We start from the raw sequence: 56292 nt of genomic DNA on the forward strand, positions 1-56292 counted from the left end.
GGACTTGTCCTTGCCGCGCATCAGGCCCAGGCCGGTGTCGTTCAGCGGCGCCAGCACCTCTTCCTTGCCCTGCTTCTCGACGCGGTACTCGCGGTAGCCGAAGAAGGTGAAGTGGTTGTCAGCGGCCCAGCGCAGGAACTCCTGTGCTTCCTTGCGCGACGCGTCGTCGACCGGCAGCTGGCGGCTGCCCAGGTCGTCGGCCAGTGCCAGCGCCTTGTCCTTCATCGGCTGCCAGTCGCGCACGATCGCACGCACTTCATCCAGCGCCTTGTTGATGGCCTGTTCGATGGCGGCCATGGCGTCGGCCGGTTGGCGGTCGATCTCCAGCAGCATCACCGACTCGGCATCACCCTCGCCGACCTTGACCAGCTTGCCGGCCTTGTCGCGGGTGAAGCGCAGCACCGGGTGGCCCAGCACGTGGACACCCACGCCCTGCTCGGCCAGCGACATGGTGACGGTGTCGACCAGGAACGGCATGTCGTCGTTGACGATCTGCAGCACGGTATGCGGCGATTCCCAACCGTTGGCCTTCGCGGTCGGATTGAACACGCGGACGTTGGCCTTGCCAGCCTTGCGGGCACGGGCGAATTCCAGCGTCTCAGCCGCGAGAGCGGCCCACTCTTCAGCGCTGTGGTGCGGGAACTCGTCCGCCTCCATGCGCTTGTAGAAGTCAGTGGCAAAGGCCACTGCTTCGGCCTGTGCGGCCGCGGGGTAGCGCTTGCGCAAGGCCGTGTACACCGGCTCCAGGGAGAAACCAGCGGTCACTGCGACCTCCGCTTCTGCTGGTTTGGTCTTGTTTTTCACGGTCTTGGCTGCGGTTTTTTGCGGTTTCATGGCAGAGCGATGCGCTTGCTCAGTTGGGAAAATGAAATTGTAGCCCTACCGCGGGAAAAGGCCTTGCTGCAGGACGGAATAAGCAGATTCGGGTTTGCTGCGGTTTAGACGCCTATTCAGTTCGCGCCGGTAGGGTGATGGCGCCCGGTTCGGCTCTGGCGACAGGATCGGCAAAGCGTGTTACCGGAAGACACACGCGGCAACGCCGTTTCGATTCCACAATCCTGAACTGGACGGTATAGTCCACCGCGTGAATCCGGCCTACCTCCCCGTTGCCCTCGACGCACGCGATGAGCGCGTGTTCGAAGCCGTACGCCAGCTGTTGGCCCAGCAGGGCATGCAGATGAGCATGGACGCAGTGGCCCAGCATGCGGGCTGCTCCAAGCAGACCCTGTACTCGCGCTACGGCAGCAAGCAGGAGCTGCTGCGCCGGGTGATGCAGCGCCATGTCGGCCACGCCACCGGCGCCATGGTCCGTGCACTCCGCACTGACGACCTGCGTGCCAGCCTGCTCCAGTTCGCCATTGACTTCCTGGAGCACTTCAACCAACCGCACGTGGGCCAGGCCTGCCGGCTGATTGCCGCCGATGCGGCCCAGTTTCCCGAAGAGGCGCGTACGCTGTACCGGCACGGTGCCGGCGCGCTGACGCTTCATCTTGCTGAATGGATTGAAACCGTTTGCATGCGTGGCCAGCTCCGGCATGACGACCCGCACTTCATGGCCGAACTGCTGCTGAGCATGATTGCCGGTCAGGATTTCGACAAACAGCGTTTCCATACCCCCCACCGTGATGACGCACTGCTGCGTCGGCGTTGGGCAGAGTTCTCCGTCGACAGCTTCCTGCGCGCCTTCGCGCCACAGCCGTCGGCGGCCCCGTCTACAAACCAACCCCGGAGTTCCTCCTGATGACCGCCCCACTCCGCACCCTTGCCTTGACGTGCGCCGTTGCTGTCGCGCTGGCTGCCTGCAAGAAGCCGGAACAGCAGACGCCCCCGCCGCCGGAGGTGGGCGTGATCGACGCCAAGCCGCAGACCCTGCCGCTGCAGCGTGAGCTGGTCGGCCGCCTGTCGCCGTTCCGCAGTGCCGACGTGCGCGCGCGGGTGCCGGGCGTGCTGCTCAAGCGCGTCTACCAGGAAGGCTCGCAGGTCAAGCAGGGCCAGACCCTGTTCCTGATCGACCCGGCGCCGCTGCGTGCCTCGCTCAATGCGTCTGAAGCGCAGCTGGCCTCGGCCCGCGCGACCTACGCCAACGCCAAGGTGGCCGCCGACCGTGCACGCTCGCTGGCGCCGCAGCAGTTCGTCTCCAAGTCCGACCTGGACAACGCCGAGTCGGCCGAGCGCACCGCGCTGGCCGCGGTCAAGCAGGCCGAAGCCGCCGTGACCTCCTCGCGGATCAACCTGGGTTACGCCGAAGTGACCGCGCCGATCAGTGGCGTGGCCAACAAGCAGCAGGTCACCGAGGGAGCACTGGTCGGCCAGGGCGATGTGACCCTGCTGACCACCGTCGATCAGCTCGACCCGCTGTACGTGAACTTCTCGCTGAGCGTGGACGAACTGACCCAGCTGCGCGCGCAGCAGGCCAAGGGCGCGCTGGCGCTGTCCGGCGACGGCAAGGCGACGGTGGCAGTGAAGCTGGCCGATGGCAGCACCTACAGCGAGCCGGGCACGCTGGACTTCTCCTCCACTACGGTCGACCCGGCCACCGGTGCAGTGTCATTGCGCGCTGTGCTGCCGAACCCGCAGCAGATCCTGCTGCCAGGTGCCTTCGTCAGCTTCCAGGCCAACCTGGGCGAGCGCAACAACGCCTACCTGGTACCGCAGCAGGCCCTGCTGCGCGATACCACCGGCGGCTACGTGATGGTGGTCGGCGCCGACGGCAAGGTCGTGCGCAAGAACGTGAAGACCGATGGCGCGCAGAACGGCAACTGGCTGGTCAGCGACGGCCTGGCCGCCGGTGACAAGGTGATCGTGGCCGGCGTGCAGAAGGTCAAGGAAGGTGCACCGGCCGTGGCCAAGCCGTGGACCCCGGGGCAAGACACCAACGGCAAGCCTGCCGCAGGCGGCGCCGCTCCGGCGGGCGCGGCACCGGCCGCAGGCAAGGCACCGGCCGACGCTGCCAAGCCCGAGCAGGCCGATACGGCCAAGCCGGCCGCCACCGATTCGAACAAGCAGTAACGGGAACCTTCCGTCATGCCTAAATTTTTCATCGAACATCCAGTCTTCGCCTGGGTGGTTGCGATCCTGATCTCGCTCAGCGGCGTGATCGCGATCCTCAACCTGGGCGTGGAGTCCTATCCCAACATCGCCCCGCCGCAGGTCACCGTCTCGGCGACCTACCCGGGTGCCAGTGCCGACACCACGGAAAAATCGGTCACCCAGGTGATCGAGCAGCAGCTGACCGGTATCGATCACCTGCTGTACTTCAGTTCCTCGTCCGCGTCCAACGGCCGTGCGCAGATCACCCTGACCTTCGAGACCGGTACCGATCCGGACATCGCCCAGGTGCAGGTGCAGAACAAGGTCTCGCTGGCCACGCCACGCCTGCCCTCGGAAGTGACCCAGCAGGGCGTGGTGGTGGCCAAGGCCAACGCCGGCTTCCTGATGGTGGTGGCGCTGCAGTCCGATACCCCGACCATCAACCGTGACGCCCTGAACGACATCGTCGGTTCGCGCGTGCTCGACCAGGTCTCGCGCATCCCCGGCGTCGGCAGCACCCAGCAGTTCGGTTCCGAGTACGCCATGAACATCTGGCTGAACCCGGAGAAGATGCAGGGCTATGGTCTGTCGGCCAGCCAGGTACTGGCCGCGGTACGTGCGCAGAACGTGCAGTTCGCCGCCGGTGCGCTGGGTTCGGACCCGTCGCCGGAAGGCCAGCACTTCACCGCCACGGTCTCGGCCGAAGGCCGCTTCAGCTCGCCGCAGGAATTCGAGAACATCATCCTGCGCGCCAACGCTGACGGTTCGCGCGTGCTGCTGAAGGACATCGCCCGCGTCGCCTTCGGTGCCAACAACTACGGCTTCGACACCCAGTACAACGGCAAGCCGACCGGCGCCTTCGCCATCCAGCTGCTGCCGGGCGCCAATGCCCTGAACGTGGCCGAAGCGGTGCGCGCCAAGATGGATGAGCTGCAGCCCAGCTTCCCGTCCGGGGTGACCTGGTTCTCGCCGTACGACAGCACCACGTTCGTCAAGATCTCGATCCAGGAAGTGGTCAAGACCCTGTTTGAAGCGGTCTTGCTGGTGTTCCTGGTGATGCTGATCTTCCTGCAGAACTTCCGCGCCACCCTGATCCCGACCCTGGTGATCCCGGTCGCCCTGCTCGGTACCTTCCTGGGCATGTGGATGATCGGCTTCACCATCAACCAGCTGACGCTGTTTGCGATGGTGCTGGCGATCGGCATCGTGGTCGACGACGCGATCGTGGTGATCGAGAACGTCGAACGCATCATGACCGAGGAGGGCCTGGCGCCCAAGCCTGCCACGCAGAAGGCGATGACCCAGATCACCGGTGCGGTGGTGGCGATCACCGTGGTGCTGGCCGCGGTGTTCATCCCCTCCGCCCTGCAGGGCGGTGCCGCCGGTGAGATCTACAAGCAGTTCGCGCTGACCATCGCCATCTCGATGGCATTCTCGGCGTTCCTGGCCCTGGGCTTCACGCCGGCGCTGTGCGCGACCTTCCTCAAGCCGACGCACAACGACAACCCGAACATCGTCTACCGCACCTTCAACAAGTACTACGACAAGATCAGCCACACCTATGTGGGCCACATCACCTCTGCGGTGCGCCATGCGCCGCGCTGGATGATCCTGTTCGTGGTGCTGACCGCGCTGTGCGGCTTCCTGTTCACCCGCATGCCGGGCAGCTTCCTGCCGGAAGAAGACCAGGGCTATGCGCTGGCGATCGTGCAGCTGCCGCCGGGCTCGACCAAGGGCCAGACCAACGAAGTGTTCGCGCAGATGCGTGGCATCCTGGAAAAGCAGGATGGCTATGAAGGCATGCTGCAGGTGGCCGGCTTCAGCTTCGTCGGTTCCGGCGAGAACGTGGGCATGGGCTTCATCCGCCTGAAGCCGTGGGAGGAACGCAAGTTCACCGCGCCCGAGTTCATCCAGAACATGAACGGCGCGTTCTACGGCATCAAGGAAGCGCAGATCTTCGTGGTCAACCTGCCCACCGTGCAGGGCCTGGGCCAGTTCGGTGGCTTTGACATGTGGCTGCAGGACCGTAGCGGTGCCGGCTACGAACAGTTGACCCAGGCCCGCAACATCCTGCTCGGCCAGGCCGCGCAGAAGCCGGACCACCTGGTTGGCGTGCGCCCCAACGGTCTGGAAAACGCGCCTCAGCTGCAGCTGCACGTGGACCGCGTGCAGGCGCAGTCGATGGGCATGTCGGTGTCGGACGTGTACAGCACCATCCAGCTGATGCTGGCCCCGGTGTACGTCAACGACTTCTTCTACGAAGGCCGCATCAAGCGCGTGACCATGCAGGCCGATGGTCCGTACCGCACTGGCCAGGAATCGCTGAAGAGCTTCTACAGCCCGTCCAGCCTGACCCAGAACGCCGATGGCACCAACGCGATGATCCCGTTGAACACGGTGGTCAAGTCCGAATGGGTGTCGGCGCCGCCGTCGCTGAGCCGCTACAACGGCTATTCGGCGATCAACATCGTCGGTTCGCAGGCACCGGGCACCAGCTCGGGTGAGGCGATGCAGACCATGGAAGGCATCGTCAACGACGACCTGCCGGCCGGCTTCGGCTACGACTGGTCGGGCATGTCCTACCAGGAAATCCTGGCCGGCAACGCGGCGACCCTGCTGCTGGTGCTGTCGATCGTGGTGGTGTTCCTGTGCCTGGCCGCCCTGTATGAAAGCTGGTCGATCCCGGTGGCGGTGCTGCTGGTCGTGCCGCTGGGCGTGCTGGGTGCCCTCGGCCTGTCGATGCTGCGCGGCCTGCCCAACGATCTGTTCTTCAAGATCGGCCTGATCACCGTGATCGGCCTGGCGGCGAAGAACGCGATCCTGATCGTGGAGTTTGCGGTGGAGCAGCGCGCAGCAGGCAAGAACCTGCGGGATGCCACCATCGAAGCGGCCCGCCTGCGTTTCCGCCCGATCCTGATGACCTCGTTCGCGTTCATCATGGGCGTGATCCCGATGGCGATCTCCACCGGCGCCGGCGCCAACTCCCGCCACGCCATCGGTACCGGCGTGATCGGCGGCATGCTGTTCGCCACCCTGCTCGGCCTGCTGATGATCCCGGTGTTCTTCGTGGTCGTGCGCCGCATGCTGGGCGACAAGCTGGATGAACCGTCGAAGGAGTTCATGGAGCGCCAGCGCGACGCAGAGTCCGCCCACCGCCCGGATCGTTGATCCGGCGGTGCGCTGAAACGAAAAGGCCCCGGAGCGATCCGGGGCCTTTTTTGTTGCCGCTTCTGCATCCATGCCAACCCAGGTTGGCATCTACCGGAACAACGGCATTGCCGGTAGCCGCCAACCTTGGTTGGGTTCGAGCAACGCCTCAGCGCATCACCGCGACCACGGCGCACACCGCCACCAGAATCAGCGAGGCCCACTGCATGGGTACGAAGAAGAAATGGTGGGGCGCGGCCTCCCCCTTCTGCCGCGGCGCACGGTTGAGCCAAAGGCCCAGCACCACGTTCACCGCTGCGCCGAGGCCTGCGCCCAACAGAACCTGTGACAGCGGAGTATTGCCCTTGGGGCCGTCATGCGGAAAGAAGTACGCCAGCAGCAGGATCGCTGCAATCGGCGTCACCAGCGTCATGATTCCCCAACCGCGATAGATCACGTCGTCATCCTCGAAGAAACGGACTGCATTAGAGCAGCATGCGTCTCTGCAGGCCAACGGCAATGACGTCATCTGGATGACCATCATCCACGCGTGGCGTGGACCTACCGCCGCGCCGCCATTGCGGCGGCGCGGCCCTGCGACTCAGCGCAGCCCGGTTTCGTTGCGGGCGATCACCAGGCGCTGGATCTCCGAGGTGCCTTCGTAGATCTCGGTGATCTTGGCATCACGGAAGTAGCGCTCCAGCGGCATTTCCTTGGAATACCCCATGCCGCCGTGGATCTGCACGGCCTGGTGGGTAATCCACATTGCCGCCTCAGAGGCGGTCAGCTTGGCAATGGCAGCCTCATTGCTGAAGCGCTTGCCCTGGCCCTTCACCCACGCCGCGCGCAGGGTCAGCAGCAGCGCTGCGTCCAGCTTGCACTTCATGTCGGCGATCTTGGCCTGGGTCATCTGGAAGGTGCCGATGGCCGCGCCGAACGCCTTGCGCTCCTTCACGTATTCCAGAGTCGCTTCATAGGCGGCACGGGCGATGCCGATGGCCTGCGAAGCGATGCCGATGCGACCGGCATCGAGCACGCTCATGGCGATCTTGAATCCCTCGCCTTCCTGGCCCAGCACGTCTTCGGCCTGCGCCACGTAGTCGTTGAACTCGATCTCGCAGGTGGCCGAGGCGCGGATGCCCAGCTTGGGCTCGGTCTTGCCACGACCGAAACCGGCCTTGTCGGTATCGATGATGAAGGCGGTGATGCCGCGCGCGGCCTTGTCCGGCTCGCTCATCGCGAACAGCACGATGTACTTGGCCACCGGACCGGAGGTGATCCAGCTCTTCTTGCCATTGATGACGAAGGTGCCGTCGGCCTGCTTCACCGCGCGGCAGCGCATGGCGGTGGCATCGGAACCGGACTGCGGCTCGGTCAGCGCGAACGCGCCGATGGCCGTGCCTTCGGCGATGGCACGTACGTAGGTCTGCTTCTGCTGCTCGGTACCGTGGGTCAGGATGCCGTTGCAGAACAGCGAATTGTTGACCGACATGATCGTCGAATGGGCTGCGTCGGCGGCGGCGACCTCCACCATCGCCAGCACGTACGCGATCGGGTCCATGCCCGCGCCGCCGTATTCGGTCGGCACTTCGATGCCCATCAGGCCGTTCTCGCCCAACAGGCGAATGTTGTCCAGCGGGAACTCGCCGGTACGGTCATGATGCTCCGCGCTCGGGGCGATCTTCTCCTGCGCGATACGCCGCGCCACGACCTGCAGCATCAACTGCTCTTCGGTAAAGCTGAAATCCACAACACCCTCCCGGGTACATGAAGTTATGGGCCGCATACGGCGCGCCCAGGTGCCTCGATTGTACCGGGGGCCGGCTGCTTCCGTACGCTGCCGACTTGACCGCGACAGGCCCTCTCGGCCAATATATCTCTATATCGCGATAGGTAGATGTTTATGGATCTGGAAGACTGGTCGACCCGCCTGAAGGTGTTCGCCGATGCCACTCGCGTCCGCCTGCTGGCGCTGCTGGAGCAGGAGGAACTGACCGTGGCCGAACTGTCGGCGATCACCCGGCTGGCGCAGCCGCGCGTGTCCACCCACCTGGCACGCCTGAAGGAAGCCGGCCTGGTCCGCGACCGCCGTGCTGGCGTGTCGGCGTACTACCGCTTCGACGAGGCCCAGCTGGACCCGGCGCAGCGTGCATTGTGGCATGCCTTGAGCAACGGAAGCGATGACCCGCTGCTGCGCCAGGATGCCGAACGCGTCGCCGCCGTGCTGGCGCACCGCGCCTCGGACCAGAACTGGGCCGACAGCGTGGCCGGCGACATGGAACGCCACTACTCACCTGGCCGCACCTGGGAGGCACTGGCGCGTACCGCGCTGCCGCTGCTGGAGACCGGCGACGTGCTGGATATCGCTTCCGGTGACGGCGTGCTGGCCGAACTGGTAGCCCCACATGCCAAGCGCTACATCTGCATCGACACCAGCGCGCGCGTGGTCGCCGCCGCCAGCGAACGCCTGCGCCGCCTGCCGAACGTGGAAGTGCGCGAGGGCGACATGCATGCACTGCCGTTCAAGGATGCCAGCTTCGATCTGGTCGTGCTGATGCACGCGCTGACCTACGCCAGCAAGCCGGCGCAGGCGGTGACCGAAGCCGCGCGCGTGCTGCGGCCCGGTGGCCGGCTGCTGCTGTGCAGCCTGGCGCGCCACGAGCACAAGGCCGCCGTGGAGGCCTATGGCCATGTCAACCTCGGCTTCAGCGACAAGGAACTGCGCAGGTTCGTCGACAAGGCCGGCCTGCAGGTGTCCAGCCTGGAGACGGTCACCCGCGAGAAGCGTCCGCCGCACTTCGAAGTGATTTCGCTGATCGCCAACAAGCCCTGAGCCCGAGACCGCCATGCCCGCCCTGCCCTGGTTGCATCCAGATCGTGCCAACGCCCTGCTCGACGCCCTGCGCGAGCGGATCCTGATCATCGATGGTGCGATGGGCACGATGATCCAGCGCCACGGCCTGCAGGAAGACGATTACCGTGGCGAACGCTTCGCCGGTGGCTATGACCATCTGCATGGCTCCTGCTGCGATCACGCCACACCGGAAGGCCATGACCTGAAGGGCAACAACGATCTGCTGCTGTTGACCCGGCCGCAGATCGTCGCCGACATCCATACCGCCTACCTGGAGGCAGGCGCGGATCTGGTCGAGACCAACACCTTCAATGCCACCTCGGTCAGCCAAGCTGACTACCACCTCGAGCACCTGGTGTACGAACTGAACAAGGCCGGTGCGGCCGTCGCGCGCGCCTGCTGTGACGCGGCGGAAGCGACCACGCCCGGCAAGCCGCGCTTCGTGATCGGGGTGATCGGCCCGACCAGCCGCACCGCCTCGATCAGTCCCGACGTGAACGATCCGGGCTTCCGCAACACCAGCTTCGACGAGCTTCGCGACACCTATCGCGAAGCCATCGAAGGCCTGATCGACGGCGGCGCCGACACGCTCATGGTCGAGACCATCTTCGATACGCTCAATGCCAAGGCCGCGCTGTATGCGCTGGAAGAGGCCTTTGATGCACGTGGCGCGCGGTTGCCGGTGATGATCTCCGGCACCATCACCGACGCGTCGGGGCGCACCTTGTCCGGACAGACTGCCGAAGCCTTCCACGCCTCGCTGGCGCATGCGCGACCGCTGTCGATCGGCCTGAACTGCGCGCTGGGCGCCGATGCGATGCGCCCGCATGTGGAAACCCTCTCGCAGGTCGCCGACTGTTACGTCAGCGCCCACCCCAACGCCGGCCTGCCCAACGCGTTCGGCGAGTACGACGAAACCCCTGAAGAGATGGCCACCACCCTGCGGGGCTTCGCCGAGGATGGCCTGTTGAACCTGGTCGGTGGCTGCTGTGGTTCCACCCCCGACCATATCCGCGCGATCGCCCAGGCCGTGGCCGGGCTGGCACCGCGTGCCCTGCCGGGCGCACGGGAGCAGCACGCCGCATGAGCAGCACGCCCCTCACCCGCCTGTCCGGCCTGGAACCGCTGGTCATCACCCCGGACCTGCTGTTCATCAACGTCGGCGAACGCACCAACGTCACCGGCAGTGCGCAGTTCCGCAAGCTCATCAAGGAAGGCCGCTACGAAGAAGCGGTGGACGTGGCCCGCCAGCAGGTGGCCAGCGGTGCGCAGATCCTCGATGTGAACATGGACGAGGGCCTGATCGACTCGGAAGCGGCGATGACCCGCTACCTGAACCTGATCATGTCCGAGCCGGACATCGCGCGCATCCCGGTGATGGTCGACTCCTCCAAGTGGAGCGTGATCGAGGCCGGCCTGAAATGCCTGCAGGGCAAGAGCGTGGTCAACTCGATTTCGCTGAAGGAAGGCGAGGCGCTGTTCCGCGAGCACGCGCGCAAGGTGCTGCGCTACGGTGCTGCTGCGGTGGTGATGGCGTTCGACGAAAACGGGCAGGCCGACACCTGCGCGCGCAAGGTCGAAATCTGTACCCGTGCCTACCGCATCCTGGTCGACGAGATCGGTTTCCCGCCGCAGGACATCATCTTCGACCCGAACATCTTCGCCGTCGCTACGGGCATCGAAGAGCACGACAACTATGCAGTGGACTTCATCGAAGCCACCCGCATCATCAAGCAGACCCTGCCGCACTGCCACGTCTCCGGCGGCGTCTCCAACGTCTCGTTCTCCTTCCGCGGCAACGAAACGGTACGCCAGGCCATCCACTCGGTGTTCCTGTACCACGCGATCGCCGCCGGCATGGACATGGGCATCGTCAACGCCGGCGCGATGCCGATCTACGACGACCTGGAGCCGGACCTGCGCGAGCGCGTCGAGGACGTGATCCTCAACCGCCGAAGCGATGCCACCGAGCGTCTGCTGGAGATCGCCGAGCGCTACAAGGGCAAGAAGGGCGCGGCGAAGACCGAAGACCTGGCCTGGCGCGAAAAGCCGGTGGCACAGCGTTTGGCGCATGCCCTGGTACACGGCCTGGATGCCTTCGTCGAGGAAGACACCGAACTGGCCCGGCAGGCCTCCAGCCGCCCGCTGGATGTGATCGAAGGCCCGCTGATGGACGGCATGAACATCGTCGGCGACCTGTTCGGCGCCGGCAAGATGTTCCTGCCACAGGTGGTGAAATCCGCGCGCGTGATGAAGAAGGCCGTGGCCTACCTGCTGCCCTACATCGAAGCGGAAAAGACGCGCAGCGGTGACACCGCCAAGAGCAACGGCAAGATCATCATGGCTACGGTGAAGGGCGATGTGCATGACATCGGCAAGAACATCGTCGGCGTCGTACTGGCCTGCAACAACTTCGACGTGGTCGACCTCGGCGTGATGGTGCCGGCGCAGAAGATCCTCGATGCCGCCCGCGAGCACAACGCCGACCTGATCGGCCTGTCCGGGCTGATCACCCCGTCCCTGGAGGAGATGAGCCACGTTGCCCGCGAGATGGAGCGCCAGGGCTTCGACCTGCCGCTGCTGATCGGGGGTGCGACCACTTCGCGTGCGCACACCGCGCTGAAGATCGACCCGCACTACAAGGCGCCGACGGTATGGGTGAAGGATGCATCGCGAGCGGTTGGCGTTGCGCAGTCGCTGATCTCGCGTGATCTGCGCGAGGCCTTCGTTGCCGCCAACGAAGCCGACTATGCCGAAATCCGCGCGCGCCACCGCAACCGGGGCGACGCCAAGCGTCTGGTCACGCTGGAACATGCGCGCGGGCAGAAATTCCAGGGCGGCTGGGACAGTTACACGCCACCGGCACCGAATCAGCCCGGCCTGCACGTGTTCGACGACTATCCCCTGGCCGAACTGGTCGACTACATCGACTGGACGCCGTTCTTCCAGGCCTGGGAGCTGGCCGGCAAGTTCCCGGCGATCCTCACCGACGAGATCGTCGGCAGCCAGGCCAGCGAGCTGTACAAGGATGCCCGTGCGATGCTCGAGCGCATCGTCGGCGAGAAGTGGCTGACGGCCAAGGCCGTGTTCGGCCTGTGGCCGGCCAACAGCATCGGCGACGATGTCCGCGTGCAGCACGCACAGGGCGAAACCACCCTGCACTTCCTGCGCCAGCAGGTGGACAAGCCAGCCGAACGCCCGGATTTCTGCCTGGCCGATTTCATTGCACCGGCCGAAAGCGGAAAGCAGGACTGGATCGGCGCGTTCGCGGTCACTGCCGGTATCGGCATCGACACCCACGTCGCGCGCTTCGAGGCCGAGCATGACGACTACAACGCGATCCTGCTGAAGGCCCTCGCCGACCGCTTCGCCGAGGCACTGGCCGAGCGCCTGCACCAGCGCGTGCGTACAGAATTCTGGGGCTACGACCGCGCCGAGACGCTGGACAACGAAGCCTTGATCGACGAGCAGTACCGCGGCATCCGTCCGGCGCCAGGCTACCCGGCCTGCCCCGAGCACAGCGAGAAGCGCCGCCTGTTCGACCTGCTGCAGGCTGAGAAGAACGCTGGCATGGAACTGACCGAGAGCTTCGCGATGTTGCCCACGGCCGCTGTCTCCGGCTACTACTTCAGCCATCCGCAGAGCCAGTACTTCGTTGTCGGACGGCTCAGCCGCGAACAGGTCACCGACTATGCCCGGCGCAAGGGCGTGGACCGCGGCCAGGCCGAACGCTGGCTGGCCTCCAATCTCGACTACGATCCCGAATGAGGCGGTAGCGCCGGGCCATGCCCGGCGTCATCTCCCGTCCGCCGGGCATGGCCCGGCGCTACCGTGCATTATTCCCGCGATGACCGTTCCCGTTGCCCGCCTCTCAAGTTTCTACTTGTTCTACTACGCGGCGCTCGGCGCGTTCACGCCGTACTGGAGCCTGTTCCTGACCGCGCGCGGGATGAGCGTGACCGCGATCAGCGTGATGATGGGCCTGTGGTACGCCACCCGCGTGATCGCACCCAGTGCCTGGACCTCGCTGGCGGCCGCATCACCGCGACCGATCCGCCTACTGCGCGTCGGCTGCGTGCTGACCCTGCTCAGCTTCGCCGCCTTCCTGCTGCCCCTGCCGCAGCCGTGGATGTACCCGGCGATGATCGTGTTCTGCTTCTTCTACAACGCGGTGATGCCGCAGTTCGAGTCGATCACCCTCACCCACCTGGGCAACGACAGCCATCGCTACGGGCTGATCCGGGTCTGGGGCTCGCTCGGTTTCATCGCCGTGGTCACCCTGTTCGGCTGGCTGATCGAAGGCGATGGCGCCGGCAGCCACGCCGGATTGTTGCCCTGGATGATGCTGCCCCTGTTCGTGCTGCTGGTTGCCTCGGCCTTCAGCAACCATTACGCGCGCGACATCGGCAGGACGGCGGGGGATGCCAGCGGCTTCTGGCAGATCGTGCGCCGACCGCCGGTGCTGGCGTTCTTCCTGGCCGCGTTCATGGAGCAGCTGTCGTTCGGCCCGTACTACACGTTCTTCTCGGTCTACATGGACCATCACGGTTACCGTACCTCCACCCTGGGCCTGCTGTGGACCATCGGCGTGGTCTTCGAAGTGGGCGTGTTCTTCACCATCGGCCGCTTCTTCCGCCGCTACGACGCCAGCTGGATGCTGCTGATCGCACTGGTCAGTTCCTGCCTGCGCTGGGCCGTGACCGCATTGTTCCCGGAGAACCTGCCGGTAATGCTGCTGGCGCAGACCGCGCACGCGCTGGGCTTTGCCGCGTTCTTTGCGGCGGCGATGCAGATGCTGGCGACCTACTTCCCCGGTCGTCTCAATGGCCACGGCCAGGGACTGCTCTATGGATTCTCGTCGGGTGTCGGCGGGGTGCTGGGCGCGCTTATTGCCGGCCAGCTGTGGAAGATCGACGATGGCCGCACCGCGTTCCTGGCGGCTAGCGGGTTTGCCCTGATCGGCGCCCTGCTCTGCTTCTTCGCGCTGAGCCTGCCGCTGATACGCGCGCGCCGCAGAACTGCGTGCGCCCGGTAACGAAAACGCCGGGCGGGGCCCGGCGTTTTCATCATGCGGCAGATGCAGTTACCAGACCAGGTCGTCCGGCACCTGGTACTGCGGGTCCGCGTACGGATCTTCCTCGGCCGGCGCATTCGGATCGACCTTCAGCGCCACCGACGGGGCGAACACTGCCTCGCACTGTGCCAGCACCTCGGCGGTCACCAGCAGGTAGCGGCCGTTGAGCTGGACCACGCCCAGTTCACCCGCATTGAGCGCGGTCAACTGTTCGGCGGTCACGTAGATGCGCTTGATCTTGCCGCCGTACGGGAAGTGGCGGGCAATGTCCGCCTCCTCGGCATTGAGGCTTTTGCCCTGCAGCAGCGCTTCCAGCTTGGCCTTCGCCTCACGGCGCACGCGTGCTTCTTCCTGCTTCAGGCGCTCGGCCTCGATGCGCTCTTCCTTCTCCCGCTGCGCACGGATCGCATAGGCCTTGGCCAGGTCCATCTCTTCGGCGCTGCGCGGCTTGCGCGGCCCCTGCTGCCCTTGGCCACCACGCGCCTGCCCACCGGGCTTGCCCGCCCCACCATGGCCATGCCCGCGACGCTCGCCGGGCTTGTGCTCGCCCTTGCCTGCGCCCTGCGGCTTTGCATTGCCGTTGCCACCCTTGCCCTGCGGGCGGCCGTCACGGCGGGGGCCATCATTCTTGCGCTCGGGCTTGGGCGCGGGCTTGAAGCCCAGGCCCATCAGCTGGTCGCGGAGGGTATCGCTCATAGGATTCGGATCAGTAGTGCGGCGGCGGCGGTTCGCTCGCCGGATCGGAAGAATTCAGTGCGTTGCGGACCTTGCCCAGGTCCTCCAGCAGGACGCGCAGCACATCGGCATTGCGCATGCCCTGCATGCGGGCATCAGCCAGCGCATCGCTCAACTCGGCCAGCGCCTGTTCCTGGAAGGACACGCGCATCTCCAACTCGACCAGGCGCGCTTCCAGCGCCTGCTCGCGTTCGGTCGGTAGATCAGACATGCAGCGAACGCCCCCGGCCGATGCCGTAGTACGCCAGGCCGGCGGCTTCCACTTCGGCCGGCTCATAGAGGTTGCGGCCGTCGAACACCACCGCGTCCTTCAGCTGCTCGCGCAGCTTCTGGAAATCGGGACTGCGGAACTGCTTCCACTCGGTCACCACGACCAGGGCGTCCGCGCCCTGCAGCGCTTCGTCAGCATTGCTGCAGAACACCAGGTCATCGCGTTCGCCGAAGATGCGCTGCGATTCGTGCATTGCTTCCGGATCGTAGGCACGCACCGTGGCACCGCCTTCCCACAGCTGCGCCAGCAGGCGACGGCTGGAAGCTTCACGCATGTCATCAGTGTTCGGCTTGAAGGCCAGGCCCCACACGGCGAAGGTCTTGCCGCGCACCCCTTCGTCCTCGCCCTTGTCGTAATGACGCTGGATGAGGGCGAACAGATGGCCCTTCTGTGCATCGTTGACCGCTTCCACTGCATTGAGCAGCTTCGGCTCCAGGCCATGCTGCTGGGCGGTACGGGCCAATGCCTGCACGTCCTTCGGGAAGCACGAGCCGCCGTAGCCGGCGCCCGGGTAGATGAAGTGCCAGCCGATGCGCGGGTCCGAGCCGATGCCCTGGCGGACCTGCTCGACGTCGGCACCGACGCGTTCGGCAATGTTGGCGATTTCGTTCATGAATGAAATCTTGGTTGCCAGCATCGCATTGGCGGCGTACTTGGTCAGCTCGGCCGAACGCACGTCCATCTCGACCACGCGGTCGTGGTTGCGGTTGAACGGCGCGTACAGGCGGCGCATTACCGCTACCGACTCATCGCTGGTCGCACCGATGATGATGCGGTCCGGGCGCATGCAATCGGCGACTGCGTCGCCTTCCTTCAGGAATTCCGGATTGGACACCACGTCGAAGGTGATGTCCGCGCCACGCGCGGCCAGCTCTTCGGCAATGGCGGCGCGCACCTTGTCGGCGGTACCCACCGGCACCGTCGACTTGTTGACCACCACGGTGGGCACGCTCATGTGCCGGCCGATGGTACGGGCAACGGCCAGCACGTACTGCAGATCGGCGCTGCCATCCTCGTCCGGCGGGGTACCCACGGCGATGAACACTACCTGGCCATGCGCGATCGCCGACGCGGCATCGGTAGTGAATGCCAGCCGCGACGCGGCGTGGTTGGCCTTCACCATCGGCTCCAGGCCAGGCTCATAGATGGGAATGACGCCCTGGTTGAGGCCATCTACCTTGGCCTGGTCGATATCGACGCAGACCACCTGATGACCGACATCGGCCAGGCAGGTACCGGTCACCAGTCCAACGTAACCCGTACCAAAAATCGCAACGCGCATATCCGTATTCGCTCCTCGATGACTTACGGCAGGACGCCCAGCAGCTCGACGTCGAACGTCAAAGTCGCGTTCGGGCCGATCGGGCCGCCGGGAGTGCCGTTCTCACCGTAGGCGAGTTCGCCCGGGATCCAGAAGCGGTACTTCGAACCGACCGGCATCAGCGCAACGCCTTCGGTCCAGCCCTTGATCACCTGGTCCAGGCCGAACTCAGCCGGCTGGCGGCCGTAGGAACTGTCGAACACGGTGCCGTTGAGCAGCTTGCCTTCGTAGTTCACGCGCACCTTGCTGCTCGGCAGCGGACGCTCGCCGCTACCCGGGCGGATCACCTGGTACTGCAGGCCCGACGCGGTGGTCACCACGCCCGGCTGGGTCTTGTTCTTGGCCAGGAACGCATTGCCTTCCTCGCGGTTGGTCTGCGCAGCGGCGGCGGCCTTGGCCTGCATTTCGGCCTGCTTGCTGCCCATGAAGGCCTGAATGGTGGCGGTCGCGTCAGCTTCCGTCATCTTCGGCTGTCCCTTGCTCAGGCCGGTGCTGATCGCGTCAAACAGCGAGGCGACGTCGATGTCATCCTTCAGTTGCGCCAGCGACGGGCCCACCGAGTAGGAACCGATCATCTGCGAGACCTTGACGCGGTCGACCTTCGGCGGCTGCGAACCCGGCGCCACGCCCGGCACCTGCTGGCCGCTGCGGGCCATCACGACCTGGCGCAGGGCCGCGTCGGTGGCCTTGGCCTGTTCCTGGGTGATCTGCGGCTGCAGGCCTTCGAACGAACGCTCCACGGCGGTGCGCAGCGCGGCCACGTCGATCTCATCGGCGATCGGAGTGAACGACTTGGCCACGTCCAGGCCGATGGCGTAGCCCAGCTTCTGCTTGGGGGAATTCAAGGTTGCGGTCTCCTTGGCGGCTGCGGGGGCAGCCGGTTGTTGCGACAGAGCGACACCCGAAGTGCCCATCGCCAGAATCAGAACCGACGCCGCGGCGCCGCGCATTCCCATCTTCATTCGCTGCATTCCTGGAAGTGTCTGGGCGCCGACGTCGGCGCGAAAAGGATCATTGTCGCACGCATGCCGTCGATGTCGAGGCATGCGTGCCGGATATCAATGCGTGGCGGCGGCTGCCAGCGCCTTGTCGATGGCCGCGATCAGCTGCGGATCGTCCGGCGTCACCTTGCTGGCGAACTGGGCGATGACCTTCCCATCGCGGCCCACGAGGTACTTGTGGAAGTTCCAGGCCGGCGCAACGCCGGTCGCTGCGGTCAGCCGCTGGTACAGCGGCGTGGCCTGCTGACCGACCACATGCACTTTCTCGAACATCGGGAACCTGACGCCGTAGGTCAGGGTGCAGAAGTCCTGGATCTGCTTCTCGTCACCGGGCTCCTGGCCCTTGAAATCGTTGGACGGGAAGCCGAGCACCGCGAAGCCCTTGCCGGCGTACTGCCTGTGCAGCGCCTCCAGGCCTTCGTACTGAGGGGTATAGCCACACTTGCTGGCGGTATTGACCACCAGCAGCACCTGGCCGTGGTAGCGCTGCTGCAGGTTGACCTGCTGCTTGCCAGCCAGCGGCCGGTAGCTGACGTCGAGCAGGTCGGCGGCCAGCGCATTGGCCGAGGCTGCCAGGCCGAGGGCCAGCAGAGTCAACAGGGACAGGCCGCGGAAGCGGTGCGGGAAGGCGGTCGACAGGGGCATGGGAACGTTCCGCAATAGCCGTTTCAAGGGTCCGGCCAGCATCGGCCGGGAATCGGCCGAACTATAGCACCGGGGCCTGTGGCACCTGTCGGCCCCGCCGTGGCACAGCTTTGCCGGGCTTGGCGACAGCCTGTGGGAAACGGCCGCGGCGCGTCGTCATTGACATAGGATTGACGTGACTGAATGGAAGGCGGTCAGGGAAGCCGGTTTCACAACCAATTTTTCCTTTATTATCAATTGCCTGGATGGATATGGCGCGTTCTTGACCGCCCCTGCCATCAGTTGGGTGATGTGGGGGCTTGCACCCCGGCGTGCCGGTGTTATAGTTGCATACAACACCAGTCACCTGAGACAGGGGGAAGCCATGAACGTCCGGATCCGTCGCAACCTCACCGCACACGCGGCCGTCGCTGTTTCGACCCTGCTCGTGCTGGCCTGGTGGGCCACGCCCACCGCCCCTGCTTCTGCCGCTGCCGAAAGTGCGCAGGACGCGACGCTCTCCCCGGCAGGGAATGCCACCCCCTCCTCCCCCCCTCCCCCGCGTCGGCTGCACAGCGCGCTGTCCATGCCGTATTTCTCGTTCGCCCAGCCGCTGATCCCACGGAGCTGAACATGAGCGACATCCAGTGGAGCGACGGCGCTCCCATCTACCGTCAGTTGAAGGAGCGCGTGATCGCCATGATGCTCGACGGAATCCTCAAGCCGGGCGATGCCCTGCCTTCGGTGCGCCAGGTGGCCGCCGACTATCAACTCAACCCCATCACCGTTTCGCGCGCCTACCAGGAACTGGCTGACGAAGGCCTGGTGGAGAAGCGCCGCGGCCTGGGCATGTTCATGACCGAGCAGGCGGCTACGCAGCTGCGAAGCAGCGAGCGCGACCGTTTCCTCAACGAAGAATGGCCGGCGGTCCTGGAGCGCATCCAGCGCCTGGGCCTGAGCCTCGACGAATTGCTGCCCCAGGGGAAAGTCTGATGAAGAGCACTGCAAGTGAAGCGGTCATCACCGCCCGAGGCCTGCGCAAGGCCTACAAGACCACGGTTGCCCTCGACAACGCCAGCTTCAGCATCCCAAGCGGGCGCATCGTCGGCCTGATCGGGCCCAATGGCGCCGGCAAGACCACCGCGCTGAAGGCCATTCTTGGCCTGACCTCGGTGGAGGGGGACCTGAGCGTGCTCGGGCGTGACCCGCGACTGCACCGCGACGAACTGATGAATGACATCTGCTTCATCGCTGACGTCGCCGTGCTGCCGCGCTGGTTGAAGGTCCGCGAAGCGATCGACTTCGTCGCTGGCGTTCACCCGCGCTTCGACCGCGCCCGTTGCGAACGCTTCCTGGCCAACACCAAGCTGCAGCCGAAGCAGCGCGTGCGGGAGCTGTCCAAGGGCATGATCGTGCAGCTGCACCTGGCGCTGGTGATGGCCATCGATGCCCGCATCCTGGTGCTGGACGAGCCGACACTGGGCCTGGACATCCTGTACCGCAAGGAGTTCTACCAGCGCCTGCTGGAAGACTACTTCGACGAACAGAAGACGATCATCGTCACTACCCACCAGGTGGAGGAAATCGAGCATATCCTCAGCGACGTCATGTTCATCCGTGATGGCCGCATCGTGCTCGACGCTGAAATGGACGACGTCGGCCAGCGCTATACCGAGCTGCTGGTCAATGCCGAACAGCTGGACACCGCCCGCGCATTGAAGCCGATCGACGAGCGCAGCCTGGCGTTCGGCAAGACGGTGATGCTGTTCGATGGCGTGCCGCGCGCCCAGCTTTCCTCCCTCGGCGAGACCCGCATCCCGGGCCTGGCCGACCTGTTCGTCGCCATCATGAAGGGGACCTACGCATGAACGCCGTCAACCACCCCGTCAGCCCGATCGGCACCCTGCGCTGGCTGCTCAAGCGCGAGTATTGGGAGAACCGCGGCGGCTTCCTCTATGCACCGTTGATCGCCGGACTGATCTCGCTGGTGATGAGCACCATCGGCATCGCGTTCGGCCTGTTCGCGCTGCATCGTGCCGCGCGCGACGGCGGCCTGCACATCGACGGCGAAGATGTGAACATCAATGGCCTGGACCTGGCGCTGCTCACCCGCGACATCAGTGCCAAGGACCTGGCCGATCTCGGTAACGGCCTCGACCTGACCCTCGTGCTCAGCTCGGCGTGGCCATTCCTGGTCCTGGCCTTCGTGGTGTTCTTCTACTGCCTGGGCGCCCTGTACGATGACCGCCGCGACCGCAGCATCCTGTTCTGGAAGTCGCTGCCGCTGTCGGACACCCAGACGGTGCTGTCCAAGCTGATCAGTGCGCTGATCGTGGCCCCGCTGATCGCGGTGATCGCTGGCATCATCACCATGCTCGGCTTCATGCTGGTCATCAGCATCGTCGCGCTGATGCACGGTGGCAGCCCGATGACCCTGATCTGGGGCCCGGCCAGCCCGTTGACCCTGGCTGCCGGCCACCTGAGCTGGATTCCGGTCTACGCGCTGTGGGCCCTGCCCACCGCCGGCTGGCTGCTGCTGTGCTCGGCCTGGGCCAAGAGCAAGCCGTTCCTGTGGGCGGTGATGCTGCCGCTGTTTGCCGGCGTCATCGTCAGCACCACCAAGATCATGCCGCTGTTCGGTCTGACCACCGGCTGGTTCTGGCAGAACATCGTCGGCCGCCTGCTGCTGGGCGGCGTACCCGGCATGGACCTGCTGTATCGCATGGGCGCAGGTGAAGGGTCGCGCCGCGATCTGGACTCGGTGGTCAGCCTGATGTCCCCTGCCTCGCAGCTGAAGTCGCTGGCGATGCCGGAGCTGTGGATCGGTGCGGCCGTCGGTGCAGTGTTCATCTTCCTCGCCATCCGCCTGCGCAAGCGCGCCGGCGAGATCTGACTCCACCCATCCGGAGGCACCACCCATGCGTTCCCTGCTCGCCTGTTCTGCGTTGTTGCTGTTGCCGCTGTCGGCGCTGGCCGCCGATGCCCCTAACTGCAAGTTCACCGCTGCCCGTACGTTGAAGCTGGAGACATCCGGCGCCAAGGCGGTGGTGTTCGAGGTGAACCAGCATGACCTGAAGGTGGTCGCCAGCAAGGGCGGTGGCCAGCTGGCTGGTCGCGCCTGCGCCTCCAGCCAGGAATGGTTGGACCAGCTGGTGCTGGATCAGCGGAAGGAAGGCGACAAGCTGGTGGTCAGCCTGCGCCGCGAAGGCCGCGACAGCGGCATCAGCCTGGGCAGCAGCTATGCCTGGCTGGACATCCGTGGCAGCGTGCCGGACAACCTGCCGCTGCAGCTGAAGGTCGGCTCCGGCGATGCCAGCGTGGAAAACGCGCAGTCACTCAGCGTGGACGTCGGTTCCGGTGACGCCGTGGCCCGCGGAACCCGTGGCAGCATTCACGCCGCAGTGGGTTCGGGCGACCTCAACATCGATGGCGGCGGCTCCCTGAACCTGCTGTCGCTGGGTTCCGGCGACGTCACCGTACGCAACATCACCGGCGACGCCAGCACCGGTACCGTCGGCTCCGGTGACCTGAAGATCACCGATGTGCGTGGCAACGCGCGGCTGGATACCGTGGGCTCGGGTGACATCGAGTTCAAGCGTGTGCAGGGCAGCGTTGAAGTGGGCGTGGTCGGCTCCGGCGGGGTCGATCTGGCCGATATCGGCGGCAATGTGCATGTCCGCAGCCACGGTTCGGGCGACATCCACGTCGACGGGGTGCGCGGCACCCTGACCGTCGATCGCAGCGGCAGCGGTGACGTCGATCATCGCAACGTCAGCGGCCGGGTCACCCTGCCGCGCAGCAAGTAACCCTTTTCCAGACACTACCAGGGGAACACCATGAACCTGTTGCGCCTGCTGCCTGCCACCCTGCTGTGCCTGCCGCTGATCACATGCGGCGGCACGTCCTCCACGCCTGATACCACCGTCGGCAAAAGCGTGGCCGAGGCGACCAGCGGGGTCGGCCAGACGGTCAAGGAGGCCATGGACGATGCCCGCAAGGACATCGCCCAGGGCAACATCAAGATCTCGGCCGACAAGCAGCCGCGTGCGGAGATCACGCCGGACGGGCGGCTGATGATCGGCGGCAAGGAAGTGCCGGCCGATGAGGCCCAGCGCCGGCAGCTGCTGGAATACCGCGGCCACGTCGTTGCCATTGCAATGGACGGCATGGATGTCGGCCTGGCCGGTGCCAAGCTCGGCGCCAGTGCTGCCGGAGAGGCCCTGAAGGGCATCTTCAGCGGCGACAGCGAGGGCATCGAGAAGCGGATCAATGCCGAGGCGGAGAAGATCGAAGCCCAGGCCAAGCGCATCTGCAACCGCATGCCGGCGATGCTGGCCAGCCAGCAGGCGCTGGCCGCATCGCTGCCCGCGTTCAGGCCGTACGCCACGATGGACCAGAGTGACGTCGACGACTGCGGCAAGGACACCGTGGTCCAGCGCTAGGCCTGTGACAGATCAGCGCACCCGGCCGGCAGCGGCGCCCCGCTGCCGGCCGTAACGTGCCGACCGGCTTACAATGTCGGCCCCGGACGCCCCCGAACCGAATGCCATGAAGAAGTTGTTCCTGCTGCTGGCCGCCCTGCTCTGCCTGGGCCTGGTCGGCTGTGACAAGGATTACCGCAACCACCGCGCCGAGCGCGGCAAGCCCAAGATTTCCGTCAGCGAAGGGATGGTGACCGTGCGTCGCCCGCCGGCACCGAACATCATCATCCTCGGCGATGGCACGATGAAGGTGGACGAGATCCAGATCCCGCTCGACGAAGGGCAGAAGCAGATGCTGCAGACGATGTTCGGCCGGCTGCAGGTACTGCGCCAGAACACCCTGGTCGCCGCCCCGGCCGATCCCAACATGCAACCGGTGAAGATCCAGCCGCCGGAAGGCATGGAAGTGATCCCGGCCGACCTGGTCCAGCGCATCCCCGAGTTCAAGGACTACACCGACACCTTCGGCAACATCGTCGCCGACCGTCGCTGAAAAAACGCCGCCCCCTGGGCGGCGTTTCCTCTTGTAGAGCCGAGCCCATGCCCGGCTCAGGTCCAGGAAGCAGCCGAGCATGGGCTCGGCCCTACGACCGGCGCATCAACCGCCGCCGCCACCGCCCCCCGCGTGGATGCCACCGGCAGTCAGCGCGGTGGGGTCCAGCAGGCGGCGCAGTTCCGCTTCCTGCAGGCCGCTGTCTTCCAGCGCGACGTCCAGCACCGGGCGCTGTTCCTTGTAGGCACGCTTGGCAATGGCCGCTGCCTTCTCGTAGCCGATGATCGGGTTCAGTGCCGTGACCAGGATGGGATTGCGCGACAGCGCCTCGGCAACACGGTCTTGGCGCACCTTCAGCCCGGCAATCGCGCTGTCGGCCAGCAGCCGCGACACATTGGCCAGCAGGCCGATGCCATCCAGCAGGTTCACCGCGATCAGCGGCAGGGTGACGTTGAGCTGGAAGTTGCCGGTCTGCCCGGCCACGGTGATCGCGGTGTGGTGGCCAATCACCTGCGCGCACGCCATCACGGTTGCTTCCGGAATCACCGGGTTGACCTTGCCCGGCATGATCGAGCTGCCCGGCTGCAGTGCCGGCAGTTCGATCTCGCCCAGCCCGGCCAGCGGACCGGCGTTCATCCAGCGAAGATCATTGGCGATCTTGATCAGCGCCACGGCCAGTGCATTGAGCTGGCCCGACAGTTCCACGGCATCATCCTGCGCGGCCAGGCTCTCGAACTTGTTCTCGGCGCTGTCGAACTTGAAACCGGTCTGTTGCTTCAGTGCCTTGGCTACCTGCGCGCCAAAACGCGGGTCGGCGTTGATGCCGGTGCCGATGGCGGTGCCACCCAGCGGCAGGCGGCGCACGCGCTTGAGGCTGTCTTCGATGCGCTCCTGCGCCGAGGCCAGCTGCGCCGACCATGCGCCGAACTCCTGCTCGAAGGTCAGTGGCATCGCGTCCATCAGGTGGGTACGGCCGGTCTTGACCACCTTGCGCAGGCTGCGGCCCTTCTTGTCGAGGGTCTTGCGCAGGTGCACCAGCGCCGGCAGCAGCTGTTCGTGCGTCGCCAGCACCGCCGACACGCGCAGCGCGGTCGGGATCACGTCGTTGGAGCTCTGCCCCTGGTTGACGTGGTCATTGGGATGCACGGTGGTCTTGCCCGCCTTGCCGGCACGGTTGGCCAGGGTGGCGATGACCTCATTGGCATTCATGTTCGACGACGTGCCCGAACCGGTCTGGTAGACGTCGATCGGGAAGTGCGCGTCCCAGTTGCCGGCGGCCACTTCGGCAGCAGCGGTCTGGATGGCCTTGGCCACGTTCTTCGGCAGGTGGCCCAGCTCGGCGTTGACGCCGGCGGCAGCGCCCTTGACCAGGCCCAGGGCACGGATGAAACCGCGCGGCATGCGCTGGCCCGACACCGGGAAATTCTGCACGGCACGCTGGGTCTGGGCGCCCCACAGGGCGTCCGCAGGCACCTGCAGCTCGCCCATGCTGTCGTGTTCGATTCTGAAACCCTTGCTTGCAGCTTTGCTCATTGCATCAACTCCGCACTACTTCAGTTGGGGAAAGGGAAGCGGCGGCTGGCAGGGTGTCGCTTCCCGGGCTGGCGGCTGCGCCAACGATACTCCCTTGCCCGCAGCGTGGGATGACGAGGACGGGCCAGAACGTTCCGTCCGCAGGGCCGTGTTGTAGAGCCGAGCCCATGCTCGGCTTCCCGCAGGGCGCCGGATTCTCCGAAGCAGCCGAGCGTGGGCTCGGCTCTACAGGGCACGCCCCGCCGGCACGTCGTAGAATATCGGCCCCGCCGCTCGTCCCAGCCCTGCCGACATGTCCGATTCCGCCCTGCTCGCCCTGTCCCCGCTCGATGGCCGCTATGCCGGCAAGGTCGACGCGCTGCGCCCGATCTTCTCCGAATACGGCCTGATCAAGGCCCGCATCACGGTCGAGGTGGAATGGCTGCTGGCGCTGGCCGCCGAACCGGGCATCGTCGAACTGGCGCCGTTCTCCGACGCCGCCGTCGCCCGCCTGCGCGACCTGGCCGCCCGCTTCAGCCCGGCCCAGGCCGCGCGCGTGAAGGAGATCGAGCGCACCACCAACCATGACGTCAAGGCGGTGGAGTACTTCATCAAGGAACAGCTGAAGGATGACGCCGAGCTGGCGCCGGCGCTGGAATTCGTGCATTTCGCCTGCACCAGCGAAGACATCAACAACCTCAGCTACGGCCTGATGCTGGAACAGGCCCGCCGCGAGGTGCTGCTGCCGACCCTGGACGGCATCGCCAGCACCCTGCGCACCCTGGCCCACGCCCAGGCCGGCCAGCCGATGCTGTCGCGCACCCACGGCCAGACCGCCTCGCCGACCACTTTGGGCAAGGAACTGGCCAACGTGGTCGCTCGCCTGGAACGCCAGCGCCGGCAGATCGCCGCGGTCGAACTGACCGGCAAGATCAACGGTGCCGTCGGCAACTACAACGCCCACGTGGCCAGCTACCCGGACGTGGACTGGCCGGCCTTCGCCGAGCGCTTCGTGACCGGCCTGGGCCTGGTATTCAACCCGTACACCACGCAGATCGAGCCGCACGACAACGTGGCCGAGATCGGCGATGCCGCACGCCGCGCCAACATCATCCTGATCGATCTGGCCCGCGACATCTGGGGCTACATCTCGCTGGGCTATTTCAAGCAGCGCCTGAAGGAAGGCGAAGTCGGCTCGTCGACGATGCCGCACAAGGTCAACCCGATCGATTTCGAGAATGCCGAAGGCAACTTCGGCATCGCCAACGCGCTGTTCGAGCACTTCAGCGCGAAGCTGCCGATCAGCCGCTGGCAGCGTGACCTGACCGATTCCACCGTGCTGCGTGCACTGGGCACCGCGTTCGGCCACAGCCAGGTGGCGCTGGATTCGCTGGCCAAGGGCCTGGGCAAGCTGGAAGTGAACCCGCAGCGCCTGGATGCCGATCTGGACGCGGCCTGGGAAGTGCTGGCCGAGGCCGTGCAGACGGTGATGCGCCGCCATGGCCTGCCGAACCCGTACGAGCAGCTGAAGGCGCTGACCCGCGGCCAGGGCATCACGGCTGAGTCGATGCGTGCGTTCGTGCAGGGGCTGGAGCTGCCGGCGGATGCGAAGCAGCGCCTGCTGGAGATGACCCCGGGCAGCTACACCGGCCTGGCCGAGTCGCTGGCGAAGAAGATCTAAGAGGTTTCCGTTGCGGCGGCGGCCGCGGGCGCTGCCTGCGGCAGGCAACGGCAACGGCAACAGCAATAGCAACGTCAAGAGCGGCTCTGGATTGCTGCTAGCTGGGCGGGCCGGGAGGGGCCAGCGGGACACGCCGTAAACCCATCCATGGGGGCTCGATGGCGCCATCCATGGCGCCAACGGTCCCGCTGACCCCTCCCGCCCCACCTCTGACAGATTTCCGGTGACGGATCGAAGAGCGTGGGGTTGTCGGGGCGGAATTTGAAAGAGGGACGCGGCTTCGCCGCGTCCGTCTTTGTTTGAGGGTCTTTTGTAGAGCCGAGCCCGTGCTCGGCTGCTTTTGGGCGTGGGCAACAGCAAGCCGAGCGTGGGCTCGGCTCTACACGAGCAAGCGCAGCGCGCGACCCGCTCTTGCCTTTGATTTTCTTCTTCCATTCCGTGGCGGGCCGCGCAGGAAACTGTCAGGGGCCGGGCGGGTGGGCTGCGCGGGGGTGTCCGCCGCATGGATGCGGCGGCCAAGCTTACAGGGACGTACTTGCAGCGTCCTCCGCGCAGCCCACCCGCCCGGCCAAGCCCATGAAGCCGGTCGACTAACAGTCGACCCTACCAAGCTGTCGCCACGAGGGGCTCCGCCGTTGGCCGGACACCCCGCGACAAACCCGCGCACGTGCGCAATCCCCACGAACGTCGGACAATGGAGACCTTGGCGGCCCGCCGCGCCGCCCCTCCCGCTTTCCGCTGCAAGGATTCCCCCATGGCCGCCCGCAAGTCCTCCGCCCCCCTGATCGAAGTCACCGCCCGCCCCGGCCAGCCGCTGGGCATGGCGCCGGCCACCTTCCTGCGCGACTTCTGGCAGAAACGCCCGCTGCTGATCCGCAACGCCTTCCCCAATTTCCAGACCCCGGTGCAGCCGGAAGACCTGGCCGGGCTGGCCTGCGAGGAAGGCGTGCTGGCGCGCCTGATCGAGCACGACAAGACCCAGGACGGCTGGCGCGTGCGTACCGGCCCGTTCCAGGAAGACGTGTTCCCCGCCCTGCCCGACCACGATTGGACCCTGCTGGTGCAGGACGTGGACAAGTGGGACCCGGACGTGCGCGCCCTGATCGAGCACTTCAGCTTCCTGCCGCGCTGGCGCATGGATGACGTGATGATCAGCTTCGCCGCCACCGGCGGCTCGGTCGGCGCCCATGTCGACCAGTACGACGTGTTCCTGCTGCAGGCCCACGGCCATCGCCGCTGGCAGATCGATGCCAGCGAATCGATCAAGGGCAGGCAGCCGCCGCTGGGCTTCCGCCCGGACGTGGAGCTGAAGCTGCTGAAGGTGTTCAAGCCCACCCACGACTGGGTGCTGGCGCCGGGCGACATGCTCTACCTGCCGCCGAACGTGCCGCACCACGGCGTCGCCGAAGACCCCTGCCTGACCTTCTCCTTCGGCATGCGTGCGCCGTCCTCGGCCGAGCTGATCAGCGACTACCTGGACACCCTGATTGCCGATGCCGACGAGAACATCCGCTATCAGGATGCCGACCTGAAGGTGCCGGCCGACCCGAACGAGATCGACACGGTGGCGATGGCGCGGGTGATCACCGCGCTCAACGCCATCCGCATGAACGACCCGGACAAGCTGGGTGACTGGTTCGGCCGTTTCATCACCACCTACCGCGCCGCCGGCGAAGTGATGGCTCACCAGGCCGCTCCCGCACCGGAGGAAGTGGTCCAGGCCCTGGCCTCAGGCCTGCTGCTGCAGCGTCACCCCTGGGCGCGCCTGGCCTGGCGCCGGGCCAAGCGTGGCGCCAGCCTGTACGTCAGCGGCCAGGACTTCGCGCTGCCGGTGAAGGACGCGCAGCGCCTGGCCGGCGCCGAGCAGCTCGATGCCGCCGCCTATCGCGGCCTGTCCGACAAGGGCCGCGCGGTGGTCCAGCAGCTGTTGGCCGGTGGCGTGTTCCAGCTGATCGATCCGAACGAGGTGTATGACGCTGAAGATGAGGATGACGGCGAAGACGCCGTGGTGCTCGGCGAAGTGGTTGAAGGCCGTGACCGTGTCGACGCGATCGACGCCGACGCGGTGTCCGACGATGTCCACACCGTGACCGTGCACGACGACGGCGTCGAGGTCATCGTCAACTTCGAGGATCACGACGAAGACGACAGCGACGACGGTCGCGCCTGAGCCCTGCCGCCATGGTCCGGGTCCAGCAGGTCAGCCACGCCGACGCCCACGTTGCCATCCACGACGTGCGCCAACGCGTGTTCGTGCAGGAACAGGGCATCGCCGCCGAACTGGAACGCGACGCGCTGGACCCGGTCAGCGCCCATGTGCTGGCGCTGGACGCCGAAGGCCTGCCGGTCGGCACCGGCCGCCTGGCCCCCGATGGCCGCATCGGTCGCATGGCGGTGCTGGCCGACCATCGCAGCCAGGGCGTCGGTGAGGCCCTGCTGGAGGCACTGGTGGAGGCCGGGCGCCGGCTCGGCCTGGCCGAACTGCACCTGCACGCCCAGCTGCCCGCCCGCGACTTCTATGTCCGCCAGGGCTTCCTGCCCGAGGGCGAGGTGTTCGAGGAGGCCGGCATCGGCCACCAGCAGATGCGGCGGCGGCTGGGCGCGGCCAGCGCCATCGACAGCCGCGCCGAGGCCGTGGCGGCCACTACCGCCGTCATTCACCGCGCCCGTCGCCAGCTGTGGCTGCACAGCCGCCAGCTCGACCCGGGCCTGCTCGACACGCCTACGGTGCAGGCCGCGCTGCGCCGCTTCGTCACTGCCCGCCACGACAAGCAGCTGCGGGTGATCGTGCACGATGCCGCTGCGATCGCCGCTGCCGGCGCCCCACTGCTGGCGCTGGCCCAGCGCCTGCCCAGCGTGGTCCGGTTCCGCGAGGTCAGCGATCCGGTCGACCGTGCGTTGGCCTCGGCCTGCCTGCTCAACGATGCGGGCGACTTCTACTTTCGTCTGATCGGCCATCGCCTCGACGGCGAGGCCGGCATCGCACTGCCTGCACGTTCGCAGCCGTTCGAGCAGCAATTGCTGCGTGTCTGGGACCGTTCGCGCGATTACAGCGAACTGCGCGCGCTCGGCATCTGAGCCGGCGCCGCCGACCCAACCTGTCTGGAACCGGCACCCGAGGACGCGGGTTGCCCGCGGCAATGCCCCTTCGTGGCCCGTTGGGGGTACAATTTGGCTGTTTGAACGCGCCCGCGCAGGGCTATTCATCATTCCTGCCGGGTCCTTCTGAAGCCATACCCCACAAAGCGAATCAACACCCTCCATCGTGGACAATCAACTGAAGCAGTTTGCGCAATCTTCGCAACTCGCCGGCGGCAACGCCTCCTATGTCGAGGACCTGTACGAGCAGTACCTGGTCTCCCCGGATAGTGTCGATCCCAAATGGAAAACCTACTTCGATGGCTTCAAGGGCCGTGAAGCAGGTGACATTCCGCACTCGGCCGTCATCTCCCACATCGCGGACGCGGCCAAGGATGCGCTGAAAGCTGGCACCGGCAGCGGTGCGGGCGACGAGCGCGAGCGCAATGTCGGTCGTCTGATCACCGCCTACCGCTCCCGTGGCCACCTCGACGCCCGCCTGGACCCGCTGGGCCTGGCCGCACCGGTCAACACCCCGGACCTGGGCCTGCCGTTCCACAGCCTGTCCGATGCCGACCTCAACAGCGAGTTCAGCACCGGCGGCGTCGGCGGCCAGCCGCGCATGAAGCTGCGCGACCTGCTGGCACGCCTGAAGGCGACCTACACCGGCTCGATCGGTGCGGAGTTCATGCACATCTCCGAGGTCGAGCAGCGCCAGTGGATCTACAAGAAGCTGGAAGCGGCCGGTGGCAACTACCAGCTGGACGCTGACACCCAGCGCCGCACCCTGGAGCGCCTGACCGCGGCCGAAGGCCTGGAGCGCTACCTGCACACCAAGTACGTCGGCCAGAAGCGGTTCTCGCTGGAAGGCGGCGACTCGCTGATCCCGATGATGGACACCATCATCCGCAGCGCCGGCAAGGATGGCGTCAAGGACGTGGTGATCGGCATGGCCCACCGCGGCCGCCTGAACGTGCTGGTCAACACCCTGGGCAAGAACCCGCGCAAGCTGTTCGACGAGTTCGAGGGCAAGTTCGAGCACGACGAGCACGCTTCGGCCGGCGACGTGAAGTACCACATGGGCTTCTCCGCCGACGTCGCCACTGAAGGCGGCCCGGTGCACCTGGCGCTGGCGTTCAACCCGTCGCACCTGGAAATCGCCGACCCGGTCGTGGCCGGTTCCGTGCGTTCGCGCCAGGAGCGCCGCAAGGACACCGCCCGCAAGCAGGTGATGCCGATCCTGATCCACGGCGACGCGGCCTTCTCCGGCCAGGGCGTGGTCATGGAGCTGTTCCAGATGTCGCAGGCCCGCGGCTTCGCCGTCGGTGGCACCGTGCACATCGTGGTCAACAACCAGGTGGGCTTCACCACCTCCAACCCGCTGGATACGCGCTCCACGCGCTATGCCACCGACGTGGCGAAGATGATCGCCGCGCCGGTACTGCACGTGAACGGCGATGATCCGGAAGCGGTGGTGTTCGCCGCGCAGCTGGCCTTCGAGTTCCGCCAGAAGTTCGCCAAGGACGTGGTCATCGACCTGATGTGCTACCGCCGTTGGGGCCACAACGAGGCCGACGAACCGGCAATCACCCAGCCGCTGATGTACCAGGTGATCCGCAAGCACCCGACCACCCGCGAGATGTACGCCGAGCAGCTGGAGAAGGCAGGCGTGATCGCCGCCGGTGCCGGCAAGGCGATGGTCGATGCCTACCGCGAGAAGCTGGACGCCGGTGAAGTGACCACCGAACTGGCCAAGGTCGAGAAGACCCCGCCGAGCAGCCCGCTGTTCGTCGATTGGCCGAAGCTGCTGGAAGGCAAGCTGTCCGACCCGGTCTCGACCAAGGTCGAGAAGAACAAGCTGGTCGAACTGGCCAGGCTGATCAACACCATCCCGGACGAAGTGCAGCTGCACTCGCGCGTGGCCAAGGTCTACGACGACCGCCGCAAGATGGCCGCCGGCGAGATTCCGGGCGACTGGGGCTTTGCCGAGAACCTGGCCTACGCCACCCTGCTCGACGAAGGCCATGCACTGCGCCTGGTCGGCCAGGACGTCGGCCGCGGTACGTTCACGCACCGCCACGCGATCCTGCACGACCAGAAGACCGACAACTACTACATGCCGCTGCGGCAGCTGGTGGATTCGCCGGAGAAGGCCACCGTCATCGACTCGCTGCTGAGCGAAGAAGCGGTGATGGCCTACGAATACGGCTTCTCCACCACCGATCCGAACACGCTGTGCATCTGGGAAGGCCAGTTCGGCGACTTCGCCAACGGCGCCCAGGTGGTGATCGACCAGTTCATCGCCGCCGGTGAAGCCAAGTGGGGCCGCATTTCCGGCCTGACCCTGCTGCTGCCGCACGGCTATGAAGGGCAAGGCCCCGAACACAGCTCGGCGCGCCTGGAGCGCTTCCTGCAGCTGTGCGCGCTGGAGAACATGCTGGTGGTCGTGCCGTCGACTCCGGCCCAGGCCTTCCACATGCTGCGTCGCCAGCTGCACATGACCACCCGCAAGCCGCTGGTGGTGATGTCGCCGAAGTCCCTGCTGCGCCACAAGCTGGCGGTGTCGACCCTCGACGAGCTGGCCAACGGCGAGTTCCAGCACCTGATCGGCGACGCCAATGCCGACGCCAAGAAGGTCAAGCGCGTGGTGCTGTGCTCGGGCAAGGTCTACTACGACCTGCTGGAGGACCAGACCAAGCGTGGCCAGGACGACGTGGCGATCATCCGCGTGGAGCAACTGTATCCGTTCCCGCGTGCGCTGCTGGCTGCCGAGCTGAAGAAGTACGGCAAGGCCACCGACGTGGTGTGGACGCAGGAAGAACCGCAGAATCAGGGCGCGTGGTACCAGATCCGCCACCACCTGCAGTTCTGCCTGGCCGATGGCCAGAACCTGCACTACGCCGGTCGCGCACGTTCGGCCTCGCCGGCTGCCGGTCACATGGCTGACCATGTCCGCGAGCAGCAGCAGCTGATCGCCGACGCACTGGTCAACCCGTTCAACGACCAGGTCGCTGAATAACTCTCCCCCCTATTTAGAAGACAAACCAGGAAGCTCCCGCAATGGCCACCGAAGTCAAAGCCCCGGTACTGCCCGAATCCGTCGCCGACGGCACCATCGCCACCTGGCACAAGAAGGTGGGCGACGCCGTCAAGCGCGACGAAAACCTGCTTGACCTGGAAACCGACAAGGTCGTCCTGGAAGTGCCGTCGCCGGTTGACGGCGTGCTCAAGGAAATCAAGTTCAAGGAAGGCGATACCGTGACCTCCAGCCAGGTCGTGGCGATCATCGAAGAAGGCGCCGTAGCTGCGGCTCCGGCCCCGGCCGCTGAAGAGAAGAAGGCTGAAGCCGCACCGGCCGCCGCTGCTCCGGCCGCTGCCGCTGCGCCGGCCCCGGCTGCCAAGTCGGCCGCCGACGCGCTGCCGCCGGGCGCCCGCTTCACCGCCATCACCGAAGGCGTGAACCCGGCCGACGTCGACGGCACCGGCCGTCGTGGCGCGGTGACCAAGGAAGACATCGTCAACTTCGCCCGCAACGGCGGCGCCGGCAAGGCCGGTGGCGCACGTCCGGAAGAGCGCGTGCCGATGACCCGCATCCGCAAGCGCATTGCCGAGCGCCTGATGGAGTCGAAGAACTCCACCGCCATGCTGACCACCTTCAACGAAGTCGACCTGTCCAAGGTTTCGGCCGCGCGCAAGGAGCTGCAGGACGAGTTCGTCAAGGCCCACGGCATCAAGCTGGGCTTCATGAGCTTCTTCGTGAAGGCCGCTGCCAACGCGCTGCAGCGCTTCCCGCTGGTCAACGCCTCGATCGACGGCGACGACATCATCTACCACGGCTACTCGGACATCTCGATCGCCGTGTCGACCGAGAAGGGCCTGGTCACGCCGGTCCTGCGCAACGTCGAGCGCATGTCGTTCGCCGACATCGAGAAGACCATCGCCGACTACGCCAAGAAGGCACGTGACGGCAAGCTGGGCCTGGAAGAACTGCAGGGCGGCACCTTCACCGTGACCAACGGCGGCACCTTCGGTTCGCTGCTGTCGACCCCGATCATCAATCCGCCGCAGAGCGCCATCCTGGGCATGCACGCCATCAAGGAGCGTCCGATCGCCCAGAACGGCCAGGTCGTGATCGCGCCGATGATGTACCTGGCGCTGTCCTACGACCACCGCATCATCGACGGCAAGGACTCGGTGCAGTTCCTGGTGGACATCAAGAACCAGCTGGAAAACCCGGGCCGCATGCTGTTCGGCCTGTAAGAAACCTCCCGCCCCTCCGCGCCTGCGCGGAGGGGTTCTGGTAATGCATCAAGGAATAATTCAATGGCTGAACAATTCGACGTCGTCGTCATCGGTGCCGGCCCGGCCGGTTACCACGCTGCCATCCGCGCGGCCCAGCTGGGCCTGAAGACCGCCTGCATCGACGCAGCGCTGGGCAAGGACGGCAAGCCGGCCCTCGGCGGCACCTGCCTGCGCGTGGGCTGCATCCCGTCCAAGGCGCTGCTGGATTCCTCGCGCCAGTTCTGGAACATGGGCCACATCTTTGGCGACCACGGCATCAGCTTCAAGGATGCCAAGATCGACGTCGAGGCGATGATTGGCCGCAAGGACAAGATCGTCAAGCAGTTCACCGGCGGCATCGGCATGCTGTTCAAGGCCAACAAGGTCGCCGCCTATTACGGCTTCGGCCAGCTGCAGCCAGGCAACGTGGTCAAGGTGAAGCAGCACGACGGTTCGGAAGTCGAGCTGAAGGGCACCAACGTCATCATCGCGGCCGGTTCGGATTCGATCGAGCTGCCGTTCGCCAAGTTCGACGGCGAGACCATCGTCGACAACGTCGGCGGCCTGGACTTCACCGAAGTGCCGAACCGCCTGGCGGTGATCGGCGCCGGCGTGATCGGCCTGGAACTGGGCAGCGTGTGGAAGCGCCTGGGCGCTGAAGTGACCATCCTGGAAGCCATGCCGGAGTTCCTGGCCGCTGCTGACGCCGAAGTGGCCAAGACCGCTGCCAAGGAGTTCAAGAAGCAGGGCCTGGACATCAAGCTCAATGCCAAGGTTTCCAAGACCGAGATCACCGGCAAGGGCAAGAAGAAGGAAGTCATCGTCACCTACACCGACGCCGAAGGCGAAAAGACCCTGACCGTGGACAAGCTGCTGGTGGCCGTGGGCCGTCGCGCCGCCACCAAGGGCCTGCTGGCCGAAGGCACCGGCGTCAAGGTCAACGAGCGCGGCCAGATTGAAGTCGATGCGCACTGCCACACCGGCGTCGACGGCGTGTGGGCGGTCGGCGACTGCGTGCGCGGCCCGATGCTGGCGCACAAGGGCTTCGAGGAAGGCATCGCGGTGGCTGAGCTGATCGCCGGCCTGCCGGGCCACGTCAACTTCGACACCATTCCGTGGGTCATCTACACCGAGCCGGAACTGGCCTGGGTCGGCAAGACCGAAGCCCAGCTGAAGGCCGAGGGCATTCCGTACAAGGCCGGCAGCTTCCCGTTCGCCGCCAACGGCCGTGCCGTGGCGATGATCGAGCCGGCGGGCTTCGTGAAGATCCTGGCCCATGCCGAAACCGATCGCATCCTCGGCATGCACCTGGTCGGCGCCAACGTCTCCGAGCTGGTGCACGAAGGCGTGCTGACCATGGAATTCAGCGGCTCGGCCGACGACCTGGCCCGCATCTGCCACGCCCACCCGTCGCTGTCGGAAGTGATCCACGACGCGGCGATGGCGGTCAGCAAGCGCGCCATCCACAAGGCGAACTGATCGTTCGCGGGTTGTGCCGGCCGCTGGCCGGCATGGCCGGATGCAAGGAACCCCGCTTCGGCGGGGTTTTTTGTTGCTCATTTCCCTGTAGTGCCGAGCCCACGCTCGGCTGCCCTGCACAGGCCGCCGAGCATTGGGCTCGGCGCTACACCTTTCCGGCCGGCTTCTTCGGCGGATCGTCACAGATGCGGTGCTGGACCACGGTTCCACCCGCCTTCCACTCCTTCACCACCCGGCAGCGCTCCCTGGGCTTGACCGCCCTGGCCGCTGCAGCATCCGCCTCATCGGCAGCGGCGGCCTGCTGTCGTTCCAGCCATGCGGACGACGGTGACACCGGTGTGGCCGGTGCCGGCCCCGCAAGCAATGCCAGCGCGACCAGCATCACCGCCCTCATGCCGCCACCGGGCCGCCGCCGAGCAGGCGCGCGGGCAGCATGAACAGCGCGCGCAGGAACGCAAACAGCGCCGAGAACGTGATGCCGACCAAGCGGAACGGCAGGCTCAGCAACCAGACAAACGGCCACGCGATCAGGGCGAGGACCGCCAGCGGCCAGCACAGCACGAACAGCACGCACCACACACCGAGCGCGAACAGGGTCTTCATCACGGTCTCCTTGTGGCGGCACCTTGCCGCCTGCCGACACGTTGGCGCCCTGCCCTTGCCGCGCGCAAACGGTTTGCGACGAAACCGGGCTGGGGGCGATGAAACCGACCCAGCGCCGGTGCAACGCCGAGCCCATGCCCGGCTGCGCTTCGTGGCGACCGCATGGAACCGGCGCTGCACGGGGGCGCCGACAGCGGCTCCTGCCGCTGCCTTGGGCTCTACAGCGCCCGATGGCGGTTGCCGGCCAACGGCCGGCACGACCGTTACTCGAACGAACCGACCGAATCGTGGGCCAGGTTGTCGAATCGGGTGTATTCGCCAAAGAACTTCAGCTTGCACGAACCGGTCGGGCCACCACGGTGCTTGCCGATGATGATCTCGGCCAAGCCCTTGTCTGGCGAATTTTCCTTGTTGTAGTAATCGTCGCGGTAGATGAAGACGATCATGTCCGCGTCCTGCTCGATTGCGCCCGATTCGCGAAGGTCGGCCATCACCGGGCGCTTGTCGGTACGCGTTTCCAGCGAGCGGTTGAGCTGCGACAACGCGATCACTGGAACGTTCAGTTCCTTGGCCAGGCCCTTCAGCGAACGCGAGATTTCCGAGATTTCAGTCGCGCGGTTCTCGCTGTTGCCCGGCACGCTCATCAGCTGCAGGTAGTCGATCACCACCAGGCCCAGGTCATGCTCGCGCTTGAGGCGGCGGCACTTGGAACGCAGCACTTCAGGCGACACGCCGGGCGTGTCGTCGATGAAGATCTTGGTTTCCTTCAGCATCTTGATTGCGCTGGTGACACGGCTCCAGTCCTCGTCTTCCAGCTGGCCGGTACGCAGGCGCTGCGCGTTGATGCGGCCATTGGAGGAAATCAGGCGCATCGCCAACTGCGCGGCCGACATTTCCATCGAGAACACGGCCACGCCTTTCTTCGATTTGATCGCTGCGTACTCGGCGATGTTCAGTGCGAAGGTGGTCTTGCCCATGGCCGGGCGCGCGGCAAGGATGATCAGGTCGGTCGGCTGCAGGCCGGAGGTCATTGCGTCGAAATCGGTATAACCGGTCGGCAGGCCGGTAATGTTGCCGCCATTCTCGAAACGACTGCGCAGCTCTTCGAAGGCATCCTTCAGTGCACCGGGCATCGCCACGAAATCGGTACGGCCGCGTGCGCCCTGTTCGGCGATGGCGAACACGCTCTTTTCTGCCGAGGCCAGCAGCTCGCTGCTGTCACGCCCTTCGGGCTGGAAGCCGTCGTTGACGATATCCGTGCCGACCTGGATCAGCTGCCGCAGCACCGCCTTGTCACGCACGATCTCGGCATAGGCCACGATGTTGGCGGCTGACGGCGTGGTACTGGCCAGCTCGACCAGGTAGGCGCCATCACCCACCAGTTCCATCTTGCCCTGCGATTCGAACCACTCGCCCAAGGTCACCGCATCGAACGGCCGCTCGCGCTCGGACAGCTCACGGATTGCGCGATAGATCATCTGGTGGTCGCGCCGGTAGAAGTCGCCTTCGGTCAGCTGGTCATTGACCCGGTCGTAGGCCTCCGGGGCCAGCATCAGGCCACCCAGCACCGCCTGCTCGGCTTCCACCGAATGCGGCGGTACCCGCAGCTGGTCGATGCGCGACTCGTCGCGTTCGCGATCGAAGCCATCACCGCGCTCTCTGCGGTTGGAACGGAAGCCGGGGCGAGCGGACATGCTGCGATGTTTCCTGCAAAAGTGGGCGAGACGAGTGTAGGCATGTGCTGCCCCCGGCGGCGATGGACAAGCCTGTGGATAAACCGTGGGAAAACGGGGGATATCCGCCGGTACCTGGCCAGACTGGCGTGGGAGCGTCGCACTGCCTGCGACGGGCGCCGTTGCGGCGCCCGAGCACGCATTATCGCAGATGGGGGTGTCGACCGCTGGCGTCAATCGCCCTTGACGTGCACCGCGATCAGCGCCAGGAACCGGTCCATATAGCCCTGCAGGAATTTCTGCGTGCCCTCGTTGTGGACCGTGCCGTCGGCATCGATCAGGCCGTCCTTGAAATGAATGAATGCCTCTGGCTGGCCGAGCACGTGCATGTCCAGGAAGGCCAGGCTGTTGCGCAGATGCTGCTGGGCCACGGCGGTGCCGATCTGGCCGATGGAGGCGCCGATCACCGCCGCCGGCTTGCCGGCAAACGCACTGTCACCATACGGGCGCGATCCGATATCGATGGCGTTCTTGAGCACGCCGGGCACCGACCGGTTGTACTCGGGTGTCACGAACAGCACCGCGTCGGCGGCGCGCACCTGGTCCTTCAGCCGGGTGCCCTGCGGCGGATAATCGGCGTCGAAATCCTGGTCGTACAACGGCAGATCGCCGATCTGCACATACTGGAAGCGCGCGCGATCACCGGCGAGCTTCTCCAGCGCATGGGCCAGCTTGCGGTTGCAGGAATCCTTGCGCAGGCTGCCAACGAACACGGCGATGGTGGGGACGGACATCGGGACATACTCCTCACGGTGCGGGAGCACCAGCCTAGTCGCCGGGCCCTTGCAGGCCGGTGAAGATCAGCCGCCCGTCACGCCCGCGCGCACCTGCCGCCAATGCGCCTGCCACGCCTGGAACATCAGCACGTTCCACAGATGGGTATGCCACTTGCGCTGGCCGCCGAGGAACTGCTGCCACAGCGGCTGTATGGCGGCCGCCGACAGCACGCCCTCCCGCTCCAGCCGTGCCGCCTGCAACAGGTCTTCGGCCCACGGCCGCAGGTCGCCCTTCAGCCAGTCACTGACCGGTGCGCCGAAACCGCGCTTGGGACGGTGCACCATCGACTGCGGCACATAACGGCCCAGCACGCGCTTGAGCAGCACCTTGCTGGTGGTCTCACTGCGCTTGAAGCCCAGCGGCAGCGACCAGGCGAACTCGGCCACGCGTGAATCCAGCAACGGTGCGCGCGCTTCCAGGCTGACCGCCATCGAGGTCCGGTCGACCTTGCACAGCAGATCATCCGGCAGGTAGGTCAGGTAATCGGCCAGCATCATCGCGTCGGCCGGTGTGCCGGCGCCGTGCAACGGATCGGCCAGATCATAGAAGCTGCCGGCAGCCTGCGCGCCCGGCACTGCCGCTGTCGGGTCGCGCCAGCGCGAGATGCGGTTGCGGTACACGTCACCGATGCCACGCGCGCCGGACTCGGCCAACAGCGCGGCCAGGCCGCCGGTACGCGAGGCCTCGCCCTGCTGCTGGGAGCGCGCGCCCATCCAGCGCCGCAGCGGCCCAGGCACGCGCCCCAGCATCTGCCAGTTGCGCAGCGCGCGCACATAGCGGGTGTAGCCGAAGAACAGTTCATCGCCACCATCGCCGGAAAGCGCCACGGTCACGCCCTGCCGCGCCAGCCGGGCGACCAGCGCGGTCGGTACCTGCGAGGCATCGGCGAAGGGTTCGTCAAACATCGCCGGCAACTGCGGCACCACCGCCAGTGCATCGGCGCCACTCACGTAGAGTTCGGTGTGGTCACAGCCCAGGTGCGCGGCCAGTTCCTTGGCCAGCGGCGCCTCGTCGTGGCTCGAATCGGTAAATCCGATGCTGAAACTGTGCACCGGCTGCCCGCTCTGCGCCTGCATCAGCGCCGCCACCAGCGACGAATCGGTACCCCCGGACAGGAACACGCCCACCGGCACGTCGGCCACCATGCGCAGCGCCACTGCGTCGCGCAGCAGCCCGTCCAGCTGCTCCTCGGCCTCCTCGATGCGGCCCTGGAACGGCGCAGCCAGCGCCGCCTGCATGCGTGCACGTGCATCCCAGTAGGGGCGCTGCGCCTGTTCCGGGCGATGCGCCGAAGCGCCCGCCGCCACGGCTTCGGCATCCAGGCGCAGCACGCGGCCCGGCATCAGCTTGTAGCAGCGCTGGTGGATGCTGTGCGGGGCTGGAATGTAGTCCAGCCGCAGCAGCAGGGTCAGTGCGTCACGGTCGATGTCGTTGTCGAAGGCCGGGTGCTGCCACAGCGCCTTCAGTTCGGAGCCGAACACCAGGGTGTCCCCGGCCCAGCCGTAGTACAACGGCTTCTTGCCAACGCGGTCGCGGGCCAGCCACAGGCATTGCTGCTGGCGGTCCCACAGCGCGATGGCGAACATGCCGTTGCAGCGCTGCAGGGTGTCTTCCATGCCCCATTGCAGGATCGCTGCCAGCAGCACCTCGGTGTCGGAGTGACCACGGAAGACATGCCCCAATGGCTCCAGTTCTGCACGCAGGGCAGCGAAGTTGTAGACCTCGCCGTTGTACGCCATCACATAGCGGCCGTCGGCCGAAGCCATCGGCTGGTGGCCCAGCGGCGACAGGTCGAGAATGCTCAGGCGACGGTGTGCCAGCGCGATGCCTGCACCGGCATCGACCCAGTTGCCGCCATCATCCGGCCCGCGATGGTGCAGCGCTTCGCCCATGGCCAGCACCTGCGCCTGCAGTAGCTCGGCCGACGCCACAGGCGCCGGCAACAACATTCCCGCCAATCCACACATGCATCAAGGTTCCTGCGCCAGTTCAAGGGCGGCGCCAATCACCGCATTGTCGCTTGGAAGCCCGAACATTGCTGCCCCCGCCAACGGGGTGTAGGTATCGGCACCGCAGACCCGGCGCAGTGGCAGATGGCCGAAACCGGCCTCGACCAGTGCGGTCACCACGCCCTCGCCCACCCCGCCACTGTGCCGGCCCTCGTCCAGCACCAGCACCCGCCGTGCGCTGGCGGCCTGGGCGGCGATGAAGCCGGCATCCAGCGGCACCAGCCAGCGCAGGTCGACCACCCGCACCTGCCAGCCCAGCTGCTGCCCGATGGCTCGCGCTGCGCGCAACGCCATCGGCACGCCGTTGCCATACGTGTAGACCACCAGATCGCCCGCCTCCGGCCCGTAAACACGGCCTTCGCCCGGCACCAGTGCCCGGCCCTGGGCCGGATAGTCGAACAGCCACTGGCCATCGCCCGGCTCATGCAGGTCCTTGCTCATGTACAGCGCGATCGGCTCCAGGAACACGGCCACGCGCCCATCCACCCGGGCCAGCGCCGCCAGCGTGCGCAACATCATCACCGCATCGTCGCCGCGCGACGGGCAGCCGACCACCAGCCCGGGGATGTCGCGCAGGGCGGTGATCGAGTTGTCGTTGTGGAAGTGGCCGCCGAAGCCCTTCTGGTAGCCCAGCCCGGCCACCCGCAGCAGCATCGGGTTGCGGTACTGGTCGTTGGAGAAGAACTGCAGCGAACAGGCCTCGCCACGCAACTGGTCGATGGCATTGTGCAGGTAGGCCAGGTACTGGATTTCCGGAATCGGCAGCATGCCCATGTTGGCCAGGCCTTGCGCCATGCCCAGGATCATGGTTTCGTCCAGCAGGGTGTTGAACACCCGGCGTGGCCCGAAGCGGCGCAGCAGATCCTTTGTGACAGTGTACACACCGCCCTTCTGGGCCACGTCCTCGCCGAACAGCAGGCTCTGCGGATACTTCGCCAGCAATTCCTGCAGGCCGTGGTTGATCTGGATCGCCAGATGCCGCGGCGCCTGTCGTTCGGGCAATGCCTCGATACCACCATAGAGTGCCTCGCGCGCTTCGGCAGCGACCTCGCGCTGCGCTTCGGCCTGCACCGCTGCCGGCGTGTACGGTGCGAGCGGCGCCATCACCTCCCGCAGCGACCCCAGCTTCGCCCCGCCTTCAGCCTCGGTGGCAGCGGCCATGCAGCGCGCACGCATCGTCTCGTAGGCCGTCTCGATCGCCGCCGCATCCATCCAGCCCGACTCCAGTGCGATCTGCGCCGAGCGCAGCAGCGGATCCTGCGCCTCGGCCGCGCACAGCTCCGGCAACGCCCGCCATTCCACTTCGAAGTCGGTGCCGGCGTGGCCCATCAGGCGCGTGGTGCGCAGATGCAGGAAAGTCGGTCGCCGCGTTCGCCGGCAGTGTTCCACCGCAGCCTGCACCTGGGCGTGCCCGGTGGCCAGGTCCAGCCCATCGGCGAAGAAATAGTCCAGCCCCGGCTGGTGGCTGAAGCGCTCGGCGATCCAGCCATCGGGGGTCTTCACCGAGATGCCCAGGCCGTTGTCCTCGCAGACGAACAGGATTGGCGCCGGCAGTTTCTGGTAGGCCGCCCACATCGCGGTGTTGAACGCCGTCTGCGCGGTAGCGTGATTGGCCGAGGCGTCGCCGAACGAGCAGAGCACGATACTGTCGGCGGGAACCGGCAGCGCCTGCGCCAGCCGCTTGCCACTCTCGATGGCCAGCGCGGTGCCCAGCGCTTTCGGCAGGTGCGAGGCGATGGTCGAAGTCTGCGGCAGCACCCACAGCGGCTTGCTGCCCCACACTTTGTGGCGGCCACCACTGGCCGGATCATCGGCGCAGGCAGCGAAGGAAAGCGCAGCATCGCGCAACGGGTCGATGCCCGGCACTTGGCGCGAACGCTCGGCCATGAAGGCGCCGGAACGATAGTGCAGGAAGGCAGGATCGGTGTGCCGGCAGGCCCGCGCCAGCAGCGCGTTGCCTTCATGGCCGGACGACCCGATGGTGTAGAAGACCTTGTTCTGCACGCGCAGCACGCGCGCCATCAGGTCCAGCTGGCGGCTGGCCAGCTGCGAGTCGAACAGTTCATCGAAGGCGGCAGCGGTGAGCGTACTGCCGGGCAGGATCGGAGCATCTGCCGCGGGTCGCGGGCGCGGCGTCCCGCGCCACCCGCGCACCGCCTCAAGGAAATTGACGTCGCACACCTCGGCGCGGTTGAGCCCCCGCATGCGTGCGGGAATCGGATCCGGAACCACAGCGAACATCGAACACCCTCCGTGTCGTTGTTGCGTTCCGCCCGGCAATACCGGGCGCTACCCTGTGGGCATCAAGCCGCCTCGAAACGCGAGCGCACCTCGGCGGTCACCGCCGGCATCGGCAGGAAGCGCGGCTGCGCACGCACGCGCTGCAGCCAGGCGCGCACCTCGGGGAATGGCTCCAGGCTGATGCCGCCCTCGCCTGCCACGTCGGTGTAGGCAAACAGGGCGATATCGGCGATGCCGTAGCTGCTGCCGGTGAACCACTGCGCCTGGCGAAGGTGCTGCTCCATCACCGCCAACGCGGTGGCGGCACGCTCGCGCAGGCGTGGCAGTTCGGCACGGCGTGGCGAGTCGGGCGCCGTCCAGCCCCGGATGAAGCGCGCTACCGCCACGCACGGCTCGTGCGTGTACTGCTCGAAGAACATCCAGCTCAACGCCTGCGCACGCTCCCAGCCATCGCTGGGCAGGTAGGGCGTGCCTTCTGCCAGCCAGAACAGGATCGCGTTGGATTCGGTCAGCACGCGGCCGTCGTCGCGGACGATCAGCGGCACCTTGGCATTCGGGTTGAGCGCAAGGAATTCGGGCGTGTGGGTCTGGCCATGGGCACTGTCCACTTCCACCCAGCGGTAACGGCTCCCGAGCTGCTCAAGCAGCAGCCGGACCTTGTGGCAATTGCCCGAGACCGACATGCCATGCACCGTCAGCGGGACGCGCTCTTCCACCATTGCCTGCTCCATCGGATCCGGCCGGCGGCCGGCTGCGTGCAGTCTGGCAAGTGCGCCAGGGAATGCCAAGCGCGGATGCAGCATGGCACCCCGGTAGTGCCGGCCGCTGGCCGGCAATCGCACGAATGCTGCCGCAACATGGTTGCCGGCCAGCGGCCGGCACTATCAGGCAACGCTCAGCGCGCGCGTTGCCGCCACTGCTCGCGCGACTGGCCCCAGATCTGCATCGGCTTGTCGTTGTAAGGCGGCGGCAATTCGCCCATGCGCAGCAACCTGCTGCCGAGCTTGCGCGCGACCGCCCGCGAGTTGTCGTTGTTCTCGGCGATGGTATGGATCACCTCGTGCCAACCCAGCGTGTCGAAGGCCCAGTCGATCGCCGCGACCGCCGCTTCCGGCGCATAGCCCCGGCCCCAGCTGGCGCGGCGGATGCCCCAGCCGACCTCGGTACCCGGCCAGTCCTGCGGTTGCCAGGGGCCCATCCGCCCGATCCAGTCCCCGCTGGATTTTTCGATCACGCTGAACATCGAGAAGCCGAACAGCTGCCAGGCGCCAGCCAGGCTGCAGAAGCCGCGCCAGGCTACCGAAGGCGGCTGCACGCCACCGAGGGTGCGCATCGTTTCCTCGTCGGCGCAGAACGCCAGATAGGGTTCGTAGTCCTCGCGCCGCAGCGGGCGCAGGATCAGGCGCTCGGTTTCCAGGCGCAGGTCGAAGATGCTCATGCCGACTCCATGTCGAAGGGGCCACCATGATGGTGGATTCGGCCTCCACACGGATGAATGCCGCGCTCACAACGAAACGGGCCGGCATGCGCCGGCCCGTCGGGTACAGCACGTATTCTGGATTACTGGCGCGTGGCCGCAGTGGCGCCGGCAGCAGCGGTCTGCGTGACCAGCTGGCCATCGACCACCGGCAGGCGATCGCTGGCCGGCTTGTTGTCCATGCGCACGGTCTTCTCGGCGCCGTCGTAGCGGTAGGTCACGTTGTAGCCCTTCACCACGTCATTGGTGCCCATGGCGATGCGGTTGCCCGGCTTGCTGGCCATGCGCATGGTACCGGTGGTGCCGTCTTCGTTGCGGTAGGTCACGTTGTAGCCGGTAACACGGCTCGACTCGGAGGTGGCGGTCTCGGTGTGGCACTGGCGCTCGGTGCGGTTGACCACGCGGCCCCCCACGTGGCGCTTGTCGATCTGGTTGCCGATGAAGCCACCGGCCACCGCGCCTGCGGCGGTCGCGGCCTTCTTGCCGTTGCCGCCGCCAACCTGGTTGCCGAGCAGGCCGCCGACCACGGCGCCGACCACGGTGCCACCGACGTTGCCATCACGCTCCGGCAGGCGTTCCTGCACGGTCACGTCCTGGCACACCTCGTGCGGGGTCTGGGTGGTGGAAGTCTCGCGCACCGGATCGGTGCCGATCACAGTGGCGTAGGCCTTCTGCTTCTCGGTGATCGGGTCGACCTTCAGCACGTCGGCGTATTCCAGCCCACGCGGCGCAGACGGGTCGAGCCTGTCACCACGTGCGCCATCGTCGGTGGCACTGCCGTCGACCAGGCGCGACTCGCCATTGGGGGTGGTGGCGCTGATGGAATCGGGCGATTTGTCGCCACTCTTCATGAAGGCGGCGGTGGCGATGCCACCGACCAGCAGCGCGCCCGCTGCGACCAGGACAGTTGTAGTTGTGCTTTTCATGACCTGCTCCTTGCGGACCATCCGCAACGTTCTCGAACCAGATTGCAGCATGCGCTGCCTGAACGGAATCTCCACATTTCCTGCTCATTCCTGTAACCCATTCAGCATCGGGAAATGCTGGGCCCGTGGTAGCGTTTGCATATTCCCCACGAGGATTTCCGCCATGGCCAACCCGATGCTGCTGCCGGTACTGCAATGGGCCCGCCGGCTGCGCTACCCCACCCTGTTCAAGCTTACAGCGGGCCTGTTCGTGCTGACGCTGTTCATCCCGGACCCGATCCCGTTCGTCGATGAGCTGGTGCTCGGCTTCGGCACCCTGCTGCTGGCCAACTGGAAAAGCCGCCACGCTGCCACGGTTGCGCCGTCGCTGGAACAGCGTTGAGCCCGCTGGTCGACAGCCACTGCCACCTCGATGCCGGCGAGTTCGACAGTGACCGCAGCGCCGTGATCGCGCGCGCGCAGGCCGCTGGCGTGCGCCTGCAGGTGGTGCCGGCGGTGACCGCGGCCAGCTGGCCGAAGCTGCGCGTGGTCTGCCAGCAGGCGCCGGGGCTGCATCCGGCCTACGGGCTGCACCCGATGTTCCTGGCCGAGCACCGGCCCGACCATCTGCCGCTGCTGCGCGAATGGATCGAGCGCGAACGCCCGTGTGCGATCGGCGAATGCGGGCTGGATTTCTTCGTCGAGGGGCTGGATGAGGAGGCGCAACAGGCATATTTCATCGGTCAGCTGCAACTGGCCCGCGAGTTCGAGCTGCCGGTAATCGTGCACGCGCGACGCGCGGTGGACGCGGTGATCGCCGCGATCCGCCGTATCGGCGGCCTGCGCGGCGTGGTGCACAGCTTTTCCGGCAGCCCCGAACAGGCTGCGCAGCTGCACCGGCAGGGCTTCCTGCTCGGTCTCGGTGGTCCGCTGACCTACGAACGCGCGCAACGGCTGCAGCGCCTGGTGCGCTGGATGCCGCTGGAACAGCTGCTGCTGGAGACCGACGCGCCCGACCAGCCTGACGCCGGCATCCGCGGCCAGCGCAACGAGCCGGCACGGCTGGCGGTCATCGCCCGCCATGTCGCGGCACTGCGCGGAATGGACGTTGAAGCCGTTGCACATGCGACGACGGAGAACGCGCGACGGCTGTTCGCTCTGCCAGCGTTGTAACGGGCGGCGGACCCGCCACCGGGCAGGGCCCGGCGCTACCGGCTGCACTTACGTGTTGATCGAATCGGCGACGATCAACGGCAATGCCGGCCAGCGGCCGGCGTCTGCCGTCATGCGTCGGCGTGGGCTTCAGCCACGTCGGCCTTCACCTTCTTCGGCTCCAGCAGCATTTCCAGCGCCTTGCCCACTGCGGCGAAGGCGAACGCACCGGTGATGTGGGTCGCTGCCCCCAGGCCTGCACCACAATCGAGCTTCAATGCCGCATCGGCGCCCAGGTTCGGCCGGATGCCGCAGACACTGCCATCGGCCTGCGGGTACTTCACGTTCTCCAGCGAATACACCGCCGGCACGCCAAAGTAGCGCTTGGCATTCCTAGGGAAGTTGAACTCGCTGCGCAGCTTCTTGCGGATCAGTGCCAGCATGGCATCGTGCTCGGTGCGCGAGACATCGCGGATGCGCACCAGGGTCGGATCGGTGCGACCACCGGCAGCCCCCACGGTCAGCAGCGGCAGCTTGCGGCGACGGCACCAGGCGATCGTCTCGACCTTGACCCGGAAGCTGTCGCAGGCATCGATCACCAAGTCGAAGCCACGGTCCAGCAACTCGGCCATGTTCGACACGGTCAGGAATGCCTGCACGGCATCGACCTCGATGTCCGGGTTGATCGCGCGGCAACGCTCGGCCATCGCCTCGGCCTTGTTGCGGCCGTAGTTGCCTTCCATCGCCGGCAGCTGCCGGTTGGTGTTGGACACGCAGATGTCATCGGCATCGATCAGGGTCAGGTGGCCGACCGCAGAGCGGGCCAATGCCTCCACCACCCACGAGCCGACGCCGCCCATGCCCACCACCGCCACGCGGCTGCCCTGCAGGCGCTCGAGTGCGCCCACGCCATACAGCCGTTCGATGCCGGCGAAGCGTTGTTTGACCAGTTCGTTCATGCCGCTATTTTAACGTGCACCTGCCGGCACCTGCTGCGCGCCGGCATCGAACCCACCGTTGCACGCCGGAGAGCCTGCCATGAACGCCAGCCCGCCCCGCCGCCCGTCCCCTGCCTACCGTTACCTGTTCGTGCTCGGCCTGGGCCTGCTGATCGGGCTGGTCGCCACGGTGATGGTCGGCCGTGCCCTGCAGTCCCGCCGCGACCCGTTCCCCGACAGCCTGATGCAGGTGATGCAACGGCAGTCGCAGCTGCTGCTGCAGGCCCAGCAGCAGAACCGCTGCAGCCTGGCCGACAGCGTGCCGCGGTTGCAGGCAATGCGCTTGCTGTCCAACGACCTGGATCTTGCCTTCCCCGGGCTGAAGGACAGCGCGCAGTTCCAGCAGCATGCCAGCCAGCTGCGCGGCAGCCTCAATGCCGCCTTGGCCGCGCCGCCCAGCGACTGCACGGCCCTGGCGCAGGTGGTGGAAGCGGTGCAGGCCGATTGCCGCGCCTGCCACCAGGACTTCCGATGAGCCGCATTCATCCTGCAGCCGGGCAAGGGCTGCGCGGTTGGCGCCTTGTTCACGTTCAAAAGGGGACGATTCGTCCACCCTGCTGCACGACGCAGTACCACCCAACGCACCCGCCTTCACGGCCAGGAGACGCCCCATGAAGATCCAGCTCATCGCCGCCAGCGCCATCGCTACCCTCGCCCTGGCTGGCTGTGCCACCTCCCCCGGCTATGGCGGTGGCGGCTACAACAACGGCTACAACAACGGCGGCTACGGCAACAACGGCGGCTACAACCAGGGCCGTTGTGCCGACTGCGGCATCGTCACCCGCATCAACACCGTGCCCTCGGGCCGCACTGCGCCCAGCGCGACCGGCGCGATCCTCGGCGGCATCGTCGGCGCGGTGGCTGGCCACGAGATCTCCGACCACACCGGCGGCAGCCGTGGCAACAAGAACATCGCCGCCGCTGCTGGCGCGGTCGGCGGCGCGCTGGCGGGCAACCAGATCCAGAAGAACGTCACCAGCGATACCTACGACATCAGCGTGCGCATGGACGATGGCCGCACCATCGTGGTCAACCAGCGCGACCTCGGCGGCATCCGCGAAAACACCTACGTGCGCGTAGTCAACGGCAAGGTCATCCTGCGCTGATCTGCACCGGGCCGATCGCAAAGAAAAAGGCCCGCTTGCGCGGGCCTTTTTCATGCGACGGCTTGCAGCGCGATCAGGTCGGCTGCACGGCGTCGGCCTGCAGGCCTTTCTGGCCCTGCACGACGGTGAAGGTGACCTTCTGGCCTTCCTTCAGGCTCTTGAAGCCCTGGGTCTGGATGGCGCGGAAGTGCACGAACACGTCTTCGCCGTTTTCACGGCTGATGAAGCCGAAGCCCTTCGCATCGTTGAACCACTTGACGGTACCGGTCTCGCGATCAGACATCTCACTAACTCCCTGGTGACTCTCTCTTGTTGTTGGAAACGCCTGGTGGGCGGCTGACAAGCAAGGGGGAAGCGAGGTGCATCGATGCAGCGGATCGGGAAGATCTTGCTTCATCAGGCCACGATCCACGGTGACCTTGCCAAGCTCAGCGACTGCAACTTAACCCGCCCAAAACGAAAAAGCAACTGGCAAAATCTTTCACTGTCAACCCCAAAACGGCCACCATACGGGACAGCATGGGACTCTCATTCATCTTGTATCTGCTAGCGGTCATTTTTGTCCTCGCCGGCATCGCGGGCATCATTCTCCCGGCCCTGCCCGGCATCCCGCTGGTGTTCATCGGACTGCTGCTGGCGGCCTGGGCGGACGGCTTCGTCCACGTCGGCTGGCCGACCCTGGTTGCGCTGGGCGTACTGACCGTGCTCTCGCTGCTGGCGGACGTGCTGGCGACCGTAGTGGGTGCACAGCGGGTGGGTGCCAGCCGCAAGGCGCTGTGGGGCACCTTCGCCGGCAGCATCGTGGGGCTGTTCTTCATGCCCATCGGCCTGTTTGCGGGCCCACTGCTCGGCGCCCTGCTCGGCGAGTACTGGCACACCCGCGAGCTGGGCCGCTCGACCAGGGTGGGACTGGCCACCTGGCTCGGCATCCTGCTCGGCCTGGCGCTGAAACTGGCCGTAGTGATCGCGATGCTTGGCCTGTTCGCCTTCGCGTGGTTCCTGTAATCGGCACCGCCTTCACGCCGCACGCACGCGGTGGGCGTGCATAAACCGTGGGGGCTGGCCGCGACCCGGTACAGCCGCCACACTGTGCGACTCCCGTATTCACCGAAGGGCCTGCTGGAATGACCCTCCCCCCGCTGCTTCCCCGCCTCGCACCGCTGGCGCTGGCCTTGGCCAGTGCTCCGCTCGCTGCGCAGGAGTTCGCGCCCAGCGCCGAAGCCTCGCCGGCCGCATGTGCGGCGATTACCACAGACGCTGCCCGCCTGGCCTGTTATGACCGGCAGTTCGGGCGCTCCGCGCAGTCCACCGCCGAGGCCGACGCTGCCGCCGAGGCAGCAGCACAGGCCCGTCGCGAAGAACGACAGACTGCACGCGTAAGCCAGGGCGAAGAGAAACTGCGCGAGCGGGTCAGTGATCTGCTCCGCCCAGCAGAGCCCGACAGCGCGCTTGCAAACGCTGGCCGGGGCTCACTGCTGGACAGCCGCTGGGAACTGGCCGAGGACTCCAAGCTCGGCCCGTTCCAGCTGCGCGCCTACAAGCCGGTGTACCTGCTGCCTGCGTTCTGGACCAGCGACCGCAACACCACACCGCATTCGCCGAATCCGGCCAACACGGTCACCACGCCGCAGGTGCTGGACAGTGCCGAGCTGAAGTTCCAGATCAGTTTCAAGACCAAGATCGCCGAGAACCTGTTCGGCGACAACGGCGACATCTGGGCCGGCTACACCCAGAGCTCGCGCTGGCAGGCCTACAACAGCGAGGATTCGCGCCCCTTCCGCGAAACCAATTACGAACCGGAAGTGATGATGGTCTTCCGCAACGGCTACTCGATCGGTGGCTGGCGCGGGCGCATGACCGGCATCGCGCTGAACCACCAGTCCAATGGCCGGGCCGACCCACTGTCGCGCAGCTGGAACCGGGTCATGCTCAACATCGGCCTGGACCGCGAGAACTGGGCGCTGGTGCTGCGCCCCTGGTACCGCATCCCGGAAACCCGCAGCGATGACAACAACCCGGACATCGAGGATTACATGGGCCGCGGTGACGCGACCCTGACCTGGAACCGCAACGGCCACGAAGTCTCGTTGATGGCACGCCATTCGCTGCGCACCGGCAGCCGCTCGCACGGCGCCCTGCAGCTGGATTACGGCTTCCCGATCAGCAACCTGCTGCGCGGCCATGTGCAGGTCTTCGACGGCTACGGCGAAAGCCTGATCGATTACAACCACAAGGCCACCTACGTGGGCGTGGGTGTGTCCCTGCTGGAGTGGTTCTGATGGACGTGACGATCTGGCACAACCCGGCCTGCAGCAACTCGCGCGGCGCACTGAAGCTGATCCGCGATGCAGGCTTCGATCCGGAGGTGATCGAATACCTGGGCAACCCACCCGATGCGGCCACGCTGCGCCAGGTGCTGGCCGAATCCGGACTGGACGCGCGGGCGCTGGTGCGCAACAAGGAGGCGCAGTTCACCGAACTTGGCCTGGAGGATGCGGACGAGGCCACGCTGCTGGCCGCGATGGCCGAACACCCGCGGCTGATCAACCGCCCCGTGGTGCGCACGCCCAAGGGTACACGGCTGTGCCGGCCGCCGGAAACGGTGCTGGAGATCCTGTAACCCGCACTGCCAGAGCCGAGCCCTGGCCGGCTGCTGCCCGGCTGCTGCTCGCGTGCCACCCGTGAATGCAGCCGAGCGTGGCTCGGCGCTGCAGAACGGGCTACTGCCAGTCGGTGATGCCCTCGCGGCGATACACCTCGGCGAACGCCGGGCGCGCCTTCATCGACGTGGCATGCGCCTTCAGCGCCGGCCAAGTGTCGCTGGGCCTCGGCATGTTGCGCGACCAGCGCATCAGCATCACCAGCATGTAGTCGGCCACGCAGGGCGTGGCGCCCAGCAGGTAGGGGCCATGTGCATGCAGGTGCGCGGCCACATGCTGCCAGGCCGCTTCCAGGCGCTGCCGTGCCATCCCGCGGCTGGCCTCGATATTCGCCTCGCCCGCCATTTCGTGTGGATAGAACCATGCTCGATAGGCCGGCTGCAGCGTATTGGCACACCAGAACATCCAACGGTAGGCATCGGCGCGCTGCGGTGTGCCCAGCGCGGGCAGCAGGTTGGCGTCCGGATGGCGATCAGCCAGGTACAGTGCAATGGCCGCCGCTTCGGTCAGTACCAGGCCATCGATCAGCAGCGTCGGCACCACGCCAGCAGGGTTCAGTGCCAGGTACTCAGCCGACTTGTGCTCGCGTGCGTCGAAATCCAGCAGCACCAGTTCGTGCTCGATGCCGAGTTCGATCAGCAGCCAGTGCACCACCAGGGCGGCGGTGCTGGTCGAACCATACAGCGTGGTGCTCATGCGCAAGTCCCGGGTGGATGAATCGGCCGATTATGCCCTGCACGGGCAATCGTTGCTCAGCCGCAGCGGCTCATGCAGGTATCGCGGCCTTCGCTACAGGACATGATCGGCGTGCGTATCGCGCAGTCGTGTGTCTTCAGTTCACAGGAACGGCGCAGTTCGGGATTGGCAACGTCCTTGCAGCGTTTGTCCGGCGCCGGCACCATCTGTTGTTCGCAGCTGAAGTCGTTGCTGCCGATACTCCCCCGCGCCATGCAGCTCCGATAATCGGCCTGGCATTGCACGCGGCACTGCGAGGAGGCGGAGAAATCCGCACCTTCATAGGAGGACGTTGTGCTGCAGCCGGCCAGGACCAGCAGGAACACAGTCGCGACGGATCGATGCAGGCGCATGGGCACATCCAGTGCAGGGATGTGCCGACCCTAGCAGACTACGGTTACTCGTGCAGGCCCGACGCGCGCCCCGATCAGTACACGGGAACACCGGTGTCGGTGCGAACGTCATTCACGGTGCCGCCGCAGGAGAGCAGGCATTGGGCGTACGGAGCGCCGCATGAAGGAAGCACCGGGGGACCGCAGTAGTTGCCGGCACCGTTGCCCCCTTCGCAGTTGTGCCGCTGCTTGTCATCGGCGATATCACTGCAACGGCTGATGACCCGGCTCTTCTCGCTTTCGCAGCTGCGCTGATCCGACTCGGCAAGGGCGCGGTTGTGGAAGTCGCACGTTGCCTTCCGGTTCTCGCAGACCGACGCGCAGATCTTCCCCGCTTCGTGGGTGGGAGGCTCGACGAAGTAACGTGGCCCGCAGGCGCTGCACGCCAGCGCAGCGACCAGCAACACGAAAACACGCGGCCACTGCAGCACGATGGACTCCCTTCCAGAACGCCAGCCAGTACGTTAGCAGAGCAGGCCACGCGCAGGCAGGCTGCACACAACAACGGCGCCACACGGGCGCCGTTGTCTGAACACTGGGCGGAAGGATTACTCCACCACCACCGGAATCTTGCCAATACGGGCCTGCCATTCGCGCGGGCCGGTCTTGTGCACCGATTCGCCGGTGGAATCGACGGCCACGGTCACGGGCATGTCCTGCACGGTGAACTCGTAGATCGCTTCCATGCCCAGGTCGGCGAAACCGACCACCTTGGCCGCCTTGATCGCCTTGGACACCAGGTAGGCCGAACCACCAACGGCCATCAGGTAGGCCGACTTGTGCTTCTTGATCGCTTCGATGGCGGCCGGGCCGCGCTCGGCCTTGCCGACCATGCCCAGCAGGCCGGTCTGCGCCAGCACCTGCTCGGTGAACTTGTCCATGCGGGTCGCCGTGGTCGGGCCGGCCGGGCCCACCACTTCGTCGCGCACAGGATCTACCGGGCCGACGTAGTAGATGAAGCGGCCCTTCAGATCCACCGGCAGTTCCTCGCCCTTGTTGAGCATGTCGACCATGCGCTTGTGCGCGGCGTCGCGGCCGGTCAGCAGCTTGCCGTTGAGCAGCAGGGTCTGGCCCGGCTTCCAGCTGGCCACGTCTTCCGGGGTGATCGTGTCCAGGTCCACGCGGGTGCCCTTGGACGCGTCATAGGTCAGTTTCGGCCAGTCTTCCAGCGACGGCGGGTCCAGCATCACCGGGCCGCTGCCATCCAGGGTGAAGTGCGCATGGCGGGTGGCCGCGCAGTTCGGGATCATCGCCACCGGCAGGTTGGCCGCGTGGGTCGGGTAATCCTTGATCTTGATGTCGAGCACGGTGGTCAGGCCCCCCAGGCCCTGCGCACCAATGCCAAGCGCGTTGACCTTCTCGTACAGCTCCAGGCGCAGCTCTTCAATGCGGTTGGACGCGCCCCGGGCCTGCAGTTCGGTGATGTCGATCGGCTCCATCAGCGCTTCCTTGGCCAGCAGCATCGCCTTCTCGGCGGTGCCACCGATGCCGATGCCGAGCATGCCCGGCGGGCACCAGCCGGCGCCCATGGTCGGCACGGTCTTCAGCACCCAGTCGACGATGGAGTCGGACGGGTTGAGCATGGCGAACTTGGTCTTCGCTTCCGAACCACCGCCCTTGGCGGCGACGATCACGTCGACGGTGTTGCCCGGCACCACCTTGACGTTGACCACGCCCGGAGTGTTGTCCTTGGTATTGATGCGCTTGCCGGCCGGATCAGCCAGCACAGAGGCGCGCAGCTTGTTGTCCGGGTGCATGTAGGCGCGGCGAACGCCCTCATTGGCCATCTCTTCCACGCCCATGGTGGCGTCGTCCCAGCGCACGTCCATGCCGATTTCCAGGAACACGGTGACGATGCCGGTGTCCTGGCAGATCGGGCGGTGGCCCTCGGCGCACATGCGCGAATTGATCAGGATCTGGGCCATCGCTTCCTTCGCGGCCGGCGACTCCTCGCGCTCGTAGGCAGCGGCGAGGTTCTTGATGTAGTCGACCGGGTGGTAGTACGAGATGTACTGCAGCGCGTCGGCGATGGACTGGATGAGGTCTTCCTGCTTGATCGATGTCACGGCTTGCTCGCTTGCTCGAGGCTGGCGGGGGTAATCCGCCCATTTTACCCCCTCCCCCGGCCCCGGGGTGGTCGTGCTGGGCGCTGGCCGGCAAGATCAGATCCAGAAGCCCTGTCACGCCCCGCCCCGTTGGCGCGTCCTTGCCCACATGAACGCCGAAACCGCTTTCCAGACCCACCGCCCACGCCTGATGGCCCTGGCCTATCGCCTGCTCGGCAGCCGCGCCGACGCCGAAGACGTGGTCCAGGATGCCTGGCTGCGCTGGTCCGGCGCCGATCCGGCCGGCGTCCGCGACCCCGAGGCCTGGCTGGTCACCACCACCACCCGGCTCGGCCTGGACCGGCTGCGTGCGGCCAAGCGCGAGCGCGCGCACTACGTCGGGCCGTGGCTGGCCGAGCCGCTGGCCGTCACGCTGGAGCCTGACCCGGCGCCCGGCCCGGCCCAGCTGCATGCGCTGGCCGACGATGTCTCGGTGGCCTTCCTGACCTTGCTCGAACAACTCGGCCCCGAAGAACGCGCCGCCTTCCTGCTGAAAGAGGCCTTCGACCACGACTATCGCGAGATCGCCGAGCTGATCGGTCACAGCGAGGCCAACTGCCGGCAGATGGTGCACCGTGCCCGGCAACGCCTGCAGGCCCGGCGGCCGCGCTTCAACGCCGATGCCAGCCAGCACCGGCAGCTGCTGGCGCGCTTCATGGACGCCTCGCAGCGCGGCGACAGCGAGGCGATCCAAGCCCTGCTGCACGCCAACGCGCAACTGGTCTCCGACGGTGGCGGCGTGGTTACCGCAGCGATCCGCCCACTGCTGGGTGCCGAGCGCATCGGCCGCCTGTTCTGGGCCATCGCACGCCGTGGCGCGGTGCATCCGGCCCACCTGGGCTGCGTCAATGGCGAGCCGGCGATTCTGCGCTTCCAGGGCGACCGCCTGCACTCGATCACCACCATCGAAGTGGTCGATGGCCGCATCGCCAACGTGTACAGCGTGTTGAATCCGGAGAAGCTGCCGGACGTTGTCACGCGCGGCGACGGTACGGCGTCCTGGTAGTGAAAGGCGGCCACTGTGGCCGCCGTGGAGCCCACGATGTCGAACCATGCCTCTCCCCGCGTCGCCTACACCCGCCTGGCCGCCGAGGCCTTCAAGGGCCTGCTGGCCACCAGCCAGGCGGTGCATGACAGCTCGGTCGATCCGACCCTGATGGAACTGGTGTTCCTGCGCGTGTCGCAGCTCAACGGCTGCGGCTACTGCATGGACATGCACGGCACTGCGCTGCGCAAGGGCGGCATCGAGCCGCGCAAGCTCGATACGCTGCCCGCCTGGCACGAAAGCCGCTTCTTTGATGCCCGTGAACGTGCGGCGCTGGGCTGGGCCGAGGCGCTGACCCGGCTGACCGACGGTGCGCCGTCGCAGGCGGCGTTCGATGCACTGGCACCGCACTTCGATGAGAAGGGCATCAGTGACCTGAGCATGGGCATTGCGGTGATCAATGCGTGGAACCGGCTGGGTGCGGGGTTGCTGCCGCCGCTGCCGTAAAAGGGGCCTGTTGGGCGGGCTGCCGCCCGGCACCCGCAGAGGCCAGAGCAACAGCTGGAGCAACGGCAGAAGCTGGCTCTTCTGCGGGTTGGCAGGGTGGGTCAGGTCGCAGGGGACGCTGCAAGTACGTCCGTGTAAGGTCGGTCGCCGCATCCATGCGGCTCACGCCCCTACGACCTGACCCACCCCGCCCTCGACAGACTTCTACTGCTGTTGGTAGGTGTCGACCTTGGTCGACACGGTAGGTCCACGCCATGCGTGGATGCGGCAGGGTCGGATCCCTTCGCTTCGCGATGGGCTCTGACCCGATCCGGGCTGATGGGGTCAGAGCCCGTTGCGTGGCAGAGGGATCGGACCCCGGTGCCGGCCACACGGCTGCACTGACCCCCTCTGCACGTATCAGGCCGCACAATATGCGCATGCCTGCTACCCCCACCGCTGGCGCCGCCGCCGCGAACAGACCCAGCCTGCGCCAGCGCTTCAGGGCGATGCGCAACCTGCCGCCGTTCCTGCGCATGGTCTGGAAAACCAGCCCCACGCTCACCCTGGCCAGCCTTGGCCTGCGGCTGATCCGGGCGCTGCTGCCGGTGGCGATGCTGTACGTGGGCAAGCTGATCATCGACAGCGCCCTGCACCTGAGCCAGCACGGTGCCGGCTTCCCGCCACTGGGCGAGGCGCTGTCCAGCGGACTGCTCAATCCACTGCTGGGCCTGCTGGCGCTGGAATTCGGCCTGGCCATCGCCTCGGACCTGCTCGGCCGGCTGGTCAGCTACGCCGATGCGCTGCTCTCGGAACTGTTCGCCAATGCCACCAGCATCCGGCTGATGGAACACGCCGCAACGCTG

The 56292-nt window shown here is 66.4% G+C and carries 54 protein-coding genes (2 of these 54 running past the window's edge); 30 read left to right on the top strand and 24 right to left on the bottom strand.

The features are described 5' to 3' along the window. Window positions 1–834, bottom strand: partial view of an NAD-glutamate dehydrogenase gene (locus tag AC5P6A_RS17375; protein ID WP_180877794.1) — the start only. Its footprint begins 4143 nt before the window's first position; the window shows 834 of its 4977 coding nt (coding positions 1–834); it begins with the start codon at window positions 832–834; its stop codon lies off the left edge, out of view. A 250-nt stretch (window positions 835–1084) separates the two neighbouring features. Here AC5P6A_RS17375 and AC5P6A_RS17380 point away from each other — a divergent pair, with 250 nt between their 5' ends. Genes AC5P6A_RS17380 through AC5P6A_RS17390 form a run of 3 tightly spaced genes read left to right on the top strand, consistent with a single transcriptional unit; the run spans window position 1085 to window position 6198 of the window. Then, window positions 1085–1741 carry a TetR/AcrR family transcriptional regulator gene (locus AC5P6A_RS17380; RefSeq protein WP_019660385.1) on the top strand — a complete coding sequence of 219 codons (657 nt, stop codon included), beginning with the start codon at window positions 1085–1087 and terminating at the stop codon, window positions 1739–1741. Next, window positions 1741–3009 (top strand): efflux RND transporter periplasmic adaptor subunit, encoded by a 1269-nt coding sequence (locus tag AC5P6A_RS17385; protein WP_346474310.1) that lies wholly within the window; start codon window positions 1741–1743, stop codon window positions 3007–3009. The genes AC5P6A_RS17380 and AC5P6A_RS17385 overlap by 1 nt, the downstream gene beginning before the upstream one ends. A 15-nt stretch (window positions 3010–3024) precedes the next feature. Continuing rightward, window positions 3025–6198 carry a multidrug efflux RND transporter permease subunit gene (locus AC5P6A_RS17390; RefSeq protein ID WP_019660387.1) on the top strand — a complete coding sequence of 1058 codons (3174 nt, stop codon included), beginning with the start codon at window positions 3025–3027 and terminating at the stop codon, window positions 6196–6198. A 148-nt stretch (window positions 6199–6346) separates the two neighbouring features. Here the strand turns inward: AC5P6A_RS17390 and AC5P6A_RS17395 are convergent, their stop codons facing one another. Together AC5P6A_RS17395 and AC5P6A_RS17400 are read right to left on the bottom strand one after the other, a co-directional pair. Then, on the bottom strand, window positions 6347–6718 hold the full coding sequence (locus AC5P6A_RS17395) for a hypothetical protein (RefSeq protein WP_227844489.1): 372 nt from the start codon (window positions 6716–6718) through the stop codon (window positions 6347–6349). A gap of 60 nt (window positions 6719–6778) precedes the next feature. Further along, window positions 6779–7927: an acyl-CoA dehydrogenase family protein gene (locus tag AC5P6A_RS17400; RefSeq protein ID WP_171952813.1), complete on the bottom strand. Its 1149-nt coding sequence runs from the start codon at window positions 7925–7927 to the stop codon at window positions 6779–6781. Window positions 7928–8080: 153 nt separating this feature from the next. On the opposite strand from AC5P6A_RS17400, the gene AC5P6A_RS17405 reads away from it, so the two are divergent. The 4 genes from AC5P6A_RS17405 (at window position 8081) to AC5P6A_RS17420 (ending at window position 14066) form a co-directional block, all read left to right on the top strand. Next, a complete protein-coding gene (locus tag AC5P6A_RS17405; RefSeq protein ID WP_019660391.1) occupies window positions 8081–9010 on the top strand; it encodes an ArsR/SmtB family transcription factor in 930 nt (309 codons plus the stop codon). Between the two features lie 13 nt (window positions 9011–9023). After that, entirely contained in the window at window positions 9024–10118 is a 1095-nt protein-coding gene (locus AC5P6A_RS17410) for a homocysteine S-methyltransferase family protein (RefSeq protein WP_134735627.1), read from the top strand. Beyond that, window positions 10115–12799 (top strand): methionine synthase, encoded by a 2685-nt coding sequence (gene metH, locus AC5P6A_RS17415; protein WP_171952814.1) that lies wholly within the window; start codon window positions 10115–10117, stop codon window positions 12797–12799. Before AC5P6A_RS17410 ends, metH begins: the two co-directional genes overlap by 4 nt. Window positions 12800–12878: 79 nt before the next feature. Further along, window positions 12879–14066, top strand: coding sequence for an MFS transporter (locus AC5P6A_RS17420; RefSeq protein ID WP_171952815.1), 1188 nt, complete (start codon window positions 12879–12881; stop codon window positions 14064–14066). A 48-nt stretch (window positions 14067–14114) separates the two neighbouring features. On the opposite strand, the gene AC5P6A_RS17425 is transcribed toward AC5P6A_RS17420, so the two are convergent. The 5 genes from AC5P6A_RS17425 to AC5P6A_RS17445 all read right to left on the bottom strand — a co-directional run bounded on the left by AC5P6A_RS17425 (window position 14115) and on the right by AC5P6A_RS17445 (window position 18078). Further along, window positions 14115–14801 carry a DUF2058 domain-containing protein gene (locus tag AC5P6A_RS17425; protein ID WP_021202714.1) on the bottom strand — a complete coding sequence of 229 codons (687 nt, stop codon included), beginning with the start codon at window positions 14799–14801 and terminating at the stop codon, window positions 14115–14117. A gap of 10 nt (window positions 14802–14811) precedes the next feature. Continuing rightward, window positions 14812–15051 carry a SlyX family protein gene (locus tag AC5P6A_RS17430; RefSeq protein WP_019660397.1) on the bottom strand — a complete coding sequence of 80 codons (240 nt, stop codon included), beginning with the start codon at window positions 15049–15051 and terminating at the stop codon, window positions 14812–14814. Beyond that, on the bottom strand, window positions 15044–16393 hold the full coding sequence (locus AC5P6A_RS17435; protein ID WP_019660398.1) for a UDP-glucose dehydrogenase family protein: 1350 nt from the start codon (window positions 16391–16393) through the stop codon (window positions 15044–15046). Before AC5P6A_RS17435 ends, AC5P6A_RS17430 begins: the two co-directional genes overlap by 8 nt. A gap of 23 nt (window positions 16394–16416) precedes the next feature. Beyond that, the gene (locus tag AC5P6A_RS17440) at window positions 16417–17394 is read right to left on the bottom strand and encodes an FKBP-type peptidyl-prolyl cis-trans isomerase (protein ID WP_019660399.1); all 978 of its coding nucleotides are present in this window, start codon (window positions 17392–17394) and stop codon (window positions 16417–16419) included. A 96-nt stretch (window positions 17395–17490) separates the two neighbouring features. After that, complete coding sequence (locus AC5P6A_RS17445; RefSeq protein WP_058981265.1) at window positions 17491–18078, bottom strand: glutathione peroxidase; 588 nt, start codon at window positions 18076–18078, stop codon at window positions 17491–17493. A 364-nt stretch (window positions 18079–18442) separates the two neighbouring features. Here AC5P6A_RS17445 and AC5P6A_RS17450 point away from each other — a divergent pair, with 364 nt between their 5' ends. The 7 genes from AC5P6A_RS17450 to AC5P6A_RS17480 all read left to right on the top strand — a co-directional run bounded on the left by AC5P6A_RS17450 (window position 18443) and on the right by AC5P6A_RS17480 (window position 23031). Further along, the gene (locus tag AC5P6A_RS17450; RefSeq protein ID WP_032955307.1) at window positions 18443–18688 is read left to right on the top strand and encodes a hypothetical protein; all 246 of its coding nucleotides are present in this window, start codon (window positions 18443–18445) and stop codon (window positions 18686–18688) included. Between the two features lie 2 nt (window positions 18689–18690). Further along, window positions 18691–19050 (top strand): GntR family transcriptional regulator, encoded by a 360-nt coding sequence (locus AC5P6A_RS17455; RefSeq protein WP_006453095.1) that lies wholly within the window; start codon window positions 18691–18693, stop codon window positions 19048–19050. After that, the gene (locus AC5P6A_RS17460) at window positions 19050–19925 is read left to right on the top strand and encodes an ABC transporter ATP-binding protein (protein WP_019660401.1); all 876 of its coding nucleotides are present in this window, start codon (window positions 19050–19052) and stop codon (window positions 19923–19925) included. Before AC5P6A_RS17455 ends, AC5P6A_RS17460 begins: the two co-directional genes overlap by 1 nt. Continuing rightward, window positions 19922–20950, top strand: a complete 1029-nt coding sequence (locus AC5P6A_RS17465; protein ID WP_134735985.1) for an ABC-2 transporter permease — start codon at window positions 19922–19924, stop codon at window positions 20948–20950. Before AC5P6A_RS17460 ends, AC5P6A_RS17465 begins: the two co-directional genes overlap by 4 nt. Window positions 20951–20975: 25 nt before the next feature. After that, complete coding sequence (locus AC5P6A_RS17470) at window positions 20976–21863, top strand: DUF4097 family beta strand repeat-containing protein (RefSeq protein ID WP_171952816.1); 888 nt, start codon at window positions 20976–20978, stop codon at window positions 21861–21863. 30 nt (window positions 21864–21893) lie between these two features. Next, window positions 21894–22499 (top strand): YggN family protein, encoded by a 606-nt coding sequence (locus AC5P6A_RS17475; protein WP_495222356.1) that lies wholly within the window; start codon window positions 21894–21896, stop codon window positions 22497–22499. Between the two features lie 106 nt (window positions 22500–22605). Further along, window positions 22606–23031, top strand: a complete 426-nt coding sequence (locus AC5P6A_RS17480; protein WP_032953534.1) for a hypothetical protein — start codon at window positions 22606–22608, stop codon at window positions 23029–23031. Between the two features lie 105 nt (window positions 23032–23136). Here the strand turns inward: AC5P6A_RS17480 and AC5P6A_RS17485 are convergent, their stop codons facing one another. Continuing rightward, entirely contained in the window at window positions 23137–24564 is a 1428-nt protein-coding gene (locus AC5P6A_RS17485) for a class II fumarate hydratase (RefSeq protein ID WP_495222357.1), read from the bottom strand. Window positions 24565–24856: 292 nt separating this feature from the next. Between AC5P6A_RS17485 and purB the strand changes: the two genes are divergently transcribed. The 6 genes from purB to lpdA all read left to right on the top strand — a co-directional run bounded on the left by purB (window position 24857) and on the right by lpdA (window position 35062). Continuing rightward, window positions 24857–26224: an adenylosuccinate lyase gene (gene purB / locus AC5P6A_RS17490; RefSeq protein ID WP_019660407.1), complete on the top strand. Its 1368-nt coding sequence runs from the start codon at window positions 24857–24859 to the stop codon at window positions 26222–26224. Between the two features lie 754 nt (window positions 26225–26978). Next, window positions 26979–28394, top strand: a complete 1416-nt coding sequence (locus AC5P6A_RS17495) for a JmjC domain-containing protein (protein WP_180876626.1) — start codon at window positions 26979–26981, stop codon at window positions 28392–28394. An 11-nt stretch (window positions 28395–28405) separates the two neighbouring features. Further along, entirely contained in the window at window positions 28406–29302 is an 897-nt protein-coding gene (locus AC5P6A_RS17500) for a GNAT family N-acetyltransferase (RefSeq protein ID WP_346715085.1), read from the top strand. A 187-nt stretch (window positions 29303–29489) separates the two neighbouring features. Next, window positions 29490–32321: a 2-oxoglutarate dehydrogenase E1 component gene (locus AC5P6A_RS17505; RefSeq protein WP_019660410.1), complete on the top strand. Its 2832-nt coding sequence runs from the start codon at window positions 29490–29492 to the stop codon at window positions 32319–32321. A gap of 41 nt (window positions 32322–32362) precedes the next feature. After that, the gene (gene sucB / locus AC5P6A_RS17510) at window positions 32363–33562 is read left to right on the top strand and encodes a dihydrolipoyllysine-residue succinyltransferase (protein ID WP_019660411.1); all 1200 of its coding nucleotides are present in this window, start codon (window positions 32363–32365) and stop codon (window positions 33560–33562) included. A gap of 63 nt (window positions 33563–33625) precedes the next feature. Continuing rightward, a complete protein-coding gene (gene lpdA / locus AC5P6A_RS17515; RefSeq protein ID WP_019660412.1) occupies window positions 33626–35062 on the top strand; it encodes a dihydrolipoyl dehydrogenase in 1437 nt (478 codons plus the stop codon). Window positions 35063–35207: 145 nt separating this feature from the next. On the opposite strand, the gene AC5P6A_RS17520 is transcribed toward lpdA, so the two are convergent. The 9 genes from AC5P6A_RS17520 to AC5P6A_RS17560 all read right to left on the bottom strand — a co-directional run bounded on the left by AC5P6A_RS17520 (window position 35208) and on the right by AC5P6A_RS17560 (window position 44828). Next, entirely contained in the window at window positions 35208–35456 is a 249-nt protein-coding gene (locus AC5P6A_RS17520) for a hypothetical protein (protein WP_134735836.1), read from the bottom strand. Further along, window positions 35453–35665: a hypothetical protein gene (locus AC5P6A_RS17525; RefSeq protein WP_021203037.1), complete on the bottom strand. Its 213-nt coding sequence runs from the start codon at window positions 35663–35665 to the stop codon at window positions 35453–35455. The genes AC5P6A_RS17520 and AC5P6A_RS17525 overlap by 4 nt, the downstream gene beginning before the upstream one ends. 263 nt (window positions 35666–35928) lie before the next feature. Continuing rightward, window positions 35929–37359 (bottom strand): replicative DNA helicase, encoded by a 1431-nt coding sequence (locus AC5P6A_RS17530; protein ID WP_021203036.1) that lies wholly within the window; start codon window positions 37357–37359, stop codon window positions 35929–35931. A 212-nt stretch (window positions 37360–37571) separates the two neighbouring features. Further along, entirely contained in the window at window positions 37572–38132 is a 561-nt protein-coding gene (locus AC5P6A_RS17535) for an NADPH-dependent FMN reductase (RefSeq protein ID WP_021203035.1), read from the bottom strand. Window positions 38133–38198: 66 nt separating this feature from the next. Next, a complete protein-coding gene (asnB, locus tag AC5P6A_RS17540) occupies window positions 38199–40142 on the bottom strand; it encodes an asparagine synthase (glutamine-hydrolyzing) (RefSeq protein ID WP_171952823.1) in 1944 nt (647 codons plus the stop codon). A 3-nt stretch (window positions 40143–40145) separates the two neighbouring features. Continuing rightward, window positions 40146–42425: a thiamine pyrophosphate-dependent enzyme gene (locus AC5P6A_RS17545; RefSeq protein ID WP_155029826.1), complete on the bottom strand. Its 2280-nt coding sequence runs from the start codon at window positions 42423–42425 to the stop codon at window positions 40146–40148. A gap of 62 nt (window positions 42426–42487) precedes the next feature. Further along, window positions 42488–43144 carry a glutathione S-transferase family protein gene (locus AC5P6A_RS17550; RefSeq protein ID WP_171952824.1) on the bottom strand — a complete coding sequence of 219 codons (657 nt, stop codon included), beginning with the start codon at window positions 43142–43144 and terminating at the stop codon, window positions 42488–42490. 176 nt (window positions 43145–43320) lie between these two features. After that, complete coding sequence (locus tag AC5P6A_RS17555; RefSeq protein ID WP_019660420.1) at window positions 43321–43863, bottom strand: GNAT family N-acetyltransferase; 543 nt, start codon at window positions 43861–43863, stop codon at window positions 43321–43323. Between the two features lie 122 nt (window positions 43864–43985). After that, complete coding sequence (locus AC5P6A_RS17560; protein WP_026347069.1) at window positions 43986–44828, bottom strand: glycine zipper 2TM domain-containing protein; 843 nt, start codon at window positions 44826–44828, stop codon at window positions 43986–43988. 163 nt (window positions 44829–44991) lie between these two features. On the opposite strand from AC5P6A_RS17560, the gene AC5P6A_RS17565 reads away from it, so the two are divergent. After that, entirely contained in the window at window positions 44992–45210 is a 219-nt protein-coding gene (locus AC5P6A_RS17565) for a DUF6116 family protein (RefSeq protein WP_019660422.1), read from the top strand. Then, window positions 45207–45980 (top strand): TatD family hydrolase, encoded by a 774-nt coding sequence (locus AC5P6A_RS17570; RefSeq protein ID WP_171952826.1) that lies wholly within the window; start codon window positions 45207–45209, stop codon window positions 45978–45980. The genes AC5P6A_RS17565 and AC5P6A_RS17570 overlap by 4 nt, the downstream gene beginning before the upstream one ends. Window positions 45981–46090: 110 nt before the next feature. Here the strand turns inward: AC5P6A_RS17570 and AC5P6A_RS17575 are convergent, their stop codons facing one another. After that, window positions 46091–46918, bottom strand: a complete 828-nt coding sequence (locus tag AC5P6A_RS17575; RefSeq protein ID WP_019660424.1) for a tRNA threonylcarbamoyladenosine dehydratase — start codon at window positions 46916–46918, stop codon at window positions 46091–46093. 79 nt (window positions 46919–46997) lie between these two features. On the opposite strand from AC5P6A_RS17575, the gene AC5P6A_RS17580 reads away from it, so the two are divergent. Beyond that, the gene (locus tag AC5P6A_RS17580) at window positions 46998–47432 is read left to right on the top strand and encodes a cytochrome c (RefSeq protein WP_134735840.1); all 435 of its coding nucleotides are present in this window, start codon (window positions 46998–47000) and stop codon (window positions 47430–47432) included. A 136-nt stretch (window positions 47433–47568) separates the two neighbouring features. Continuing rightward, entirely contained in the window at window positions 47569–48063 is a 495-nt protein-coding gene (locus AC5P6A_RS17585; protein WP_005410289.1) for a glycine zipper 2TM domain-containing protein, read from the top strand. 73 nt (window positions 48064–48136) lie between these two features. Here AC5P6A_RS17585 and AC5P6A_RS17590 read toward each other — a convergent pair whose 3' ends face one another. Then, the gene (locus AC5P6A_RS17590; RefSeq protein WP_005410290.1) at window positions 48137–48346 is read right to left on the bottom strand and encodes a cold-shock protein; all 210 of its coding nucleotides are present in this window, start codon (window positions 48344–48346) and stop codon (window positions 48137–48139) included. Window positions 48347–48582: 236 nt separating this feature from the next. On the opposite strand from AC5P6A_RS17590, the gene AC5P6A_RS17595 reads away from it, so the two are divergent. The 3 genes from AC5P6A_RS17595 (at window position 48583) to arsC (ending at window position 50683) form a co-directional block, all read left to right on the top strand. Further along, window positions 48583–49068 carry a DUF456 domain-containing protein gene (locus AC5P6A_RS17595; protein WP_019660426.1) on the top strand — a complete coding sequence of 162 codons (486 nt, stop codon included), beginning with the start codon at window positions 48583–48585 and terminating at the stop codon, window positions 49066–49068. A 119-nt stretch (window positions 49069–49187) separates the two neighbouring features. After that, window positions 49188–50342, top strand: a complete 1155-nt coding sequence (locus tag AC5P6A_RS17600) for a phospholipase A (protein ID WP_019660427.1) — start codon at window positions 49188–49190, stop codon at window positions 50340–50342. Next, the gene (gene arsC / locus AC5P6A_RS17605; protein WP_019660428.1) at window positions 50342–50683 is read left to right on the top strand and encodes an arsenate reductase (glutaredoxin); all 342 of its coding nucleotides are present in this window, start codon (window positions 50342–50344) and stop codon (window positions 50681–50683) included. Before AC5P6A_RS17600 ends, arsC begins: the two co-directional genes overlap by 1 nt. 100 nt (window positions 50684–50783) lie before the next feature. Here the strand turns inward: arsC and AC5P6A_RS17610 are convergent, their stop codons facing one another. The 4 genes from AC5P6A_RS17610 to AC5P6A_RS17625 form a co-directional block, all read right to left on the bottom strand. Further along, window positions 50784–51419, bottom strand: coding sequence for a glutathione S-transferase family protein (locus AC5P6A_RS17610; RefSeq protein WP_019660429.1), 636 nt, complete (start codon window positions 51417–51419; stop codon window positions 50784–50786). Between the two features lie 56 nt (window positions 51420–51475). Next, entirely contained in the window at window positions 51476–51811 is a 336-nt protein-coding gene (locus tag AC5P6A_RS17615; RefSeq protein WP_019660430.1) for a hypothetical protein, read from the bottom strand. A 74-nt stretch (window positions 51812–51885) separates the two neighbouring features. Then, complete coding sequence (locus tag AC5P6A_RS17620; protein WP_021203025.1) at window positions 51886–52281, bottom strand: hypothetical protein; 396 nt, start codon at window positions 52279–52281, stop codon at window positions 51886–51888. A 117-nt stretch (window positions 52282–52398) separates the two neighbouring features. Then, on the bottom strand, window positions 52399–53916 hold the full coding sequence (locus tag AC5P6A_RS17625; RefSeq protein WP_019660432.1) for a fumarate hydratase: 1518 nt from the start codon (window positions 53914–53916) through the stop codon (window positions 52399–52401). A gap of 148 nt (window positions 53917–54064) precedes the next feature. Here AC5P6A_RS17625 and AC5P6A_RS17630 point away from each other — a divergent pair, with 148 nt between their 5' ends. The 3 genes from AC5P6A_RS17630 to AC5P6A_RS17640 all read left to right on the top strand — a co-directional run. Next, a complete protein-coding gene (locus tag AC5P6A_RS17630; RefSeq protein ID WP_019660433.1) occupies window positions 54065–54961 on the top strand; it encodes an RNA polymerase sigma-70 factor in 897 nt (298 codons plus the stop codon). A gap of 36 nt (window positions 54962–54997) precedes the next feature. Further along, window positions 54998–55447, top strand: a complete 450-nt coding sequence (locus AC5P6A_RS17635) for a carboxymuconolactone decarboxylase family protein (RefSeq protein WP_171952827.1) — start codon at window positions 54998–55000, stop codon at window positions 55445–55447. 419 nt (window positions 55448–55866) lie between these two features. Further along, a protein-coding gene (locus AC5P6A_RS17640; protein ID WP_227844590.1) for an ABC transporter ATP-binding protein crosses the window boundary here: on the top strand, window positions 55867–56292 show its beginning. It continues 1446 nt past the right edge of the window; 426 of the gene's 1872 nt are visible here — the first part of the coding sequence; the start codon lies at window positions 55867–55869; the stop codon falls past the right edge of the window.

The sequence above is a fragment of the Stenotrophomonas sp. YJH_SMC_20 genome (genome assembly GCF_059367845.1).

Excerpts from the sequence above, each read along its gene's own strand:
- AC5P6A_RS17385 (WP_346474310.1), top strand. The coding sequence starts at position 1,741 with ATGACCGCCCCACTCCGCACCCTTGCCTTGACGTGCGCCGTTGCTGTC.
- AC5P6A_RS17390 (WP_019660387.1), top strand. The coding sequence starts at position 3,025 with ATGCCTAAATTTTTCATCGAACATCCAGTCTTCGCCTGGGTGGTTGCG.
- AC5P6A_RS17395 (WP_227844489.1), bottom strand. The coding sequence starts at position 6,718 with ATGGTCATCCAGATGACGTCATTGCCGTTGGCCTGCAGAGACGCATGC.
- AC5P6A_RS17405 (WP_019660391.1), top strand. The coding sequence starts at position 8,081 with ATGGATCTGGAAGACTGGTCGACCCGCCTGAAGGTGTTCGCCGATGCC.
- AC5P6A_RS17410 (WP_134735627.1), top strand. The coding sequence starts at position 9,024 with ATGCCCGCCCTGCCCTGGTTGCATCCAGATCGTGCCAACGCCCTGCTC.
- metH (WP_171952814.1), top strand. The coding sequence starts at position 10,115 with ATGAGCAGCACGCCCCTCACCCGCCTGTCCGGCCTGGAACCGCTGGTC.
- AC5P6A_RS17420 (WP_171952815.1), top strand. The coding sequence starts at position 12,879 with ATGACCGTTCCCGTTGCCCGCCTCTCAAGTTTCTACTTGTTCTACTAC.
- AC5P6A_RS17425 (WP_021202714.1), bottom strand. The coding sequence starts at position 14,801 with ATGAGCGATACCCTCCGCGACCAGCTGATGGGCCTGGGCTTCAAGCCC.
- AC5P6A_RS17430 (WP_019660397.1), bottom strand. The coding sequence starts at position 15,051 with ATGTCTGATCTACCGACCGAACGCGAGCAGGCGCTGGAAGCGCGCCTG.
- AC5P6A_RS17435 (WP_019660398.1), bottom strand. The coding sequence starts at position 16,393 with ATGCGCGTTGCGATTTTTGGTACGGGTTACGTTGGACTGGTGACCGGT.
- AC5P6A_RS17440 (WP_019660399.1), bottom strand. The coding sequence starts at position 17,394 with ATGAAGATGGGAATGCGCGGCGCCGCGGCGTCGGTTCTGATTCTGGCG.
- AC5P6A_RS17445 (WP_058981265.1), bottom strand. The coding sequence starts at position 18,078 with ATGCCCCTGTCGACCGCCTTCCCGCACCGCTTCCGCGGCCTGTCCCTG.
- AC5P6A_RS17450 (WP_032955307.1), top strand. The coding sequence starts at position 18,443 with ATGAACGTCCGGATCCGTCGCAACCTCACCGCACACGCGGCCGTCGCT.
- AC5P6A_RS17455 (WP_006453095.1), top strand. The coding sequence starts at position 18,691 with ATGAGCGACATCCAGTGGAGCGACGGCGCTCCCATCTACCGTCAGTTG.
- AC5P6A_RS17460 (WP_019660401.1), top strand. The coding sequence starts at position 19,050 with ATGAAGAGCACTGCAAGTGAAGCGGTCATCACCGCCCGAGGCCTGCGC.
- AC5P6A_RS17465 (WP_134735985.1), top strand. The coding sequence starts at position 19,922 with ATGAACGCCGTCAACCACCCCGTCAGCCCGATCGGCACCCTGCGCTGG.
- AC5P6A_RS17470 (WP_171952816.1), top strand. The coding sequence starts at position 20,976 with ATGCGTTCCCTGCTCGCCTGTTCTGCGTTGTTGCTGTTGCCGCTGTCG.
- AC5P6A_RS17475 (WP_495222356.1), top strand. The coding sequence starts at position 21,894 with ATGAACCTGTTGCGCCTGCTGCCTGCCACCCTGCTGTGCCTGCCGCTG.
- AC5P6A_RS17480 (WP_032953534.1), top strand. The coding sequence starts at position 22,606 with ATGAAGAAGTTGTTCCTGCTGCTGGCCGCCCTGCTCTGCCTGGGCCTG.
- AC5P6A_RS17485 (WP_495222357.1), bottom strand. The coding sequence starts at position 24,564 with ATGAGCAAAGCTGCAAGCAAGGGTTTCAGAATCGAACACGACAGCATG.
- purB (WP_019660407.1), top strand. The coding sequence starts at position 24,857 with ATGTCCGATTCCGCCCTGCTCGCCCTGTCCCCGCTCGATGGCCGCTAT.
- AC5P6A_RS17495 (WP_180876626.1), top strand. The coding sequence starts at position 26,979 with ATGGCCGCCCGCAAGTCCTCCGCCCCCCTGATCGAAGTCACCGCCCGC.
- AC5P6A_RS17500 (WP_346715085.1), top strand. The coding sequence starts at position 28,406 with ATGGTCCGGGTCCAGCAGGTCAGCCACGCCGACGCCCACGTTGCCATC.
- sucB (WP_019660411.1), top strand. The coding sequence starts at position 32,363 with ATGGCCACCGAAGTCAAAGCCCCGGTACTGCCCGAATCCGTCGCCGAC.
- lpdA (WP_019660412.1), top strand. The coding sequence starts at position 33,626 with ATGGCTGAACAATTCGACGTCGTCGTCATCGGTGCCGGCCCGGCCGGT.
- AC5P6A_RS17520 (WP_134735836.1), bottom strand. The coding sequence starts at position 35,456 with ATGAGGGCGGTGATGCTGGTCGCGCTGGCATTGCTTGCGGGGCCGGCA.
- AC5P6A_RS17525 (WP_021203037.1), bottom strand. The coding sequence starts at position 35,665 with ATGAAGACCCTGTTCGCGCTCGGTGTGTGGTGCGTGCTGTTCGTGCTG.
- AC5P6A_RS17530 (WP_021203036.1), bottom strand. The coding sequence starts at position 37,359 with ATGTCCGCTCGCCCCGGCTTCCGTTCCAACCGCAGAGAGCGCGGTGAT.
- AC5P6A_RS17535 (WP_021203035.1), bottom strand. The coding sequence starts at position 38,132 with ATGTCCGTCCCCACCATCGCCGTGTTCGTTGGCAGCCTGCGCAAGGAT.
- asnB (WP_171952823.1), bottom strand. The coding sequence starts at position 40,142 with ATGTGTGGATTGGCGGGAATGTTGTTGCCGGCGCCTGTGGCGTCGGCC.
- AC5P6A_RS17545 (WP_155029826.1), bottom strand. The coding sequence starts at position 42,425 with ATGTTCGCTGTGGTTCCGGATCCGATTCCCGCACGCATGCGGGGGCTC.
- AC5P6A_RS17550 (WP_171952824.1), bottom strand. The coding sequence starts at position 43,144 with ATGGTGGAAGAGCGCGTCCCGCTGACGGTGCATGGCATGTCGGTCTCG.
- AC5P6A_RS17555 (WP_019660420.1), bottom strand. The coding sequence starts at position 43,863 with ATGAGCATCTTCGACCTGCGCCTGGAAACCGAGCGCCTGATCCTGCGC.
- AC5P6A_RS17560 (WP_026347069.1), bottom strand. The coding sequence starts at position 44,828 with ATGAAAAGCACAACTACAACTGTCCTGGTCGCAGCGGGCGCGCTGCTG.
- AC5P6A_RS17565 (WP_019660422.1), top strand. The coding sequence starts at position 44,992 with ATGGCCAACCCGATGCTGCTGCCGGTACTGCAATGGGCCCGCCGGCTG.
- AC5P6A_RS17575 (WP_019660424.1), bottom strand. The coding sequence starts at position 46,918 with ATGAACGAACTGGTCAAACAACGCTTCGCCGGCATCGAACGGCTGTAT.
- AC5P6A_RS17580 (WP_134735840.1), top strand. The coding sequence starts at position 46,998 with ATGAACGCCAGCCCGCCCCGCCGCCCGTCCCCTGCCTACCGTTACCTG.
- AC5P6A_RS17585 (WP_005410289.1), top strand. The coding sequence starts at position 47,569 with ATGAAGATCCAGCTCATCGCCGCCAGCGCCATCGCTACCCTCGCCCTG.
- AC5P6A_RS17590 (WP_005410290.1), bottom strand. The coding sequence starts at position 48,346 with ATGTCTGATCGCGAGACCGGTACCGTCAAGTGGTTCAACGATGCGAAG.
- AC5P6A_RS17595 (WP_019660426.1), top strand. The coding sequence starts at position 48,583 with ATGGGACTCTCATTCATCTTGTATCTGCTAGCGGTCATTTTTGTCCTC.
- AC5P6A_RS17600 (WP_019660427.1), top strand. The coding sequence starts at position 49,188 with ATGACCCTCCCCCCGCTGCTTCCCCGCCTCGCACCGCTGGCGCTGGCC.
- arsC (WP_019660428.1), top strand. The coding sequence starts at position 50,342 with ATGGACGTGACGATCTGGCACAACCCGGCCTGCAGCAACTCGCGCGGC.
- AC5P6A_RS17610 (WP_019660429.1), bottom strand. The coding sequence starts at position 51,419 with ATGAGCACCACGCTGTATGGTTCGACCAGCACCGCCGCCCTGGTGGTG.
- AC5P6A_RS17615 (WP_019660430.1), bottom strand. The coding sequence starts at position 51,811 with ATGCGCCTGCATCGATCCGTCGCGACTGTGTTCCTGCTGGTCCTGGCC.
- AC5P6A_RS17630 (WP_019660433.1), top strand. The coding sequence starts at position 54,065 with ATGAACGCCGAAACCGCTTTCCAGACCCACCGCCCACGCCTGATGGCC.
- AC5P6A_RS17635 (WP_171952827.1), top strand. The coding sequence starts at position 54,998 with ATGTCGAACCATGCCTCTCCCCGCGTCGCCTACACCCGCCTGGCCGCC.